The sequence below is a fragment of the Rothia nasimurium genome, assembly GCF_042660305.1.
GTDB classification, from domain to species: Bacteria; Actinomycetota; Actinomycetes; order Actinomycetales; family Micrococcaceae; genus Rothia; species Rothia nasimurium.
This window is the reverse complement of record NZ_JBHSTW010000001.1, coordinates 1-56245: the sequence shown is the minus strand read 5'-3', so window position 1 is coordinate 56245 and position 56245 is coordinate 1. Positions and strand designations below refer to the sequence as shown.

Annotated in this window: 52 protein-coding genes, 1 tRNA gene and 1 pseudogene (1 of these 54 cut by a window edge); 28 read left to right on the top strand and 26 right to left on the bottom strand. The window is 62.0% G+C overall.

All coding sequences use genetic code 11. The annotated features are described in order from the left end of the window. The 4 genes from ACFP6B_RS00270 to ACFP6B_RS00255 all read right to left on the bottom strand — a co-directional run. Positions 1 to 202, bottom strand: the 5' portion of a protein-coding gene (locus ACFP6B_RS00270) for an SRPBCC family protein (protein WP_377125277.1). Its footprint begins 287 nt before the window's first position; only the first 202 of its 489 coding nucleotides appear in the window; its start codon is at positions 200 to 202; its stop codon lies beyond the left edge, outside the window. 106 nt (positions 203 to 308) lie between these two features. After that, positions 309 to 809, bottom strand: coding sequence for an SRPBCC family protein (locus ACFP6B_RS00265; RefSeq protein ID WP_377125274.1), 501 nt, complete (start codon positions 807 to 809; stop codon positions 309 to 311). 3 nt (positions 810 to 812) lie between these two features. After that, positions 813 to 2285, bottom strand: coding sequence for a tRNA guanosine(34) transglycosylase Tgt (gene tgt, locus ACFP6B_RS00260; protein WP_377125271.1), 1473 nt, complete (start codon positions 2283 to 2285; stop codon positions 813 to 815). Between the two features lie 138 nt (positions 2286 to 2423). Next, entirely contained in the window at positions 2424 to 2843 is a 420-nt protein-coding gene (locus ACFP6B_RS00255; RefSeq protein ID WP_377125268.1) for an organic hydroperoxide resistance protein, read from the bottom strand. A 100-nt stretch (positions 2844 to 2943) separates the two neighbouring features. Between ACFP6B_RS00255 and ACFP6B_RS00250 the strand changes: the two genes are divergently transcribed. Together ACFP6B_RS00250 and ACFP6B_RS00245 are read left to right on the top strand one after the other, a co-directional pair. Further along, positions 2944 to 3408, top strand: a complete 465-nt coding sequence (locus ACFP6B_RS00250) for a MarR family winged helix-turn-helix transcriptional regulator (protein WP_377125265.1) — start codon at positions 2944 to 2946, stop codon at positions 3406 to 3408. A gap of 9 nt (positions 3409 to 3417) precedes the next feature. Next, positions 3418 to 4074 (top strand): hypothetical protein, encoded by a 657-nt coding sequence (locus tag ACFP6B_RS00245; RefSeq protein WP_377125262.1) that lies wholly within the window; start codon positions 3418 to 3420, stop codon positions 4072 to 4074. Here ACFP6B_RS00245 and ACFP6B_RS00240 read toward each other — a convergent pair. Next, entirely contained in the window at positions 4048 to 5310 is a 1263-nt protein-coding gene (locus ACFP6B_RS00240; RefSeq protein ID WP_377125259.1) for a glycoside hydrolase family 76 protein, read from the bottom strand. The genes ACFP6B_RS00245 and ACFP6B_RS00240 overlap by 27 nt on opposite strands. A 182-nt stretch (positions 5311 to 5492) precedes the next feature. Between ACFP6B_RS00240 and ACFP6B_RS00235 the strand changes: the two genes are divergently transcribed. Next, entirely contained in the window at positions 5493 to 6818 is a 1326-nt protein-coding gene (locus tag ACFP6B_RS00235; RefSeq protein ID WP_377125256.1) for an MFS transporter, read from the top strand. A gap of 88 nt (positions 6819 to 6906) precedes the next feature. Here ACFP6B_RS00235 and ACFP6B_RS00230 read toward each other — a convergent pair whose 3' ends face one another. Beyond that, a complete protein-coding gene (locus tag ACFP6B_RS00230) occupies positions 6907 to 7506 on the bottom strand; it encodes an ArsR/SmtB family transcription factor (RefSeq protein WP_377125253.1) in 600 nt (199 codons plus the stop codon). A gap of 91 nt (positions 7507 to 7597) precedes the next feature. Here ACFP6B_RS00230 and ACFP6B_RS00225 point away from each other — a divergent pair, with 91 nt between their 5' ends. Next, a complete protein-coding gene (locus ACFP6B_RS00225; RefSeq protein WP_377125250.1) occupies positions 7598 to 8869 on the top strand; it encodes an MFS transporter in 1272 nt (423 codons plus the stop codon). Here ACFP6B_RS00225 and ACFP6B_RS00220 read toward each other — a convergent pair. From ACFP6B_RS00220 to ACFP6B_RS00205, 4 genes are read right to left on the bottom strand one after another with little or no spacing between them, the layout of a single operon-like run. Next, entirely contained in the window at positions 8816 to 9955 is a 1140-nt protein-coding gene (locus tag ACFP6B_RS00220; protein WP_377125247.1) for a pseudouridine synthase, read from the bottom strand. The genes ACFP6B_RS00225 and ACFP6B_RS00220 overlap by 54 nt on opposite strands. 21 nt (positions 9956 to 9976) lie before the next feature. Beyond that, positions 9977 to 11299 carry a peptidase T gene (locus ACFP6B_RS00215; protein ID WP_377125244.1) on the bottom strand — a complete coding sequence of 441 codons (1323 nt, stop codon included), beginning with the start codon at positions 11297 to 11299 and terminating at the stop codon, positions 9977 to 9979. A 33-nt stretch (positions 11300 to 11332) separates the two neighbouring features. Beyond that, the gene (locus tag ACFP6B_RS00210) at positions 11333 to 11941 is read right to left on the bottom strand and encodes an Fpg/Nei family DNA glycosylase (protein ID WP_377125241.1); all 609 of its coding nucleotides are present in this window, start codon (positions 11939 to 11941) and stop codon (positions 11333 to 11335) included. After that, positions 11919 to 12236: a DNA-formamidopyrimidine glycosylase family protein gene (locus ACFP6B_RS00205; RefSeq protein ID WP_377125238.1), complete on the bottom strand. Its 318-nt coding sequence runs from the start codon at positions 12234 to 12236 to the stop codon at positions 11919 to 11921. Before ACFP6B_RS00205 ends, ACFP6B_RS00210 begins: the two co-directional genes overlap by 23 nt. A gap of 283 nt (positions 12237 to 12519) precedes the next feature. On the opposite strand from ACFP6B_RS00205, the gene ACFP6B_RS00200 reads away from it, so the two are divergent. Beyond that, complete coding sequence (locus ACFP6B_RS00200) at positions 12520 to 12663, top strand: hypothetical protein (RefSeq protein ID WP_167752381.1); 144 nt, start codon at positions 12520 to 12522, stop codon at positions 12661 to 12663. A gap of 64 nt (positions 12664 to 12727) precedes the next feature. Here ACFP6B_RS00200 and ACFP6B_RS00195 read toward each other — a convergent pair whose 3' ends face one another. The 4 genes from ACFP6B_RS00195 to ACFP6B_RS00180 form a co-directional block, all read right to left on the bottom strand. Beyond that, positions 12728 to 18484, bottom strand: coding sequence for an Lhr family helicase (locus tag ACFP6B_RS00195; protein ID WP_377125234.1), 5757 nt, complete (start codon positions 18482 to 18484; stop codon positions 12728 to 12730). 103 nt (positions 18485 to 18587) lie between these two features. Continuing rightward, complete coding sequence (locus ACFP6B_RS00190; RefSeq protein ID WP_377125231.1) at positions 18588 to 19367, bottom strand: DUF4232 domain-containing protein; 780 nt, start codon at positions 19365 to 19367, stop codon at positions 18588 to 18590. A 5-nt stretch (positions 19368 to 19372) separates the two neighbouring features. After that, positions 19373 to 19693: a 2Fe-2S iron-sulfur cluster-binding protein gene (locus ACFP6B_RS00185; RefSeq protein ID WP_135013785.1), complete on the bottom strand. Its 321-nt coding sequence runs from the start codon at positions 19691 to 19693 to the stop codon at positions 19373 to 19375. A gap of 211 nt (positions 19694 to 19904) precedes the next feature. Next, positions 19905 to 19980, bottom strand: a tRNA-Arg gene (locus ACFP6B_RS00180). 443 nt (positions 19981 to 20423) lie between these two features. Here ACFP6B_RS00180 and ACFP6B_RS00175 point away from each other — a divergent pair. Both ACFP6B_RS00175 and ACFP6B_RS00170 read left to right on the top strand, forming a co-directional pair. Further along, positions 20424 to 22247, top strand: coding sequence for a phosphoenolpyruvate carboxykinase (GTP) (locus ACFP6B_RS00175; RefSeq protein ID WP_377125228.1), 1824 nt, complete (start codon positions 20424 to 20426; stop codon positions 22245 to 22247). Between the two features lie 314 nt (positions 22248 to 22561). Next, positions 22562 to 24049, top strand: a complete 1488-nt coding sequence (locus tag ACFP6B_RS00170) for a sugar ABC transporter ATP-binding protein (protein WP_237186972.1) — start codon at positions 22562 to 22564, stop codon at positions 24047 to 24049. Between the two features lie 96 nt (positions 24050 to 24145). On the opposite strand, the gene ACFP6B_RS00165 is transcribed toward ACFP6B_RS00170, so the two are convergent. After that, on the bottom strand, positions 24146 to 24514 hold the full coding sequence (locus ACFP6B_RS00165; RefSeq protein WP_135013333.1) for a hypothetical protein: 369 nt from the start codon (positions 24512 to 24514) through the stop codon (positions 24146 to 24148). A gap of 357 nt (positions 24515 to 24871) precedes the next feature. Here ACFP6B_RS00165 and ACFP6B_RS00160 point away from each other — a divergent pair, with 357 nt between their 5' ends. Further along, positions 24872 to 25351 carry an RrF2 family transcriptional regulator gene (locus tag ACFP6B_RS00160; protein ID WP_135013335.1) on the top strand — a complete coding sequence of 160 codons (480 nt, stop codon included), beginning with the start codon at positions 24872 to 24874 and terminating at the stop codon, positions 25349 to 25351. A 122-nt stretch (positions 25352 to 25473) separates the two neighbouring features. Then, complete coding sequence (locus tag ACFP6B_RS00155; RefSeq protein ID WP_377125223.1) at positions 25474 to 26661, top strand: globin domain-containing protein; 1188 nt, start codon at positions 25474 to 25476, stop codon at positions 26659 to 26661. Positions 26662 to 26824: 163 nt separating this feature from the next. On the opposite strand, the gene ACFP6B_RS00150 is transcribed toward ACFP6B_RS00155, so the two are convergent. Next, complete coding sequence (locus tag ACFP6B_RS00150; RefSeq protein ID WP_377125220.1) at positions 26825 to 28228, bottom strand: phosphomannomutase/phosphoglucomutase; 1404 nt, start codon at positions 28226 to 28228, stop codon at positions 26825 to 26827. Positions 28229 to 28366: 138 nt separating this feature from the next. Here ACFP6B_RS00150 and manA point away from each other — a divergent pair, with 138 nt between their 5' ends. The 4 genes from manA (at position 28367) to ACFP6B_RS00130 (ending at position 31956) form a co-directional block, all read left to right on the top strand. Continuing rightward, positions 28367 to 29566 (top strand): mannose-6-phosphate isomerase, class I, encoded by a 1200-nt coding sequence (gene manA, locus ACFP6B_RS00145; RefSeq protein ID WP_377125217.1) that lies wholly within the window; start codon positions 28367 to 28369, stop codon positions 29564 to 29566. Positions 29567 to 29709: 143 nt separating this feature from the next. Next, positions 29710 to 30126 (top strand): nuclear transport factor 2 family protein, encoded by a 417-nt coding sequence (locus ACFP6B_RS00140; protein WP_377125214.1) that lies wholly within the window; start codon positions 29710 to 29712, stop codon positions 30124 to 30126. Between the two features lie 183 nt (positions 30127 to 30309). Further along, entirely contained in the window at positions 30310 to 30579 is a 270-nt protein-coding gene (locus ACFP6B_RS00135) for an ACT domain-containing protein (RefSeq protein WP_377125211.1), read from the top strand. A gap of 12 nt (positions 30580 to 30591) precedes the next feature. Next, entirely contained in the window at positions 30592 to 31956 is a 1365-nt protein-coding gene (locus ACFP6B_RS00130) for a PFL family protein (RefSeq protein WP_377125208.1), read from the top strand. Between the two features lie 122 nt (positions 31957 to 32078). Here ACFP6B_RS00130 and ACFP6B_RS00125 read toward each other — a convergent pair whose 3' ends face one another. From ACFP6B_RS00125 to ACFP6B_RS00100, 6 genes are read right to left on the bottom strand one after another with little or no spacing between them, the layout of a single operon-like run. Next, positions 32079 to 32285, bottom strand: a complete 207-nt coding sequence (locus tag ACFP6B_RS00125; protein ID WP_377125205.1) for a hypothetical protein — start codon at positions 32283 to 32285, stop codon at positions 32079 to 32081. A 49-nt stretch (positions 32286 to 32334) separates the two neighbouring features. Continuing rightward, the gene (locus ACFP6B_RS00120; protein ID WP_377125202.1) at positions 32335 to 32745 is read right to left on the bottom strand and encodes a hypothetical protein; all 411 of its coding nucleotides are present in this window, start codon (positions 32743 to 32745) and stop codon (positions 32335 to 32337) included. Positions 32746 to 32774: 29 nt separating this feature from the next. Beyond that, complete coding sequence (locus ACFP6B_RS00115) at positions 32775 to 33932, bottom strand: DNA polymerase III subunit delta' (protein WP_377125199.1); 1158 nt, start codon at positions 33930 to 33932, stop codon at positions 32775 to 32777. Further along, entirely contained in the window at positions 33929 to 34621 is a 693-nt protein-coding gene (gene tmk, locus ACFP6B_RS00110; protein ID WP_377125196.1) for a dTMP kinase, read from the bottom strand. Before tmk ends, ACFP6B_RS00115 begins: the two co-directional genes overlap by 4 nt. Positions 34622 to 34678: 57 nt before the next feature. Next, complete coding sequence (locus ACFP6B_RS00105; RefSeq protein ID WP_377125193.1) at positions 34679 to 36445, bottom strand: siderophore-interacting protein; 1767 nt, start codon at positions 36443 to 36445, stop codon at positions 34679 to 34681. Beyond that, positions 36442 to 37455, bottom strand: a complete 1014-nt coding sequence (locus ACFP6B_RS00100; RefSeq protein WP_377125190.1) for an ABC transporter substrate-binding protein — start codon at positions 37453 to 37455, stop codon at positions 36442 to 36444. The genes ACFP6B_RS00105 and ACFP6B_RS00100 overlap by 4 nt, the downstream gene beginning before the upstream one ends. A gap of 126 nt (positions 37456 to 37581) precedes the next feature. Here ACFP6B_RS00100 and ACFP6B_RS00095 point away from each other — a divergent pair. The 7 genes and pseudogenes from ACFP6B_RS00095 to ACFP6B_RS00065 all read left to right on the top strand — a co-directional run. Continuing rightward, positions 37582 to 37830 (top strand): annotated as a pseudogene (locus ACFP6B_RS00095) (cupin domain-containing protein); the annotation flags it as partial. Positions 37831 to 37929: 99 nt separating this feature from the next. Further along, positions 37930 to 38373 carry a helix-turn-helix domain-containing protein gene (locus ACFP6B_RS00090; protein WP_377125539.1) on the top strand — a complete coding sequence of 148 codons (444 nt, stop codon included), beginning with the start codon at positions 37930 to 37932 and terminating at the stop codon, positions 38371 to 38373. A gap of 25 nt (positions 38374 to 38398) precedes the next feature. Then, positions 38399 to 39421 carry a FecCD family ABC transporter permease gene (locus ACFP6B_RS00085; RefSeq protein WP_377125188.1) on the top strand — a complete coding sequence of 341 codons (1023 nt, stop codon included), beginning with the start codon at positions 38399 to 38401 and terminating at the stop codon, positions 39419 to 39421. Between the two features lies 1 nt (position 39422). After that, positions 39423 to 40451 carry a FecCD family ABC transporter permease gene (locus ACFP6B_RS00080; protein WP_377125185.1) on the top strand — a complete coding sequence of 343 codons (1029 nt, stop codon included), beginning with the start codon at positions 39423 to 39425 and terminating at the stop codon, positions 40449 to 40451. 71 nt (positions 40452 to 40522) lie between these two features. Then, the gene (locus ACFP6B_RS00075) at positions 40523 to 41704 is read left to right on the top strand and encodes a trans-sulfuration enzyme family protein (RefSeq protein WP_377125182.1); all 1182 of its coding nucleotides are present in this window, start codon (positions 40523 to 40525) and stop codon (positions 41702 to 41704) included. A gap of 12 nt (positions 41705 to 41716) precedes the next feature. Further along, complete coding sequence (locus tag ACFP6B_RS00070; protein WP_377125179.1) at positions 41717 to 42031, top strand: DUF2516 family protein; 315 nt, start codon at positions 41717 to 41719, stop codon at positions 42029 to 42031. Between the two features lie 129 nt (positions 42032 to 42160). After that, the gene (locus tag ACFP6B_RS00065) at positions 42161 to 42901 is read left to right on the top strand and encodes a phosphoglyceromutase (RefSeq protein WP_377125176.1); all 741 of its coding nucleotides are present in this window, start codon (positions 42161 to 42163) and stop codon (positions 42899 to 42901) included. Between the two features lie 97 nt (positions 42902 to 42998). Here ACFP6B_RS00065 and phoU read toward each other — a convergent pair whose 3' ends face one another. Beyond that, a complete protein-coding gene (gene phoU, locus ACFP6B_RS00060; protein WP_377125173.1) occupies positions 42999 to 43655 on the bottom strand; it encodes a phosphate signaling complex protein PhoU in 657 nt (218 codons plus the stop codon). Positions 43656 to 43839: 184 nt separating this feature from the next. Here phoU and ACFP6B_RS00055 point away from each other — a divergent pair, with 184 nt between their 5' ends. Beyond that, positions 43840 to 45087, top strand: coding sequence for a sensor histidine kinase (locus tag ACFP6B_RS00055; protein WP_237212216.1), 1248 nt, complete (start codon positions 43840 to 43842; stop codon positions 45085 to 45087). Then, positions 45088 to 45768 carry a response regulator transcription factor gene (locus ACFP6B_RS00050; protein WP_135013364.1) on the top strand — a complete coding sequence of 227 codons (681 nt, stop codon included), beginning with the start codon at positions 45088 to 45090 and terminating at the stop codon, positions 45766 to 45768. It abuts the gene before it with no gap. 86 nt (positions 45769 to 45854) lie between these two features. Here ACFP6B_RS00050 and ACFP6B_RS00045 read toward each other — a convergent pair whose 3' ends face one another. Next, the gene (locus ACFP6B_RS00045; protein ID WP_377125168.1) at positions 45855 to 46400 is read right to left on the bottom strand and encodes a hypothetical protein; all 546 of its coding nucleotides are present in this window, start codon (positions 46398 to 46400) and stop codon (positions 45855 to 45857) included. Positions 46401 to 46657: 257 nt separating this feature from the next. On the opposite strand from ACFP6B_RS00045, the gene ACFP6B_RS00040 reads away from it, so the two are divergent. Genes ACFP6B_RS00040 through ispF form a run of 3 tightly spaced genes read left to right on the top strand, consistent with a single transcriptional unit; the run spans position 46658 to position 48416 of the window. After that, complete coding sequence (locus tag ACFP6B_RS00040; protein ID WP_185173529.1) at positions 46658 to 47143, top strand: CarD family transcriptional regulator; 486 nt, start codon at positions 46658 to 46660, stop codon at positions 47141 to 47143. Positions 47144 to 47166: 23 nt separating this feature from the next. After that, on the top strand, positions 47167 to 47943 hold the full coding sequence (gene ispD, locus ACFP6B_RS00035) for a 2-C-methyl-D-erythritol 4-phosphate cytidylyltransferase (protein ID WP_377125165.1): 777 nt from the start codon (positions 47167 to 47169) through the stop codon (positions 47941 to 47943). Then, on the top strand, positions 47940 to 48416 hold the full coding sequence (ispF, locus tag ACFP6B_RS00030; protein ID WP_185173527.1) for a 2-C-methyl-D-erythritol 2,4-cyclodiphosphate synthase: 477 nt from the start codon (positions 47940 to 47942) through the stop codon (positions 48414 to 48416). The genes ispD and ispF overlap by 4 nt, the downstream gene beginning before the upstream one ends. A 12-nt stretch (positions 48417 to 48428) precedes the next feature. On the opposite strand, the gene ACFP6B_RS00025 is transcribed toward ispF, so the two are convergent. After that, complete coding sequence (locus ACFP6B_RS00025) at positions 48429 to 49769, bottom strand: alpha/beta hydrolase (protein WP_377125162.1); 1341 nt, start codon at positions 49767 to 49769, stop codon at positions 48429 to 48431. Next, on the bottom strand, positions 49769 to 52312 hold the full coding sequence (locus ACFP6B_RS00020) for a bifunctional lysylphosphatidylglycerol flippase/synthetase MprF (protein WP_377125159.1): 2544 nt from the start codon (positions 52310 to 52312) through the stop codon (positions 49769 to 49771). Before ACFP6B_RS00020 ends, ACFP6B_RS00025 begins: the two co-directional genes overlap by 1 nt. 123 nt (positions 52313 to 52435) lie before the next feature. Here ACFP6B_RS00020 and ACFP6B_RS00015 point away from each other — a divergent pair, with 123 nt between their 5' ends. From ACFP6B_RS00015 to rlmB, 3 genes are all read left to right on the top strand, one after another. Continuing rightward, positions 52436 to 53326, top strand: a complete 891-nt coding sequence (locus ACFP6B_RS00015) for an alpha/beta fold hydrolase (protein WP_377125156.1) — start codon at positions 52436 to 52438, stop codon at positions 53324 to 53326. Positions 53327 to 53328: 2 nt separating this feature from the next. Beyond that, positions 53329 to 54753: a cysteine--tRNA ligase gene (gene cysS, locus ACFP6B_RS00010; protein WP_377125153.1), complete on the top strand. Its 1425-nt coding sequence runs from the start codon at positions 53329 to 53331 to the stop codon at positions 54751 to 54753. Positions 54754 to 54858: 105 nt separating this feature from the next. Continuing rightward, on the top strand, positions 54859 to 55839 hold the full coding sequence (gene rlmB, locus ACFP6B_RS00005; RefSeq protein ID WP_237186993.1) for a 23S rRNA (guanosine(2251)-2'-O)-methyltransferase RlmB: 981 nt from the start codon (positions 54859 to 54861) through the stop codon (positions 55837 to 55839). Positions 55840 to 56245: the final 406 nt, after the last annotated feature.

Here is a 56245-nt window from a genome sequence, read left to right as displayed (position 1 = left end):
CCATGACGAACTTCTGGGCACCACCCTCACGCACGTCGATATCGACGGTATCGAGGGGCACGGTGAAGCCCTCGGGGCCGAACCACTGGGGCATCAGTTCTGCTGAAGTGAAAGCCTCGTAGAGGGCCTCGGGGGTGGCCTCAAAGTCGTGGGTAAAGGTCAGGACCTCTTCAGGGGCAATGGTGCCAAAATCAAAGTTCATGGATTCTCCTTGTTGGGTAGATACCGCTTAAAAAGTGCATATGCCCTGCGAAAAGTGACAGGCATGTGCACTTTTGCGGGGGTGTAGAGGACGAGAGCGAGGGCGCTTAGCGTGCGAGTAGCTTGGCCAGCTTGCCGAAAGAGCCCTGCCAGGAGGCCAGAGTCTGCTCGTGTACGCCGGCGGGTAGGGGGCCCTGGGTGAGCTTAAGGATGGTACCCTCGCCGACGCCGTCCTCGGTCACCGCGGTGCCTGCCTCGAACTCAAGACGCAGGCCAATCAGGGTGTCTGAGGGCTGGCCGGACGGGGTAGGCAGGGCCTCCCGGTACTCGATGGTGTGAGGCTCAGCCAGGGTTACAAAGCGCATGTACATGGGGGCCTGGAACTTAGCCTGGTCCTTGTGGCGCATGACGAACTGCTTGCGCCCGCCAATCACCGGTTCCAGGGTCAGGGTGGAGGGAATGATTTTCCAGTCGGCAGGCCCAAACCACTTGATGAAAAGCGTGGGGTTGGTGAAAGCCTCAAAGACCTGCTGCGGGGTCGCCGCGAACTCGTGGCGGTAGGTGATGGTTTCCTCGGGCTTGAGGTCGTCAATCTTAAAGTCGTTCATGTTCTACTTTTCGTCGCTGGTGGTTTCGGTTGTATCGGCCTTCTCAGCTGCCCGGCGGGCCTCGGCCTCAGCCTTTGCCTTCATGTTGGCCTCCCAGCGGGCCTGGGCGGCAGCTGCCCGCTCGGCGTCCTTGGCGGCCTTGCGGGCTGCAGCTTCTTCCTGAGCCCTTTGCTGGGCAACCTTCTTGGCGTAGTACTTACCCAAGAACTCATCGCGGTAGTCGAAATATTCCCCGGAGTCGATCGCCGCGCGGGCGTCGTCCACCATCTTCACAATAAAACGCTCATTGTGAATCGAGGCCAGGGTCGCTGAGAGGCGCTCGTCGGCCTTGAAGAGGTGGTGCAGGTAGGCGCGGGTGTAGTGGGTGCAGGTGTAGCAGTCGCAGCCCTCGAAGATGGGGGAGAAGTCGGTGCGGTAGCGGGCGTTGGTCAGGTTGAAGCGGCCATCGGGGGTGTAAACGGCCGCGTTGCGGGCCACGCGGGTGGGGGAGACACAGTCGAAGGTGTCGACGCCGTTTTCAATGCCGGTGAAGATGTCATCGGGCTCCGAAATGCCCAGCAGGTGGCGGGGCTTGTTCTCGGGTAGTTCCTCGTTGCACCAGCGCACGATAGTGCCCAGGTTTTCCTTTTCGAGCGCCCCGCCCAGGCCAAAGCCGTCAAAGGGCATGGAGCCGAGGTCGCGGCAGGCTTTGCGGCGCAGGTCCTCATACTGGGCCCCCTGAATCACACCAAAAAGGGCCTGATAGGGCTTGCCCACCCGCTCAGCGGTCAGACGCTGGTGCTCAGCAATACAGCGCAGGGCCCACAGCCGGGTGCGCTCCAGCGCCTCTTCCTGGTAGGCACGGGAGTTATAAAGAGTGGTCAGCTCATCGAAGGCAAACATGATGTCAGCACCAATCTGGTGCTGCACCTGCATAGATACCTCGGGGGTGAAACGGTGAATATCGCCGTTGATGTGGGACTTAAAGTTGACCCCGTCGTCGTCCACATGGGCCATGCGTTCCTTGCCCGCCGCCACGTCGTCGTCGCCGATGGGGCGGCCGTCCGCGCCGGTAGCCCCGGCCACGGTACCCATGTCGATAACCTTCTTGAAGCCGGAACCCAGACTCATCACCTGGAAGCCCCCGGAGTCGGTGAAGGTGGGGCCGTCCCAGTTCATGAACTTACCCAGGCCGCCTGCGGTGTCGAGGACGTCCGGCCCCGGCTGCAGGTAGAGGTGGTAGGCGTTGGCCAGCAGGGCCTGGGCGCCCAGATCTTTCATAGCCTCGGGCAGCACGGCCTTGACGGTTGCCTTGGTACCCACCGGGGTGAAGGCGGGGGTGGCGATATCGCCGTGCGGGGTGTGAATGATGCCGGTGCGCCCCTGGAAGGCGCCGCCGTTGGCGTCCACCTGCTTGCCGGTGGGCTGGGCGGTATCGGTCAGGCGGTTGCCCAGTTCAAAAGAAAAAGTGGGATCAGAAAATTCGGTATTGAGCACGGGAACAAGTCTACCGGGTGAGTGCGGAAGGACGCTGTGGCCCCGCTCCTTGAGGGTAAACGAAAGCTTCATAGGTATGCAGGAAGCACATACCTATGAAGCTTTCGGCGACATTCGGTGCGAGTGTGGGGTGCGATCTTAGTCGTCAGAGACGGTGACGGTCACGGGGATGTTGCCGCGGGTGGCGTTGGAGTAGGGGCAGACCTGGTAGGCTGCGTCGGCCAGTGCCTGGGCCTCGTCCTGGGGAAGTTCAGGAATGACGACCTCAAGCTCAACAGCCAGGCCAAAACCCTCACCCTGCTTGCCGATAGACACCTTAGCCCCTACGGAGGAGCCCTCGATGTTCTTCTTCTGCATGCGGGCAACCATCTGCAGGGCAGAGTGGAAGCAGGCCGCGTAGCCGGAGGCAAAGAGCTGCTCGGGGTTCAGGCCCTTACCGGAGCCACCCATCTCAACGGGAATGGCGAGATCGGCGTCAAAAGCGCCGTCAACGGTGCGGACGTGGCCGTTGCGGCCTTCGCCGGTTGCTAGAGCTTCGGTGGTGTAGAGGGGTTCCATGGGGTTTCCTTTCATGAGGTTTTAATTAGATTGTACACAATCTAATTGTGTGCAAGTAAATTGTTGGCTGATAATTTGCCCACAACCTATACTGGGTGGAATGAACCAAGACAGTAGCCTTGCCCTCGACAACCAGCTCTGCTTCTCCCTCTACCGCTCCAGCCGGGCCGTCACCCGCGCCTACCAGCAGCACCTGGGGGAGCTGGGCCTCACCTACCCCCAGTACCTGGTCATGCTGGTCATGTGGGAGAACCCCGACGGGCTGGGCATGAAGGAACTTGCCGCCCGCCTCGACCTCGACAGTGGTACCCTCACCCCGCTCATCAAGCGCCTGATCGACCACGGCCTGCTGACCAAGACCCGCGACGCCCGCGACGAGCGTCGCACCCTCATCAGTCTCACCCCTACCGGGCAGGAGCTGAGAGGACGCGCGGCGTCCGTCCCCGGGGCCATCTACGCCACCTGCGCGGTCGAAGGCCTCGACGTCCTGGCCCTCAAAGCTGAACTCGATGCCCTCGCCGAGCACCTGGCCGAAACACCTCCACGGGCAGACGGAACCAAGTAGGTTAGGGGTATGATTTTTGCGCGTTTCAAAGCCCGCCCCTTGCTCACCTGCGTCGCTCTGGTCCTCTGCATAGCGGTTGCATCGCTGCTGAGCAATATCACCACAGAAGCCCAGCTCTCGGGTCAGTCTGAGGCCATCACCTATGTGCGTAAAGTGGTGAGCAAGTTCCTCAACTCGGGCACCCTATGGGCAGCCCTGGGGTTCTATGCGGGCTGGCTGTGGTCCGATAGTAAGACGCGCCCCGCCCCGCTCTGGGTGCCTGTGGCAGCCGCGGTGGCAGCGTCCTTAGGTGCCCTAGCCGGGCACTACGCCCTGGGGAACCTGCTGGGCATCATGGAAGCCAGCATCTGGATTGAGAACTACCACTGGTTTATTGCTGCCGTCATCATATCGGGGCCCCTGGGCTGGTTGGGCGCTAGGTCCGCGCAGGACGACCGCACAGGGAAGCTCCTGCGTTATCTGGTTCCCGCGGGGGCTGTAGCAGAGCCCCTCGTCACCGGCATGTTCTGGTATCCATCAGGGTTCAGTTTCCCGGTGTCTGAGGTCGCTTCGAGCTATACCGTGGGCTTACTGCTGATGCTTCTGGGTGTGCTGGGACTTTGGGCCGTCTACCGCACGAATAAGGCGGCCGCGCCCGCCCTAGAAAACCCGCGCCGCCGCTTCTAACACCATCCAGGCTTGAAGCTGGGTCGAAAGATCAACCGGCTGGGCGGGCTTGAGCACCTCAGAAATATGCCGGGTGACATCGGGCGAAAAGAGCGTGACAGCCTCACCGCGGATCTCGGTCGGGTCAATGCCGAGCTCGTTCATGGGCAGGTCGGGATCGAACTCGCGGCGTCCGTCCCAGAAGAGCTCAGCGGTCGCAAGGACGAAATCCCGCGCCTGCTCCCGCACGCCCTGCGGCAGGGCATCGTGAGTGGCAACCTCGGCGAGGTAGCGCACCAGAATACCGGTGAAGAGCCCGCCGTCCCTACCGCCCTGGGTAGCCAGAACCCGCAGGGTTTCTGCCTCTGACACCTCAAAATCCCGGCCAAACTCCCGGTCAATACCGGCCAAAACCTCGGCGATATGCTCAGCCGGATCAACCGTCAGCAGCTCAGACTTACCGGCATCAAGCACTGCCAGGTAGGCCGCGAGAACCGGCCCCTGGTTATAGGTATAAAGACCGCCCTCCACCGAAGAAATCTCGGCGCGACTCCCGCGCCCGGCCACCTTGACCCCGTCCAGGTAGAGGCCGCGCTCAGCATCAAAGAGGTTGGCGTGCAGCCAGTTCAAGAGGGCAGCAGCCTCGTCATACCGGTGGGCCCGCGCGAGAGCCAGGGCAATGGGGGCGGTCGCCGGGGTGTTCTTAAAATCGTGGTCCTTCGACCAGAAGGCACCCCCACCCACCTCAGGGGTGCAGGCAGCTGCCAGCTCCCGGTACAGCCGGGTGGCGGCGTCCTGGGCCGCAGAATCCCCGTTACCCTCCACCGCGAGCGCCAGCCGGTTGAGGCGCTCGCAGGCCAGGGTCAGCCAGGCCATGTCGTCGTAGAAGGAGTTGGGGTAGGAGCCGAGGTTGCGCATCTGGATGCCGCGCAGTACCGCTCGGGCCTGGCGCAGGGACGCTTGTGCCTGGCCCTGCCCGTCGGGGGCGGTAAGCTGGCGGAAGCCTGCATCGACGAGGTTGTCGAGTAGGTGGGCCTGCCACCAGTAGTGCCATTCGCCGCGCCGCTGGCTGCGGCGGCGGGTGTCGGGGTGCAGGGTGCGTCCTAGTAGAGTGCCGGGGAGGCCTGCGACTCGGTGCCCGAAGAGTCGTGTCACAGAGTAGGCGGCGGTACCTGCCCGCTGCCCCAGCGCCTGGCGGTGCTCGGCGGTGAGCGCTGCGAGCTGGTCGGGTGAGTGCTGCAGGTGCTTGGGGTGCATGGCGTTTCTTTCTTTGGCGCGTCGGTGGGCGGTGGTGGGGCCGGTTTTTAGTCTACCGGCTGGGCGGTGCCGGTGCGCTTGCGCCGAATGTGCCTCTTGTTCCCGAGCGGGTGGGCTTACTCCCGACATTCGGGAAAAGGCGTCACATTCGGTGGCAGGGTGCTTCCGCTAAAGTATGGTGAATGCACACCTCTTCTTCTGCTGGGCGGGTTTCTGCCGTCTGGATTTATTTATCGTCTGCTGCCCTGTCGATGCTGGGCAATTCTATTGCCGGTATTGTGTGGCCCTGGCTGGTACTGGAACGCACCGGCAACCCGGCCGCGGCGGGTATTGTGGCCGCTGCGATTGCGGTGCCGTCGCTGGTTTTTGCCTATTTTGGGGGCAACCTGGTTGATAGCCTGGGTCGTAAGCCGGTGTCGGTGATTTCGGATATTATTTCGGGCCTGTCGGTGGTGGCCGTGATTGCGGTTGATATGGTTTTTGGGCTGACGCTGAGCTGGTTCATCATCATCGGTATTTTGGGTGCGGTGGGTGATATTCCGGGTATGAGTGCCCGCGCCGCACTGGTGGGTGATGTGGCTGCAACCTCGGGCAAGAAAGTTGCCCAGATTTCTGGCTGGAACCAGGCTTTGAGCGGGGTCAGCTTCCTGGTGGGCCCGGCTGTAGCCGGTGTGCTGATGACGGCCCTGCCCATTGAGCAGGTTCTGTGGATTACGGCCGGTTGCTCCCTGGTGGCCGCCGCGCTGACCGCCTCCCTGCGCCAGCAGAAGGCAGGGGCGGGCGTCCTTGCTGAGGGGCAGGACGCCCCCGCCCAGCCGGGTGGGGACGGGCAAGCCGACGCCCTGGCGTCCTCTCCTGATATCCCTGCCGAGGATCCCTTCAAGGGTTTTGCGGGCTGGAAGAAGGCCCTGGGCTACCCGGTCATTCGCCTGCTGGCCTTGGATTCCCTGCTGGCTATGGCCCTGGTGATGCCCTACCTGATGGTGCTTCTGCCCGCCCACTTCCAGGGGATTAACCAGCCGGGGCTGTACGGGGCGTCCATGTCTGCCTTTGCCGTGGGTATGATGGTGACCAGCATGGTGGCGGGGAAGATTATTCCCTTCCCGCGCCGGGCCTGGGTGGTCGGCATGATCTTCTATACCCTGGGCTTCTTCGGCATGGCCCTGCTGGAGACCTCCTGGATGGCCATCGTGGGTATGGGTGTTGCTGGCCTGGGCGGGGGCATTATGAGCCCCCTGCAGACGTTGCTGGTAACAGAGGGCGTGCCCGAGCAGATTCGCGGCCGGTCATTCTCAATCTTTATGGCTATTAGCCAGGTGGCCGGGCCGCTTGGCCTGGTGGCGACTTCGGCGGTGCTGGCCTTCGTGACGATTTACCAGGTGGCCTGGGTGCTTGCTGGCCTCTGGCTGCTGGTGGCTATCTACCTGGTGGTGCGCGGCCTGCAGCTGCTGCCGGCCAGGAGCGCCGAGTCAGTAGAAAAAGGTGCCCCTGCGCCTGTGGTCGAGTAGCTTCAAAGTCCCGGGCCGAATGTGCCTCTTATTCCCGAGCGGGTGGGCTTACTCCCGACATTTGGGAAAAGGCGTCACATTCGGTGGTTCATTGTTCCCCGGCTGGTGGGGGAGCGCTGGTTGAGGCTAAAGAGAGTAGGAAGTCGTAGCTCTGAGTGTTGGCGGTTTGTTTCCCTTGGGTCTCGTAGCTGTCGATGAGGTGAGAGATTTTTTGTCTGAGTTCTTCGGCCTGCTCAGGGGTGAGCTGTAGCTGGGAGACCAGTAGGGCTGAACCTTTGGCCGGCACCAGTAGAGGTTGGTCTGTGCTGGCGGAATTGAGTGCCAGCTGCCAGGTGCTTTTGGCGTGGTCAAGCTGGGCATTGATGAGCCCCAGGGAGAGGGCTGCGTCCTCGGTGGTTGCTGTTTGGGCGTCGAGAGTGAAGCCCTCGCGGGTGGTGAGCTGCCATACTCTGTCGCGCTTGTCGCGGGCTTGCTCGGGGGCTTCGGTGATAATGCCACCTTTGGCAAGGGCTCGCAGGTGGTAGCTGAGGGCGTTAGAGGGCAGGTCTAATTCCCGGGCTAGGTCTGTGGCGCGGGCGTAGGTAAGCCTAGCTAGGGTGGTGACGATGCGGACGCGGACGGGGTGGGCCAAGGTCCGCATTTGAGTTCGGACGGTGGTGGGTTTGGGAGGTTGCTCCGGTGTGGTCATGGGGTCAGTCTAGGAAATATTGGGTGTTTCCTCAAAAATTATTGCGCAATATATATTGCGCAATAATTCTTGCTTAAGTTAGGGTGTGGCTATGACATCGCATACCTCATCCCTCTGGCGCAACCGCGAGTACCGCCTCTGGTTCAGCGGCGACCTCTTCCTTGACCTGGGCACCAGCATAGGCACCTTCGCTTTTCCTCTGATTACCCTGGCGGTTACCGGCTCACCAACGACAGCCGGAACGGTTGCTCTTTTCCAGGGGCTGGGGCAGATTATGGGAACCCTGCCCGGTGGTGTCCTTGCAGACCGACACGACCGGCGTAGGCTTAGACTTCTTTCCTGTTTCCTAGGTATCTTGGCTCAGATCATTTTCCTTGCCCTCCTGTTGACCGGCACCGCCACCGTCGGCACCCTCAGTGCCTTGGCTCTGGGAGATCGACTCCGCTCATCTCTACTGGCAGAAGCCTCTAACGCCATGATTAAAGAGGTGGTGCCCGAAACAGACCTTCCTCGGGCAATCGCTATCAATCAGGGGAGGGATGCCGCTGTCGGTCTAGGCGGTGGTCCCGCCGGCGGCGCTCTCTTGGCCATCGGTCTCGCCTACCCGCCCTTAGCTCAGCTTCTAGGCCAGATCATCTCTCTAGCTACCACCTGGGCTATGACAGGTAGCTACGCGCCGCAGGGTGCTAAGCCTTCTCGATTCTCCGCCCGTAGCGCCCTCAATGATTTCCTAGAAGGGGGTGCCTGGCTACTCCAACGTCGCTTACTTGTCGTTTTGGCCTGCGCTATTTGCCTGCTGAACTTCAGCATTAGCGGGACCCTCATGACCCTCACCCTCAGCTACACCCAAACCGGAACAAGCCCCGTCGCTCTAGGTGCTTTGATGGCTACGGTCTCAGCCTCCATGATGGTCGGAGCTCTTTGTGCAGGCTATCTTGTTCAGAAACTCCCCACCGGGCGCGTCCTTATCGTCGGTTTCCTAACCTTTACCATCTGTCTGGGACTGCTTCCCTGGCTCCCCGGAATCGGCTGGGTAGCTTTCACGTTAGCTCTCGCCGCTCTCGTCATACCAACCCTCAATGCCGGCCTTTTGGGCTTTTTAACCCTCATTACTCCCAACGACATCTTGGGGCGGGTTCAGTCCCTCATTGGTTTCGGGTCTGTCGGCCTTGCTTCTCTGGCCCCGGCGCTTGCCGGATGGGGCCTGGGCCTAGCTGGCCCTTCTGCTACTGCGATTTTCTTTACGATCACCTGCTTCTGCGCCACCCTCGTGGTAATGAGCAGTCGTGACCTCATAGCACTACCTGCCTCAGAGCAATGGTCTGACTTTGCCCGTAGCAGGGACCTGTTCGACGAGGCCTAGTCTCCGCCCGCTCTGCACCGTCACGGTTTGCCCGGTGAAGGGGTGGGGGAAGGTCAGCGACCTGGCCAGCAGCTGGAGGGGTAGGGCGGGCTCGTCCTCGGCGATGGGCAGGACGGCCGGGTAGACCACGTCCCCCACAATCGGCGCCCCGGCTGCCGCTAGGTGCACCCGCAGCTGGTGGGTCTTGCCGGTATGCGGCTCCAAAAGATAGTGGGCCAGGGGCGTGCCCGCCTGCGGCAGGGGTAGGGCCGGGTTGGCTTCAGATACAGCGGGTAGGACGCCGTCCGCCACCTCAAATACCTTCAGGCAGGTAATACGTGACTGGGCATTCAGCCCCTCAAAGGACGCCCCCAAGCGGCGGCGCTCGCGCCGCTCAGCCTTGGTCTCTACCGGCAGGGGGCCGGTGTCACCGGGCAGGAGCTCAACACCGGTATGGGCTACCTGCATAGCCCCGTGCTGGTTATCAATGCGCGAGCGTACCGTCAGGCTCTCACCCACCTCCAGCCCGGTGATAGGGGCCGCCACTGCCTCGTAGGTCTTGGTGGGTTCGCGCCGCTGGAACATGGTCTGAAAAGGGGCGCGGGCCTCTGGGGTCTTGGCAAAAAGTACCACCCCGGCGGTGGCCCGATCCAGACGGTGAATCGGAATGAGGTCGGGGTTGTTTTCTCGCACCCGCAGCTGGGTCAGGGCCGTGTGGGCAACAAAGGAGCCGTTCGGGGTGGTGGGTAGGAAGTGGGGCTTATCGGTGGCCAGCACCCACTCGTCCTCGTAGAGCACCGGCATGTCAAAGGGTACCGGCTTTTCAACTCCGAGTTCCCGGTAGTACCAGATCTTCTGCCCGGTCAAAGGGGCGTCGGGGGCAACGGCTTGCCCGTCGGCGTCCTTCACCTCATCGCGATCAAAGCGGGAGGTGAAGAGGGAGCGCTCGTGGGGGTAGAAGCGGGCTATCAGGTAGTCCAGCACCGTGCTTGCCCCCAGGGTGTCGTCCTCGGGGTTGCCCGCGTCGGGCAGCACAAAGGAGACGGCGTCAATCCCCTGGCGCTGGGGCAGGGGCTTGGGGGCAAGGTGGCGGTTGATTCGGCGCATGGGCTCTATTATCGCAGAGCCCTAACCCGCCATCAGTTCCCGCACCACCCGGTAGCTAGCCTCAAAGGCGGGTAGGGGCAGGAACTCGCAGTTGGAGTGGAAGTTGTGCGCTCCCGTGAAGAAGTTGGGGGTGTAGATTCCCTGGGTGGAGAGGTACGAGCCGTCGGTGCCCCCGCGCATGGCCAGGTTGATGGGTTCGATACCCAGCCGGGCAAAGGCGGCACGTAGGCGCTCGGCCGCCACGGCGTTGGCGCTGGTTTTTGCATCCTCAAGGTTGCTGTAGATATCTGAGATATCCAGCGTGACGGACGCCCGCGGGTTGGCTTCTGCCGTCCGCTCAGCTAGGTCGCACAGGAAGTCTTTTTTTGCCTCGTAGCCGGCCCGGTCGTGGTCGCGGATGCTGATATCGACGGTTGCGGTGGCCTGGTTGCCCGCTATCCCGTTGACCCAGAGATAGCCCTCACGCCCCTCGGTGTGCTCGGGGGTTTGGGTGCGGTCGAGGGCCGCCACAAAGTCGTGGGCCACCAGAATCGGGTTGACCAGGTTGCCCTTGGAATTCATGGGGTGGGCGGTCACGCCCTCAACGTGCAGGCGGGCATGCCCGGCATTGAAGGTAGCCTCAACCAGCTCACCCAGTTCGCAGCAGTCCAGGGTGTAGGCATAATCCACGGGGAAGCGCGCCAGATCCATGGTGCGCACGCCCAGCAGGCCGATTTCTTCATCCGGCACAAAGGAGAGGTAGATATCGGGATGGGCGGACGCACCCGCCCCGCTTCCCTGCCCCTGGGCACCTGCCTGCCCGGCGGCGTCCGCGTCCGCAGCTAAGAACCGCACGGCTGCTTCCATGACCGAGGCGACCCCGGCCTTGTCGTCCGCTCCCAGCACACTGGTGCCGTCGGTGATGATGATGCGCTGGCCCGTATAGCGGATGATCTCGGGGTGCTCGGCCTCGCGCAGCCAGATGTCGAGGTCGGTGTTCAGGCATATATCCCCGCCGGTGTAGTCGATGACGCGGGCATGCACATCGGGGGATAGGCTGACGTCAACCGTATCGAGGTGGGTGCAGAAACCGATGGCGGGGGCTTCAACACCTGTTGGAAGAGTGGAGGGAATGCGGGCGGTGAGCACGCAGGTGTCGCTGAGGTGTACCTCCTGCGCGCCAGCTTCACGCAGTTCGGCTTCAAGCAGGCGGGCAAGTTCCCACTGGCCCTCGCTGGTGGGCACAGCCGTGGCTGAGGCGTCCGACTGGCTGGAAATTGCTGAGTAGCGCAGAAAGCGGGCGGCCAGGGCCTCCTGTACATCTGCATCTGGGGTATAGGCGGGGGTAAATGTGGTGGTGGTCATGGTGAGTAGTTTACTCCCGCGGTGCGCGGAAACTTAGCCCGGCAGCTCCTGGCAGCCGGGGCAGCGGAAGCTAATGCGGTCGGTGTCTTCCTCCCGGGCGTACAGGTGGCCCGCTGCGTAGCGGTCGGCGCCGGTACCGGTTTCTGAGAGGTCTTCCTTGATGATGGTCTCCCCGCAACGGTAGCAGGGGCGACCCGCCCGCCCGTAGCACCAGAGCGGCTCGGCGCTGGTGCGGGTGACCCGGTGCGGACGCCCGCGGTTAGCATCCAGCAGCAGACGGGCAATGGAGACCACGGCAGCGATATCGGGCACCGCCCCCACCGGGGTGCGCGGGTCAAGGCCCGCGAGAAAACAGGTCTCAGCCCGGTAGATGGTGCCGATACCGGCCAGGTTCTTCTGATCGAGCAGGGCTACCCCTAGGGGACGCTCCGGCCGGGCGGTCAGGTTAGCTACCGCCTGCTCAACCGACCAGTCGGGGCCGAGCAGATCGGGGCCCAGGTAGGATAGGCGGTCAGCCTCCTGGCTGGTGGGGAAAACCTCAAGTAGCCCCAGGGTAAAGCCCACAGCTTCGACCGGGTGGCTGCCGGGCACTACCTGCCCGTCGCTATCAAGCCTTGCATTAGCCTGAATCAGAGCCCGCACCTGATCGGCCGTGCGCCGCCACCTCTCCCGTGCGCCGCCACCTCTCCCGTGCGCCGTCCGCATCCAGCCCATAGAGGTGCCAGATACCGTCCATCTTGAGGTGAGAGTGCACGGTCATCTCACCGATACGCAGCAGAATATGCTTACCCCGGGCGAGGGCCCCGTGAATGGGCTGACCCGCTAGATTGATGTCGGCAACCTGGGGGTAGCGGAAATCTGTAGTGTGGGCTGTTCTACCGGCAAGGGCGCGGTGGAGCGAGCGGGCCTGCCGCCATACGGTATCGCCTTCAGGCACTGCTAAGCACCCCTTCGTGTTATTAAAATGTGACTTGTCTAATATGACCTATCTATGACGCCCTGCGCGCCCCTCTGCTCACAGTGTAGACCAGAATTACTGCAAAACTTGCGTGCCACCTGCTGAAAGGGTGTATAGTCGTTTCACGTCATGCTTCACCGTTGAAGTTTATGGCCCAGCACTAACTTAATACAAAGGGCAGGCTCATGCGATGTTGCTAGAGTAGGCCCTGACTCCTTAGGTGGTCTCCCAGCTGCCTGTCCCCTAGATGGAGGTCAGAACAATGAATCTGCTCTTTACCGCACTCATGGTTGTTATGGTCATGATGCTTGTGATGTCTCTCGGTGCTTTCTACGTGCACCTTACCCGCAGCGTCCGCGCCTTCCGCGCTGGCTACGAGGGCGTGGAGTACAACCTCACCGCCTAATCAATGAGAGACCGCTAGCCACTCAGAACCTCCCTTGCCCCACGCAAGGGAGGTTCTGCTGTTTTTAGGAATAGTCCTTCCGCATACGCAGGCCGCGTGGGGTGGCGTAGAAACCTGCGGCCAGCAGGGCCCGGCGCAGGGTGAGGACGGGGTGCTCGCCGCCCTCTGCTGCTGCGTCCGGTTGGTCGGGGGTAGGTAGTAGCGGCTCAGGGGAGCTGAGCACGTCCACCCCGCCCGCGGTTTCGATGACGATTTTGTCGGCTACTCCGGCGCGCACCAGCTGGCCAATCAGGGGCGCGGACGCTTCTACCCGGTCGGCTCGGTCGGTAAAGGGCAGCAGGGTTTTGCCTCCGCGTTCCAGGTAGAGGGTGAGTTCCCCGTCAACCAGGATGATGACGGCCCCGGCCTTGCGCCCTGGCTTGTGCTTGATGGGGGTGCGGTTGCTGTCCCAGGCCACGGGGGTGGGCCAGGGTAGGGCGGCCCCATAGGGGTTGGCCGGGTCGGTGGCAGCGAGCAGGGTGACCGAGTGGCGGGTGCGGCGCACCGGGGTGTAGGCGGACGCGCCGGGTGCGGCGTCCTGTCCCTCCTCGTCTGCGGCGGTGGTGTCGTCCGCCGCTCGGAGCCTATCGACGGTGGAGGAGGTCGAGAACTGGGCGGCGCCCAGGCCCTCTATGAAGTAGCCGCGGCGGGCCAGGCCCTTTTCTTCGGCGGCAGACAGCACCCGGTAGACCCCGGCGAAGCCGCCGGGGGTGTCCTCGACGGCCACGGCCCCGCGGGTGAGCACCCCGTAGCGGTCCATGAGCAGTTCGGCGCGGGCGGCAGCTGCCACGGTGGCGTCGAGCGGTTCGGCCTCGATACGGGCCCAGCGTCCGCCGTCGATGGGGGCGACCTGGGCAGATACCGCCGGGGCCCGGCCTACACCCACCCCCAGACAGGAAGCCGAGAGGCGGGAGGCCCCGCGTCGCATTCCCACGGAGCGGGCCCGGGGGGCGGGGGCAGCCACCTTGTGGGCCGAAGCCCCGCCCGTTATCAGGGCCCGCACCGGGGCGAAAGTATCACCGGTGACTAGCCCTGCCCAGACCAGGTTCCAGAGGGCAGTTGAAATCTCCTGGGCACTCGGGGGCGTGTTACCCAGTGAGGCGGCCAGGGTGGCGAGCTGGGTCTGAATCTGGCTGAAGAAGAGCCCGCCGGTTAGCAGCTCGTAGATGGTATTTTCGAGGGCTCCCAGGGCGGCGAGCGCCTCGGTACGTTCTACCTCATCGGGCAGGGTCAGGGCTGCGCTCTCACCCAGGTGTAGAGCGACCCAGCCGTCGTCCCCGGCGAGCTGGCCGGCGCCCGTCCAGAGGACGTCCCCGGCGCTCATAGCGGAGTCGAGCAGGGCGGGGGTGTAGTCGCTGATGCGGGTCTTGAGAATCAGAGGTTCGAGGGCAGAGGCAGGCACCCGCACCCCGGCAAGCTGGTCGATCACGGTGAGTAGGCCGTCGTAGCCGCTGAGCATGGCGCTTTCGTCCCGGCGGACGCTGATGGGCTGGGCCGGTGCCCCGACGGTGCCGGGGGCGGCGGCGGTTTCGGTGACCTGCCAGGAGCCCACATGCTGCCAGGGCGGCAGGAAACGGGCATAGGTGCCGGGGGTAACGGGTTCGACGTCGGCGCGCAGGGCTGCCAGGGAGCGGGAGCGCAGGGTGCGCAGGACGGAGGCGTCCACCCACTCAGTTCCGGCTAGGTAGGCGGGGTCGGTAGAGCCGGTACGGGCGGCGGCCAGCTCAGCGCGGAGCTCTTCGGGCAGGAACTCACCGGAGATCACCCGCCGGTCAGCGGCCAGGGTGCGCAGGGCGGTATCGACCACCGAGACGCCCAGGGAAAGGGCGGCAGCAGCCTGGGCAGCGGTAAAGGGGGCGTGGGTGCGGGCGTAGCGGGCGACCAGGTCAACCAGGGGAGCCTCGACCGGCTCCAGGAAGGCTAGGGGGACCCCGATGGGCAGGGGTACGCCCAGGGCGTCTCGCAGGCGGGCGGCGTCCTCAATGGCGGCGTAGAGTTCCCGCCCGTGCAGGCGGAAGCGCAGGGCCCGACCGGCTTTCACCAGGGCCTCAAGGTGATCGGTGGCTTCGGCTTCGGTCAGGACGCGCTCACCCGGCTTACCTGTCTCGGCCTCGGCAGTCGGGGCGCTGGCGTCCACACCGGAGCCTGCCCCCGCGTCCTCACCGGTGCCCTGGTCCAGGAGCACCCGCAGGCGCTGGGCTGCCTCGGCGGCGGTCAGGGGGCCGAGCAGGCGCAGCAGGTCGGCGGCTCCCTCGACCCCGCGCAGGCGGTAGCCCGCAGCGGTGCGCTGGAGTCGGGCCTCGGTGGAACGGATCACCTCAACATCGAGCAGCTCACGCAGCTCATCCTTGCCGAGCAGCTCAGCTAGCAGGGCAGGGTCCAGGGCCAGGGCAGCGGCGCGGCGCTCGGCTAAGGGGGAGTCCCCGTCGTAGAGGAACTGGGCCACATAGCCAAAGAGCAGGGTGCGGGCGAAGGGGGAGGGGGTTTCAGTCTCCACCTCGCTGATGCGTACCTTTTTGGCCTCAAGATCCTTGTGCAGGGCGGTCAGGGCAGGCAGATCGTAGACGTCCTGCAGGCACTCGCGGGCGGTTTCCAGCAGCAGGGGGAAGGTGGGGTACTTGCGGGCCACATCCAGGAGCTGGGCGGAGCGCTGGCGCTGCTGCCACAGGGGAGTGCGGCGGCCCGGGTCCTTGCGGGGTAGCAGCAGGGCGCGGGCGGCGTTCTCGCGGAAGCGGGAAGCAAAGAGGGCAGAGTTACCCACCCGCTCGGTCACGATGTCTTCGAGCTCGGCCGGGTCGAAGATGAAGAGGTTAGCCCCGGGCGGTTCGGCCTCCATGGCGGGGATACGCAGCACGATGCCGTCGTCAGCGGCCATAGCTGAGGCATTGACCCCGTAGCGTTCCTCAGCCCGGGCGCCGACGGCCAGGGCCCAGGGGGAGTGGACGGGCATACCCAGGGGCGAATGCAGAATCAGACGCCAATCCCCCAGTTCATCGCGGAAGCGCTCGACCAGCAGGTGCTTCTCGCTGGGCACCTGGCCGGTTGCCTCTGCCTGCTCCGCCACGTAGGCCAGCAGGTTATCGGCGGCCCACTGATCCAGACCAAGGCCGCGCAGGCGGGCGTGGGCGGCACCGGCGTCCTTACTGTTCTCAAGGGCCAGCTCCCGGGTAAAGGCCCCCAGGGCCCGCCCCAAATCGACCGGACGACCCGGCGAATCCCCGTGCCAGAAGGGTAGGCGCCCGGGGATACCCGGTGCAGGGGTCACTGTCACCCGGTCGTGGGAGATATCCTCAATCCGCCAGGACGAGGCACCCAGGGCAATGACGTCCCCGGCCCGGGACTCATAGACCATCTCCTCATCCAGCTCACCCACCCTCTTGGGAGCCTTGGAATCCTCAGCCCCTGCAATGAAGACCGGGAAGAGACCGCGGTCAGGAATCGTACCGCCGGAGGTCACCGCCAGGCGCTGAGCCCCGGGTCGGCCCTCAATCGTCCCGGCATCCCGGTCCCAGACAATGCGGGGGCGCAGCTCGGCAAACTCGTCCGAGGGATACTTACCGGCCAGTAGATCCAGGGTCGCCTCAAAGGCCGCCCGGGGCAGGGTAGCAAAGGGAGCCGTTGCCCGCAGAGCCTCCAACCAGGCCTCCACGCTAATCGGCCCCAGGGCACAGGCGGCTACGGTTTGCTGGGCCAAAATATCCAGGGGGTTAGCGGGAATGGCCAGGGGCTCAATCTGCCCAGCCAGCATGCGCTGTACGGTCACTGTGGCGTTCAGCAGGTCACCCCGGTGCTTGGGGTAGAGGTAGCCGCGCGACACCTCGCCCACCTGGTGGCCGGCACGGCCAACCCGCTGCAGGCCAGAAGCTACCGAATGCGGGGCCTCCACCTGAATCACCAGGTCCACATGGCCCATATCAATACCCAGTTCCAGGGAGCTGGTTGCCACCACGCAGCGCAGCTGCCCCGACTTCAGGGCCTCTTCAATCAGGGTGCGCTGGTCCTTGGAGACCGACCCGTGGTGGGCCCGCGCCAGCACCGGTGGAGCCCCGGCAGCCGCCGCCGAGCCCCCCATCACCTGGGCAGGGGGCTGGGTCGAAAGGGGTAAGGACGCACCCGCCCCCGGCAGGCGCTCATCGTCAGCTTCCAAGCGGGCTGGGGTGTCCTTGGCTAGAGCCTCAGCCAGTACATCGGCCAGGGCCTTCGGCTCCCCGCCGGTAGCCGCGTAGGTGCGGGCACCGGTGGAGGCGCTCGCGGTCACCTCACCCAGCTCCCCGCGGGCCTCTAGACGGCCCAAGTAAATCTCGTTGAGGCGGGCCGTTAACTTCTCAGCCAGCCCGCGCGAGTTAGCAAAGACAATGGTGGAGCGGTTAGCCTCCACCAGGTCCACAATGCGCTCTTCCACATGTGGCCAAATGGAGGCCTGGTAGCCGTTGAGGTTCGGGGTTTCGCCCCCGGCGCCGGAGCCCGGGGCGGACGCCGCCACCTGCACCTCCTCGATGGTGAGGTCAGGCTGGGTTCGGTTCTGTGCCTGGGGAGCAGATTCTGTTTCCTCACCGGGGAAAACACCCACAGCATCCCACAGGGCCTGCTCGGCACTTGCCCGTGCAGGCAGGGGCTGGTCAAAGTAGTCAGAAGAAGGCTCGTCTGGTTGGGAACCCAGGGCAGGGCCTGCCACCGGGCGGATACCCAGGGCCTCAGCCACCGTTACCCCTTGAGGCAGGGACTCCGCCAGCCGCACAGAGACTTCCGGCCGGGTGCCGGCGTCCGCCAGGGTATCGGCCTGCACGGTGCCGTCGTCGAAAGCGCGGTCCTCGAACTCGGTGGCGTCCAGGGAGCGAATCTGGGAGCGGGTACGCTCGGTGAGCTTATCCAGGTAGGCACCTGACCCGGCGGGCGCTGGGGTTGGCCGGGGGCTACTGTCCTGCTTGAAGGAGTTATCCCCCTCGCCGTAGGCGTTGGGGCCGCCCAGGGCCGTCATATCGGGCACCGGCACCGAAAGGGTCAGCTCCCACTCCTTGGCCGAGGGCGGGCGCACAATCTGCACCGGCACACTACCACCCAAAAAGCGGGCGACGGTTTCAACTGGCTCCACGGTAGCCGACAGCCCCACGCGCTGGGCCGGGGTCTCAAGAATCTGGTCCAGGCGTTCAAGGGTCACCGCCAGGTGAGCACCACGCTTGGTACCGGCAACCGCGTGCACCTCATCGATAATGACCGTATGCACCTTGGTCAGGGTCGAGCGGGCCTTAGAGGTCAGCATCAAAAAGAGAGACTCGGGGGTGGTAATCAGAATATCCGGCGGGTTAGAAATCAGCTGGCGGCGTTCCTTAGCCGGGGTATCACCGCTGCGCACACCCACCCGCACCTGCGGCGGCTCTACCTCCAGCTGCCGGGCGGTCTGGGCAATACCGATCAGGGGAGCGCGCAGGTTGCGCTCAACATCCACACCCAGGGCCTTGAGGGGGGAAATATAGAGGACGCGGGTGCCCCCGCCCCCTGCCTGCTGCGCCTGCCTGCCACCGGCGTCCGCCCCCTCATCATTAGCGGCCCCGAGTCCCCCGCCCCCGTGGTTCTCAAAGTGAAGGCGGTCAAGGGCCCACAGAAAGGCCGAAAGGGTCTTACCCGATCCGGTCGGTGCCACAATCAGGGCATGGTGACCCGCCGAAATCGCCTCCCAGGCCCCTGCCTGGGCAGCCGTGGGCGCAGAAAAAGCCCCCTCAAACCAGCGGCGGGTGGGGGCCGAGAAAAAACTTAGGGCACGGGAGGTAACGGGTTCTGCCATAGCCCCCATTATCCCCTTAAAAACAAACGGGCCGGGCACACCGGGCAACCTGGAAGGCAGCCCGGCGCACCCGGCCTTGAAGGCACGGAAGTCCGCCGCTCGGCTAGGGGGTAGCCCCCACCGCGCCCACCGAAAGCTGGGCGACAGAGGTGTTAGAGCAGGCTTCCGCCGCAAAGTTCAGCACCAGGGCCTGGGAGGAGCCAGGAGCCTGCACCGAGTAGCCCGCAGCAGAAACGCTCTGGCAGGCATCCCCGTAGAGCTGGGCCCGGGTCTCACGCAGGGTAGCGGTCAGAGAATTGCCAGGAGCAATCACGCCACCCGAAGACGACCACTCGGTAGCATTCGCAGCTGCCGCCCCCACCTGCTGGCCGGCCGCATTAACGTAGTGCACAGCGGGGTAGCCGCTCATGGTGCAGTTGGCATCCCCGGTATTGGTAAAGGTCAGGGTGATATAGCGCGAACCCGCTGCGCCACCGCCCTGAGCCACCGCGGCCTCAATATAGAGCTGGTCGTAATCACAAACAGCAACACCGGCTGCCGAGCTGGCGAACTGGCTACCGCTCGCGGCAGGGTTCTGGGCGCTCGCGGTGGGCTCTACGGTGATAACGGTGCCGGTGGGCACCGGTTCCGGGTCAGCGGAGGTGCTGGGAGCCGGGGTGACCTCTTGCACGGTGGGCTGGCGGGTGGTTGCCGTTGCAGAAGGCGCGGCGCTGGTAGCCGATCCGGTGGGCGAGGGGGACGCCTGCGCGGACGAGGTCGTAGCAGCCGGGCTGCTCACGGTGCTTTCTGCGGTGGTGGTGCCGGTAGTGGCGCTACCGCAGGCGGTGAGTACCGTGAGCAGGCCAAGTGCTGCGAGGGGGAGAAGGGGGATACGTGCTTTCATGCAGCCTACATTCCGGGCTGTAGGGTGACGCTTGCCCCGTCCATTCCCTCGGTGTATTCGGTCTGGCAGCTCAGGCGGGAGCACTCGTTGGCGATGTCGTCAATCATGTCGAGCAGGTCTTCCTCTGCTTCTTCGCGGGGCAGGGTTGCTTCGATGTGCTCGGGGTCAATGAAGGCGTGGCAGGTGGCGCAGGAGGCGTTACCACCGCAGGTTGCCAGCACGGGGAAGCCTGCTGCGAGGACGGCCTCAAGCATGGTCTGGTGGGGTTCCCAGGTGACGTCCTTGGTGGTGCCGTTTTCGTCAGTGACCGTGATGTTTACGCTCAATGTGTTCTCCGTGTGCTGGGCAGCTGTGAGGCTGCGGGTCTAGGGTCTGTCCCTATTTTATGGGGGCAGGTACGCCTATCCCCGCTTTTTGTGGTTAAAACTACGGTGGGCGGACGCCTGCCGCCAGCTTGGTAACGGGGTGTTACGCTGGGAGACAGCTGGGGGAGGACAAGAAAAAACCGGCCTCCCGAAGGAGGCCGGTTTTTATCGGTGGTGCGCCCGAAGGGATTCGAACCCCCAACCTTCTGATCCGTAGTCAGATGCTCTATCCGTTGAGCTACAGGCGCATCATGCGTTGACCGGCTTTCTCGGCCCGTCGCGGCAACAGGTAATACATTACGCAGGTTTGCGTTGCTGTGCAAATCGAAAATGCGTGACCCTGCTCTCAAAAGGGGTGAATCTGGGGTGAAAACCGCGTAAATACGCGGAAAAAGAGGGGGTGAAGAAAGTTGAAAAAGTTTACCCGGGCCCGCATTCTGTTGGCCAGACCACAGGTCAAGAGGACTGTAACGAAATATTTACGTACTAATGAGGACAAACCGGGGCGAGCTATGTACTCTGGAAACACACGATGAAGTGAAAGTGCACCGCGCGACGCGTTTATTCATTGATATGGGTGGCGCGTTTTTCTGTTTCTACCCGCCTGCGGGCTAGTGGCAGGGCGGGGCACGCGCACCTGAACAACACAGTGGAGTGTTTCAGGTCAACGATTTATAAGGGGAAGCGTCAGATGACTGACATTTCAATCGACAACGTAACCGCACAGGCACCCACCACTCACGCAGAGCTGCTGCAGTGGGTTGCTGATATTGCCCAGATGACCCAGCCTGATCGTATCTACTGGGCCGACGGCTCCCAGGAAGAATACGACCGCCTGGCCGGTGAACTGGTAGAGGCCGGTACCTTCCGCAAGCTCAGCGACCATGAGTTCCCGAACTCCTACGTTGCCTTCTCAGACCCCGACGACGTGGCTCGTGTAGAAGAGCGCACCTTTATCTGCTCAGCCACCGAAGAGGGGGCTGGCCCCACCAACAACTGGCGTGACCCCGCTGAGATGAAGGCCACCCTGACCGAGCTCTTCACCGGGTCTATGCGCGGCCGCACCATGTACGTCATTCCTTTCGTCATGGGATCACTGGACGCCACCAACCCCAAGTTCGGCGTCGAAATCACCGACTCAGCCTACGTGGTGACCTCCATGCGCATCATGGCGACCATCGGCGCCGATGTGCTGAAGAAGATGACCGAAACCGAGGCCTTCTTCGTCAAGGCTCTGCACTCGGTCGGTGCCCCCCTCGATGCTGGACAGGCGGACGTCCCCTGGCCCTGCAATCCCGAAAAGTACATTGTGCAGTTCCCCGAGGATCGCGAAATCTGGTCCTTCGGCTCCGGCTACGGCGGCAACGCTCTGCTGGGTAAGAAGTGCTACGCCCTGCGTATTGCTTCAGCTATCGGTCATGACGAGGGCTGGATGGCCGAGCACATGCTGGTGCTCAAGATGACCAACCCCGAGGGAGAGAGCAAGTACATTTCCGCTGCCTTCCCCTCAGCCTGCGGCAAGACCAACTTCGCCATGATGGACCCCACCATTGACGGCTGGAAGGCCGAAATGGTCGGTGACGACATCGCCTGGATCGAATTCCGCGACGGCAAGCCCTTCGTGGTCAACCCCGAGGCAGGCCTCTTCGGTGTAGCCCCGGGTACCGGCTGGTCCACTAACCCCAACGCTATGCGCGCCATTGCCAAGGGCAACACCATCTTCACCAACGTGGCCCTCACCGACGATAACTCTGTCTGGTGGGAGGGTAAGACCGACGAGGTGCCCGAGCACCTGATTGACTGGCAGGGCAATGACTGGACGCCCGAATCTGGCCGTCCTGCTGCCCACCCCAACTCCCGCTTCTGCACCCCCATCTCCCAGGCAGACATGCTGGCTGAAGAGTACTACGCACCGGACGGTGTGCCCCTCTCAGCCATCATTTTCGGTGGCCGCCGCAAGACCACCGTGCCCCTGGTGGCTGAGGCCTCCAGCTGGGAGCAGGGCGTCTTCCGCGGTGTGACCCTCTCATCCGAGACCACCGCCGCCGCCAAGGGCGCTGTGGGCGTGGTCCGCCGCGACCCCATGGCCATGCTGCCCTTCATCGGCTACAACGCCGGTGACTACATCCAGCACTGGATTGACCTGGGCAAGAAGCACGGCGAAGAGAACATGCCCAAGATTTACTACGTCAACTGGTTCCGCCGCACCCCCGACGGTGGCTTTGCCTGGCCCGGCTTTGGCGAGAACTCCCGCGTGGTCAAGTGGATCTTCGACCGCTTGGACGGCAAGGCTGGCGGCCAAGAAACCTTCCTCGGCGTGGTGCCCGGCAAGAGCGACCTCGACCTCGCCAGCCTCGATATCAGCGACACCGAACTTACCGCTGCCCTGGCCGTCAACAAGGACGAGTGGGTCCAGGAACTGCCCGGAATCGACGAATGGCTGGCCTTCCTCGGCGACAAGGTACCCGCTGAAATTCACGCCCAGCGCGATGCCCTAGCCGCTGAACTGAACTAGGGCGCGTGCCCTCGCAGGCTGCGGCGGGCGTCCTTGCAACCGAAAGTAAAATAGCGACACGGTTATGGAGGTGACCTGTGCGAAAAACTTTTCGTACAGGTCACCTCCTTATCGTGTAGACAGATAGGCGGACGACCCCAAAGAGTGGACGTAAAGCCGACTTAATATTCTGTAGAATGCTTAAGAATGGCTGAATTTTGTGTAGCCCTGCTGTGCTTCCCCCACAAAGCTCATCGACTAGCCACCGACCTACCACAGAGCTTTTTGCACGGCACCCCGGGCGCATCACTCGCATGTTGGAAGGAAAGAACAGAGTGGGAAATCTGCTGAGTGTCAAGAACCTCACCAAGAACCACGAGCACCTTCGTGCCCTCAAGGGCGTGAATCTAGAGGTAGCTGCCGGTGAGATCGTAGGTCTTCTCGGCGAAAACGGTGCAGGAAAGTCAACCTTCCTGTCGATTCTGGGCGGCTGGGACCGCCCCGGTGGTGGCACCATCACCCTGGGCGGCGAAAAGTACGCCCCCCACACCCCCGAAGAAGCTCTTGAAGCCGGTGTCGGTTCAATCCGCCAGAAGTTCAAGGTAGATCCCGAACTCACCGTTGCCCAGGCTATCTTCCGCTCTACCGAGCACGCCGGTGACGACGAAGAAGCCCTGGTCGCCCGCGCCCAGGAACTGATTTCAGAGATTGGCCTGGCGGTAGACCCCCGCGCCAAGATGGGCGATTTGGTACGCGCTGAGCAGGCCCTGGTTGAGGTCGTGCGCATGGAAGCCGAGAACACCCGCCTGGTGCTCATGGACGAAGTCGCCGCAACCTTCAACGACTACGAGATTTACCAGCTGCACGAGGTGACCCGTAAGCTGGCCGCCGAAGGCCGCGCGGTCATTTACATCACCCACCGCATCGACGAAATCCGCTCCCTGGCTAACCGCGCCGTCATCCTGTCTGAGGGCACCATCAACACCGAAATTAACCCCGGTACGATGACCGCAGAAGAAATCGCCTTTAAGATGTTCAACCGCGAAATCGAGATGGGCGGACGCCCCGACGAGTTCGCTGGTGAGGACGCCAAACTGGTGATTGAGAACCTGACCAGCGCCAAGGGCTCTCTCAACAACGTCACCTTCTCGGTAGACCGCGGTGAAATCTTCGGCTTGACCGGCCTGCGCCGCTCAGGCATCAACGAGGTGGCCGCGGCCCTGGTCGGTGTGGACGAGACCGCCAAGTTCGGCACCCTCAAGATTAACGGCGAGGACGCCACCATCAGCTCCCCCGAGGACTCGGTTGCCCACGGCATCGGCTACCTGTCAGATAATGACGACGAGCTGGGTCTGGCCAACGAACGCTCCATCGCTAAGACCCTGATGGAAAACGCCGGCCTTAAGGAAAGCCCCGAAGGCTTCCTGCACGAGGTTTCTGCCCTGCGCGAGGTAGCTGAGCAGATCCAGAAGCTGCGCATCAAGACCACCAACATTCAGGGCGAAGTTGGCAAGCTCTCGGGCGGTGACCAGCAGAAGGTCGCCCTGGCCCGCTGGATGACCACCGACTGCGAGATTCTGATTCTCAACCACCCCACCCGCGGCATCGACGTGAGCGCCAAGAGCGAGATTTACAAGATGCTGACCGAGCTGACTGAGAAGGGCACCTCTATCATCCTGATCGGTTCAGACATGTCTGAGCTCATTGGCCTGTGTAACCGCATCGCCGTGATGCGTTCGGGCGAGCTGGTCTCAATCCAGCAGAACAAGGCAGCGACCGAAGACACCCTCATGGGTGAGGCCCTGGGCGAAGACCTGGTCTAGCCGCCCACCGGCGTCCTAACGCTACAAAGAACCCCGGCAGGTTACCTGCCGGGGTTCTTGAGCTATAAGGCTTGAGAGACTGCCTCTACCTGTAACTTACAGGGAGATGCGGCCTGAGATGGCGTTCAGCTTGTGACGAGCCAGAGCCAGGTTAGCGGTGTTGCGGTCCAGCACCAGGTAAACGAAGAGGCCTGAGGTCTCTGAAGCGTTCAGAACGTTGATCAGGTGGTACTGGGAAGACAGGGTGATCATGATGTCCTCGATGTTGCCGTTCAGACCCAGGTCGTTCATGGTCTTGAGCTTGGCACGTACTACGTTGGAGTTGCCAGCTGCAGCAACGGTCAGGTCGAAGCCGGGTGAACCGCCGGAGGCCAGAGCCATGCCGGAGGAGATGTCAACGAGAGCTGCACCGGTTGCGCCTTCAATGGACAGGAGTTCCTGGATGGAGGTATCAAGCTGTGACAAGATAGTTCCTTATGTCTAGTTCTACACCGGCACGCTACGGGGGAGTGGCCGGTGAAGAGACGGTGGGTGCGGTCAGCGTGACCCTTGTCTTCAGCTAGTGTGTGATGACTGGGTGTGTGCGCCCGCGAGTGTTTACAGTATCAATACTACTCTTACAGGTGCCCTAACTGCTACAAGTGAGCGGGCAGGTGTGCCGTGTGAAACTTCTTGCAGATAAGGGCACTGTGCTTGTCAGTGGTGCAAGGGCGGGGGAAAATTAAGACCTTCAGGCAGGCAAAGGTTGAACCGTGAACCTTTTTGGCTGTACCGTGAGAGAGAAAGCTTCACCCTCGCTCATACGATTCAAGGAGTTGGCCCGTGCGTCTTACCGCATTTTCTGACGTGTCACTGCGCGTCCTGATGCTGCTATCGGGTCTCGACGGTGAGCAGATATCTACCCAGAAGATCGCTGAGGGGGTGGGTACTCCTTACAACCATGTGGCGAAGTCAGTGGCCTTTTTGGCCAACATGGGCCTGGTGGAGTCCACCCGCGGACGCACCGGCGGGGTACGCCTGTCAGAGGCCGGCGCCCGTGCCACGGTAGGGCAGGTACTTCGTGCCTCCGAGGGTGATATTCCCATGGTGGAGTGCGAGGGCGGCGCGAACGAATGCCCCATGCGCCATTCCTGTTCCCTGAAAAAAATTCTGGCGAACGCCCGCGAGGAATTCTTCAAAATGCTCGACCCGGTGGTTATTTCTGAGCTGCCTAACGAGAAGCAGATGGGCCCGGTTTTCTTGGAACTGGGTCTTGGGCCCCTGGCTCAGACAAAAAAGCTGCCCCAGGCGTCCTTCCTCTGACAAGCCCTCATACGCCGTTCCCGCGCAAAAAGTGCGGGGACGGTTCTTTTTTCTCCCAAAACTGGCATTCTGTATGCTAAATTGAGGGTGGTTTAACAACACTCTGTCACCAAGGAGGAGCCGTGCTCTCAGCCAAGTCCCGCCCCGTCATCGAGGCAACCCTGCCCGTCATCGCCGAGCGAATCAACGACATCACCCCCGACTTCTACCAGCGCATGTTCGCCGCCCGCCCCGACCTGCTCGACGGCATGTTCTCCCGCTCATCCCAGCTCGAAGGCACCCAGCCTAAGGCCCTAGCCGGCTCCATCGCGGTCTTTGCCTCCTACATTCTGGCCAACCCCGACAAGTACCCCGACGAGGTGCTCTCCCGCGTCGCCCACAAGCACGCCTCCCTGGGCCTGCGCGAAGAAGAATACCCCACCGTCTACAAGTACCTCTTCGAGGCTATCGCCGCTAACCTGGGCGACATCCTGACCCCCGAAATCGCAGAAGCCTGGACCGAGGTCTACTGGCTCATGGCCGACGCCCTCATCAAGCTGGAAAAGGGCCTCTACGCCTCCCAGGCCAACGACGTCATGTTCGCCCCCTTCCGCCTGGTAGAGCGCAAGGAAACCGGCGAGAACGTGCTCGACCTTACCTTCGAGCCCGCCAACGCCGTCGCCATGACCGACGCCGTTGCCGGCCAGTACGTTTCTATCGTCACCAAGGCTAAGGACGGCCTGCGCCAGGCCCGCCAGTTCACCCTGCTGCCCGCCGAGAAGAACCAGCGCCGCGTCGCTATCAAGCTCGACACCGCCGGTGAAATGACCCCCATCCTGCACGAGCTGCAGGTCGGCGCTATCGTCGAGGTCTCCAACCCCTACGGTGACGTCACCCTGGGCGGCTTCGGTGACGACGAGTCCCAGCCCCTCTACCTCTTCTCAGCCGGTATCGGCGTCACCCCCATGATCGCTTTCCTCTCGGAGCTGGCTGCAACCGGCTCCAAGCGCGAGGTCGTTGTTGTACATGCCGACCGCTCTTTCACCACCTGGCCCCTGCGCGATGAGATGACCGCCTACGTTGAGATGCTCGAGAACGGCCGCCTGGTCTCCTTCATCGAGGCCGACGGCGAGGGCAACTTCAAGGGCCGCGTCAACGTGGCTGAGCTCAACGTGCCCGCTAACGCTTCTGCTTACCTGTGCGGCCCCCTGGGCTTCATGCAGGGCGTCCGCTCCCAGCTGGTAGAAGCTGGTGTGCCCGGCACCCAGATCCAGTACGAGATCTTTGGCCCTGACCAGTGGATGCTGCACGACCAGGCCCGCGCCTCCTAGTCTGAGGCCCGAGGGCAGATAGATAAGGACGCCCGCCCCACCTTCCTTGCCGTATGGCAGGAAAGCGGGGCGGGCGTCCTCGTTTTTACCTTTTGTACCGCGCCCTGCTCACTTTAAGCCTGAAAAGTGGGCAGGAGCTGGTACAAAGTGGATGTGCTTGGGCTTAGCCCTCACGCACAATCTTCAGAATCTGATCGCGCACACGCTCCATGGTGGCCTGGTCGGGGGCCTCAAGGTTCAGGCGCAGGAAGGGCTCGGTGTTGGAGGGGCGCAGGTTGGCCCACCAGCCCTCGGCCTTGTGCTCGAAGGTGGTGCCGTCCATGTCGGAGACCTCAACGGTATCGCCGAAGTACTCGGCAACGCGGGCGATAGCACCGGCCTTGTCTTCCAGCTCAGAGTTGATTTCGCCGGAGGGGACGTAGGGGGAGTAGACAGCACCCAGCTCAGAGAGGGGCTGCTCGCTCTTGCCCAGGGCAGCCAGTACGTGCATGGCGGCCAGCATACCGGTGTCGGCGTTGAAGAAGTCCTTGAAGTAGTAGTGAGCGGAGTGCTCGCCACCGAAGACGCCGGACTCTTCGGCCATAACAGCCTTGATGAAGGAGTGGCCCACGCGGGTCTTAATGGCGCGGCCGCCCAGCTTCTCAACCAGCTCGGGTACAGCCTTGGAGGTAATCAGGTTGTAGATGATGACGGGCTCGTCGTTGCCCTCAGCCTTGGCGCGGGCAATCTCGCGCTCAGCCACCAGGGCGGTGATAGCGGACGGGGTGACGGGCTCGCCCTTCTCATCGATGACGAAGCAGCGGTCGGCGTCGCCATCGAAAGCCAGGCCGATATTTGCACCGTGCTCAACGACAGCCTTCTGCAGATCAACCAGGTTAGCGGGCTCCAGGGGGTTAGCGGGGTGGTTGGGGAAGGTGCCGTCCAGTTCGAAGTAGAGGGGCACAATTTCCAGGGGCAGGCCGGGCAGGATAGCGTCGCCCAGAACTGCGGGGGTGGTCAGACCGCCCATGCCGTTACCGGCGTCCACAACAACCTTGAGGGGACGGATGCCCGAGAGGTCTACCAGGTTACGCAGGTACTCGGCGTAGGCCTTGAGAACGTCCTTTTCAGAAACAGAACCGGGAGCCTCAACGGCGGGAATTTCACCCTCGTTCAGGTACTTCTGGGCCAGGTCACGAATATCGAAGAGACCGGACTCTGATGAGAGGGGAACAGCACCTGCCTTAGACATCTTCATGCCGTTGTACTCGGCAGGGTTGTGGGAGGCGGTGAAGGTGACACCGGCAGCGTTCTCAACGCCGCAGGCGAAGTAGAGCTCGTCGGTAGAAATCAGGCCGATGTTGATGACGTTAGCGCCGCGGGCGGTAGCGCCCTCAGCGAAAGCAGCCATGAACTCGGGGCCGGAGGGGCGCATGTCAGCGCCGACCAGGACGTCCTGACCTGCCAGACCGAGAACGTCTACGAAAGCTGCGCCGGTTGCGCGAACGGTCTCGGCGGTGATGGTTTCGCCCACGATGCCGCGAACATCGTAAGCCTTAAAAGATGCGGTTAAATCAATAGTATTCACGAGAGTAAGTCTAATTGCCCTGTGACCTGTTTAGACGGTATCCAGACAGATTTCCTGTGTGATTTATGGCGATAAACACCAGGTTTCTGCGCCACAAACTGCGCACTGGGCAGGGGCGAACATGGTTTGATGGTGCCTATGGGTGAACTTTTTTCTTTAGATAATCCGATTCAGAACTACGCCTGGGGCTCCTATGAGACACTGGCCCTCATGCGCGGTGTCCCCGCCCCCACCGAGCAGCCGGAGGCTGAGCTGTGGGTGGGCGCGCACTCGTCCGCCCCCTCCGTAGCTCATGTGGACGGCGGTGCCTTCCCGCTCGATGCCCTGGTGGGTGAGCAGCCTGCTCGCTTCCTCAACCCGCAGCGCACCAGCGACACCTTCCCCTTCCTCTTCAAGATTCTTGCCATTGAATCCCCCCTGTCGATTCAGGTGCACCCCACCGACGAGCAGGCCCAGGCAGGGTTTGCGGACGAGAACGCCCGCGGCATCGCCCTTGACGACCCGGCCCGTAACTACAAGGACCGCTTCTCTAAGCCCGAAACCGTCATCGCACTTTCGCCCATGCGCATCCTGACCGGCGTGCGCGAGTTCGCAGAGCTGCGCGCTATCGCCGAGCACTTCTCCCTGCCCTGGCTCACCGGGGCCCTGGGCGCGGCTAAGACCGCCAAGGAGCTGCTCACCGTCATTATCCGCATGCCGCAGGACGCCGCCGCCGCGGCTGTAGAGCAGACTGTTGCGTCCGCACGTGCCTGGGTAGCCAAGAACGGTGAAGTTCCCGGTAGCGAGGCAGCCGCTGCCGGTGTTGCCGAGCTGGTCACCCTGATTGACAGCAAGTACCCCGGTGACCGCGGCTTGCTGGTGGCCCTGGTCATGAACCTGGTCTACCTGGCACCTGGCGATTCTGCCTACACTCCCGATGGTCAGGTGCACGCCTATGTTTCGGGTACCGCCATTGAGCTGATGAACCCCTCCGATAACGTTATGCGCGCGGGCCTTACCCCTAAACATATTGATGAGGAAGAACTTATCAAGATTCTGGGCGAGAGCCAGGGGGCACCTACTATTCAGCGTCCTACCCCCACCGGCGATAAGGTGGCTGAGTATTCTATGTGGGACGAGCGTCTATCGGTCACCCATCTGGTCGTTGAAGACGGCGAAACTATCACCCTGCCCTTGGCGGGTATAGCCACCGCCCTATGCACAGAGGGCACCGTAGTGGTCAGTAACGAGGTTAAGACCTTCACCCTAACCGGCACCCGATCGGTCATGTACGTCGGTGAACCTACCCAGGTTACCGTCACCGGTGCCGGCCAACTTTACATTGCGGCCCAGCGCTAGGGCTGGGCGCGGCCCTTTAGTCCGATGGATTTAGCAGTGGCTAAGGTCACTTAGAATCCTCCCTGTACTTACCTTGAGGTAAGTAAGTACCGTACAGATATTGTGGGTACGACAAAACAGCATTTCACTTTTCGGAGGCAGCAGTGACTCTTTCCGCAAGTCCTTTACAGGTCGTTACTTCTTACTTTCAGGCCCTAGCAGAAGGGCGAGTAACAGAAGCGCTCGCTATGCTAGACAAAAACGTAGAGTGGCATCAGCCCGGTAAAAATCGTTTTTCAGGGGTTCATCGCGGGCCTGAGGCGGTGGGTAACCTAATCGGTGACATGATGGCAGTCAGTGCTGGCACCTTTAGCTTAGCAGTAGCTGGTGCCATGATGGTCAACGGTGATTTAGTTGCCGTTCCAGTTCACTTTTCTGGTCAGCGTCAGGGTGCCGGTCTTAACCAGGACGGCATTGACCTTATAACCGTGCGGGAGGGAAAAATTGTTACCGTTCAACTTTTCTCATCTGACGGTCCTGCCGAAGATGCCTTCTGGGGGAAGACAGAAGGAAAGAACTAAAGGTCGAAGCTGGTCAGCCAGGCTAGCTTTTGGGATTGCCCTGGGCTAGGCGGAGACCAGCACAGGGCTTTTCTGTTGTCTAGGCCACGGACGGAGGGGGAAGTGGGTAGAGTAGAAGGGAGGCAAAAGCCACCCCACCCCACACCCCGGGGAGCGGGGCTACAAGTGACCATAAGGAACCCCATGAAAATCATTCTGACCGTCACCGGCCTTGACCACCAAGGGATTATCGCTGGCGTTACCACCAAACTTGCCGAGCGTAAGGTCAATATCGAAAACGTTTCCCAGACCCTCATGCAGGGTTACTTCACCATGATTTTGCAGGGCAGCTTCGACGATTCTGCCCAGTCGATTACCGACCTGCAAGAGGCTATGAAGTCGGTTGAAGAAGAGCAGCGCGTGCAGATTCGTATTCAGTCTGACGCCATCTTCCAGGCCATGCACACCCTCTAGGAGTTACCGACTATGTTTAGCGACCGTTCCGGTAACATCCTTGAGACCCTGCAGATGATCGAGGAAGACAAACTTGATATCCGCACGGTTACCATGGGCATCTCTCTGCTGGACTGTGCTGATTCTGATGGGGCAGTAGCCCGTCAGAAGATTTACGAGAAGATTACCTCCCGGGCGGCCCGCCTGGTCGAGGTGGCTGAGGGCATTGAGGCTGAGCTCGGTATCCCCATCATCAATAAGCGCATCTCGGTGACCCCTATTGCCCTGGTAGCGGGTGCATCAAACGACGAGGACTACGTCGAGTTCGCCAAGACCCTGGATGCCGCTGCCAAGGCCGTGGGCGTTAACTTCATCGGTGGCTTCACCGCTCTGGTTGATAAGGGTGCTACCCCGGCCGATGAGAAGCTCATGCGCTCTATCCCGCGTGCTCTCAACGAAACCGACGTGGTCTGTGCTTCAGTGAACATCGGCTCCTCCCGTGCCGGTATCAATATGACCGCCGTGCGCACCATGGGTGAGGTCATTCGCGAGACCGCTGAGGGTTCTGCCGAGGCCCACGGCTTTGGCTGCTCCAAGCTGGTGGTCTTTGCCAACGCTGTTTCTGATAACCCCTTCATGGCAGGTGCCTTCCACGGGGTACAGGAAGCCGATACCGTTATCTCGGTGGGCGTCTCTGGCCCAGGTGTGGTCAAGCGTGCCCTGGAGAAGGTGCGCGGGGCGTCCTTCGATGACTGCGCCGAAGCTATTAAGAAGGCGGCTTTCAAGATTACCCGTATGGGCCAGCTGGTGGGAACCCTGGCCGCTAAGCGCCTGGGCGTGGAGTTCGGCATCGTTGATCTTTCCCTGGCCCCCACCGCCGAGGTGGGCGACTCGGTCGCCCATGTGCTGGAAGAGCTGGGCCTGGAGTCGGTGGGTACCCACGGCACTGTTGCTGCCCTGGCCCTGCTCAATGACGCGGTGAAGAAGGGTGGGCTCATGGCCTGCTCGCACGTGGGTGGCCTGTCAGGCTCCTTCATTCCGATCTCTGAGGATATCGGCATGATTGAGGCCGCTGCTGTCGGCAAGATTACCCTGGATAAGCTCGAAGCCATGACCGCGATTTGTTCCGTGGGTTTGGACATGGTGGCGATTCCCGGCGATACTTCTGCCGCCACGATTTCGGCCATGATTGCCGATGAAGCTGCCATCGGCGTCATGAACCACAAGACCACCGCGGTGCGCGTTATCCCGGCGATTGGGCTAGAGATTGGTGAGATGGTGGAGTTCGGCGGCTTGTTAGGCCGGGCTCCCGTCATGCCTACCCATCCCGAGTCGGCTGAGGTCTTTGTTTCCCGTGGCGGTCGTATTCCTTCTCCGGTGCACGGCTTCCGCAACTAATCCCCTCCGCAAGGGGACCAGATTTCCAAAAAGGGACCGCATATTATGCGGTCCCTTTTTGGTTTTGCGGTCCCCTTGCAGACAGTGGGCTGCAAGCCGTGGGCTGCGTATGGGCCGGCGAACTACGGAACCGGGCGCGGACGCGGGGTCAGCGGCACCGTCACGTAGGGCAGGAACCAGCCAATCAGGGGCCCCACGGTAAAGGCGATGAGCAGGGTACCCACACCGAAGTGGCCGCCCATGGCGATACCGGCTGCTACCACGGTCACCTCAAGCAGGGTGCGCACCAGCCAGACCGGGCGTCCGGTGACGCGCACCAGCCCTGTCATCAGCCCGTCGCGCGGACCGGAGCCAAACTGGGCGCCTAGGTAGAGAGCATCAAAAAAAGGAAAAGGCCAGAATACCCACGGCCAGATAGACCCACTGGGTCAGCACCCCGGCGGGGTCGGGAATGATATCCATAGCCGTATCGGCTGAGAGCCCTACCAAAACAGCGTTAGCCAGGGTGCCGAGACCTGGCATTTCCTTGAGGGGCAACCAGAAGAGTAGCACCACAAAAGAGGTAGCAATGGTTAGCACCCCGTAGCTGAGCCCGGTGAGTTCCATGAGACCCAGGGTGAGCACATCCCAGCCCAGGGCACCTAGCCCGGCCTTAATAAGCAGGGCACAGGCGGCCCCGAACCCCACCAGCCCAAGCACAAGCAGGGGCAGACGCAAGGCGAGCTTGCCTGCGCGCAGCTGCTGCAGGGGCCCTAGCTGGGCTAGCGGACGGGGAGCAGACTGGGCCATATGTGTCCTTTCTGACGGTAGGCCTGGGGCTAGGAGATGAAGCTGGTCATCATGGCTTCGAAGGCCAGACGGGCTCCGGCGTTGGTATGAATACGGCGGCGGGTTGTGGCTACCGTGTCCAGGTGAGCCAGGGTATCTTCGGGGCTGGTGCGCTTGGCGTAGGAGTAGATATGGTCGGCCAGGTGGGCGTTGATAATCTCTGCCCCGGTAGAGAGCTGTACGGTCAGCACATCGCGAAAGACGGTTTGAATATCGGCTAAGAACCGGTCTAGGGTATCGGTCTGTATGCGCTTGGCGCGGCGTTTCTGATCTTCTTCCAGCTGCCGTACCTGGGCGCGGTGGCTGGGGGAGAGCTTTTCGCCGTCCTCGTAGCCCAGAGCCGTGAGCAGGGCGGCGCGTTCGGCCTCATTGCGGGCCTCCGCATCGGCTTGGGCCTCTGCCTCGGCGATGGTAATCAGGTCATCAGCCGCTTCCATAGCGGCAGCCAGAGAGCGCAGGGTAATGGGTAGCTGCACCACCGTGCTACGGCGCTTACGGGCTTCTGCGTCCTTGGCTAGCTTGTGGGCTATCTCCAGGTTGCCCTGGGCTAGACGGGCTATGAAGTTCGCCTGCTGGGGGGGCAGGTCTTTACCGCGAGCCTGGGCATCGGCAAGAAGCCGGGCCGAGACATCCGCTACCGCGGGTAGGGCCAGCCTAACCGGACGGCAACGGGAGCGGATAGTTATCAGGACGTCAGCAGGGGAGGGGGCAGTCAGTAGCCAGATGGTATAGGGTGGGGGTTCTTCGATGGCCTTGAGCAAGACGTTGGAGGTGCGCTCAGGCATGCGGTCTGCGTCCTCAATGAGCATGACCCGCCAGCGGCCTACCGCCGGGCGATCCTGGGCCTTGACCACAAAATCGCGGGCTTCGTCAATGGTGATGCTGGTCTTTTCGGTAGCGAAATGCAGAAAGTCAGCGTGGGAGCCATTGAGCACGGTGAGGCAGGAGCGGCAGCTGCCGCACCCCCGGGCAGCTGGGTCGGGCTGGTCGCAGAGCAGGGCGGCGGAAAAAGCCAGGGCAGCTGTGGTGGTTCCCGCCCCGGGCGGGCCGGTAAAGAGCCAGGCGTGGGTGGGTTTTTCTCGGGCTGCTGCCTGGGCTAGTTGGGCCCGCACCTGGGGCTGACCGGTTAGGGAATCAAAGAGGCTCACGAGATGACTGCCTGCGCTACTGCTAGAACATCGGCGTGGACGGCTTGGATAGAGCGGCTCCCGTCTATGACCGCGTAGCGCTCAGGGGCCTCCTTGGCCAGGGCAATAAAGGTATCGTGAACCCGGGTGTAGAAGGCATCATCTCCTGTCTCCATGCGGTCAGCTACCCCGCGGGCACTGCTACGGGCCCGGCCCTGAGCCAGGGGAACATCGAGCACGATGGTGGTATCGGGCAGCAGATCTGAGGTGGCCCAGCGACTCAAATCTACAATGGTTTTGACCCCCAGCCTGCGACCGGCTCCCTGGTAGGCCGCCGAGGAGGCAATGTAGCGGTCGCAGAGTACAACCTGACCAGCCTCAAGAGCCGGACGAATCTTCTGGTGGGCGTGAGCGGCCCGGGAGGCCGCGAAGATAAGAGCTTCTGTATGGGGGTCGATGTCCCCCTTGCCGTGCTCAAGCACCAGGGAGCGTAGCTTCTCACCGATGTCAGTGCCACCGGGTTCCCGGGTGACCAGCACAGAATAGCCCGACTGAGTCAGGGCCTGCGCCAGGAGGTTAATCTGGGTAGTCTTGCCCGCTCCGTCCCCGCCCTCAAAGGCGATAAAGGTGCCCGAGCGGCTACCGCTGGCCCCCGCTAGCTGCTGGGGGTCGAGGGGGGAGGACGAAGAGTAAGAAAGTGCATGAGTCACGCTACAAGCCTACCAAGCAGACTAGGGGCTTTTCGACACCGTGAGAGATTCCCTAGGCTAGCGCCGCAGGTCATAGGCCGCCAGCCCCCAGCCCAGGGCCTGACGCTTGATGTGGCTGAACCCAGCCTCTAAAGCTAGCTGCCGCACCCTAGCTTCAGGGCGCTGACTCTGGCCTATCAGGCAGTAGCGTAGCAAATCACGCTCAGCTCGGCGGGGGATCAGCTGGTCGGTGCCTTCCTCAACAAAGACAAGTAGCCGGGGCAGATAGCGGGCCGCCTGTCTCAGGTGGTCAGCTAGTTCTAGGTCAGTCATGGCGTAAGAGGTCAGGGCTGAGATGCCTACTGGGGCCTGGGACCAGGCCTCCTGGAAATCAACTGCTAGGGAGAGTCTCTCTTGTGCCCACTCCTTTTTCAGAAGCTCCAGGCCTAGGCCTTCCTCAAGCAGGGTCAGTGTTGGCTTGATCTGCTGCCTTTCAAAAAGCTGAGCTACTCTCACAGCTGCCGGGCCGTGAACAAGCACCCTATCGTAGTCTTCCCAAAGGGAGCCTTCTAGGGCTGCCTGGCCTACAAAATCAAGGACTTCAGCCCGTTCTAGGAGAAGCTGGTAGACCTCTGGTTGAGTCAGGGCCTGCCTGCGGAGACTGCTGCCCTGGGTAAGTTCCCAGGAAGTAGCGGGATTTCCTGTAAGCTGGCGGCCTAACTGGAGCATGCTCAGGAGCTGGTCTGCCTGCGGGCCGATAAAAGTCTCTGCGGCTCGGTCGTCATCAAGCAGGGTCTGGCCAGCTTCCCCCAGGGCGATATCTTCTTCACCAAGAATCAGAATATTCCTGTCGGCCAGAGTCTCTAGAAGGGACAGGAGGCCCTTTGCATCAAGCCCTAACTGGTGGGTTAGGTCTTGAAGGGGGCGGGGCCCTGAAGCCAGGGCCTGAATCAGACCTACCTCAAGGGCAGCCCGGAGGGCAAACCAGGCCAGGGGGCTTTCAGGTAGCTCCTGGGGTGCGGGCAGGGGCTTGCCGGTAGCGTCAGTCTCTGGCCGGGTGTGCCAGTAACCGGTGATATTGAGCTGATGCTTCTTTAGCCCTAGCTCCCGGCTGAGGTAGCGTCGTACCGGCAGTAGGGTACGGGCTTCACCCGCTACAAAAATGTAGGGCTCGGCCTCGATTCTCAGGTCTAGGGAGCGCACTGTTTCTTCCCAGAGCTCAGGGTCAGTAGCTGAGCCTAGAACCCACTGAAGCCGGTCGGTTTCCAGGGTGGGCAGGGGCAGGCGGGCTTCTTCTTTCTCAATGATGATGGTCGCTAGGAGGGGGACGCTGAGGGGACGTTCCTCCAGGAAGCGGGCGATGGCAGGTAGGGCAGTCTCATCGCCTAGGAGAACTATCTGGCCGGTCTGCTGGGGCAGGAGGGTCGAAGATTTGGGCCCGACAAACCAGAGGGAGTCACCGATTTGAGCCTGCTGGGCCCAGTGGGCAGCTGGTCCCTGCCCGTGGAGCACAAATTCAAGGTCAAGTTCCCCGCAGAGCGGATTGAAGCGGCGGGGAGTGTAATCTCGGGTGATGAGGTTTTCCGAAAAAACCCAGTCGATGCCCTGCTCGTTCTGAACCGGTAGAACCGACTGGACATCACCGTCAGCTGCAAAAATCAGCTTGATATGGTCGTCAAAAGCCGGGCAGGTGAAGGCAGGTAGGCTCAGCCCGTCACGTTCAAAGGCCCCAAGTTCTGGCCCTCCCAGGGTGATTCGGAGTAGGCGGGGGGTAAGGTGCTCGCGTCTGAGCACCTGCACCTGGCGGAGAATGAGAGGGTGAGTGACTATACCCTGGTTGCTCATGAGGAGAAGTTCTCCTCTACATAGTCCAGCATGTCCATGGTGGTGTCGTAGTCGGGTCGGTAGAACCAGTAGGGTAGCTTGGCCACGGTGCCCTCCGTGAAGGCCGGCAGGGAGGCATAGATACTGTTCTGTTTGAGGTCATCTAGCTGGAAGGTCTCAGCATTGAAGCCCAGGACGAAGAGGGTCGGCTGGGTGTAGGTTTGGGAGACTTGCTCGGTGGACAGGGCGAAGGAGTCACCTGCAGAGCCGAAAAGTTCAAATTTGTTGTCGGCCTGGATGGGGGCCAGGGTAAGGCCGAGTTCCTGGAAGAAAAGGGGGAGCTGGGAATCTTCAGGGACGCCGTAGGCAGACATATTTGAGGTAAAGAGCAGGAAGCCTGCTGGGCCCTGGGGCAGGGTGATATTGGCCCTTACCTCTTCAACCCGACGCTGGTAGGAGTCAATGAGCTTCTGGTAGCTATCGCCCTGCTCAAAGACCTCAGTGGCAAGGAAGTTGAGCTGGGACTTCCAGTCGGCTAGCTGGTCGCTGACCACCACGGTCGGGGCAATCTTGCTCAAGTCCTCATACTGTTGCTGGGCCTGCTTGTAAGGAAAGCCTAGGCCACCTGCCACGATGAGGTCGGGTTCCAGGGCCAGGATTGCTTCTAGGTCGTAGCCCTCATTGGCCCAGGGTAGCAGGGTGGTTCCGCTAGCCTTTGCCTCTGCCGCCCAGTTTTCCGAGAAGGAATTGTGATCGGATCCGGCATTCAGGGGGGTGGTTCCAACAACCGGCAGGCCCAGATTGAAAAGGTAGCCGGTTAGGGCGTAGTTGAGGACGACAATACGCTGGGGGTTGGCCGGTATGGTGACCTCTCCGAGGTCTGTACTGACGGTGTGCTGGCTAACCTGCACACTGCTGTCAGGGCTGGGGTTGCTATCTTGGGCTTCATCGTTGCTGGGGGAGCAGGCGGTGAAGAAGAGGGTGACGATAAGGATGATAGCTGCCAGGAGGGCTGTGGGTTTGCTGGTCATGGTCTAGTCTTCTTTCAAGTCTAGGGGCCGGGCGAGCACAGGCGCTGATCTGGCCCCTTCAATCCCTTACTAAGGCTATGCTAACCTTGGTCTTTGGTGGCACCAAGTTACATATCTGCCAAAGATATGTACCAGGGTGACACCTTCTCCGGTTGTACATACATCAAAGGATTTACCGTGACTGTGCAGCTTCACACGGCCGTTCCAGAACATGCCCTACGCTTCCAGGGGCATGACACCCATAGCCACGATTTACCCCATTTAATTCATGCTTTTACCGGCTACCTGGTAGTGCGTATCGAAGGAAAAGAATATGTCTTACAGGAAGGGGAAAGCCTGTGGCTGGCTCCCCAGGTGCCCCATGCTGTGCGGGTAGGAGATGGGGGTTTAGCCCTGGGGCCCATGCTTTATAGCCATGCTAGGCCGCCTCAGGCCGTGACCCATGTGGGCAGAAACCGGACTGTTGAGGGTATCTTGCGGCAGGCTATTTTTGCCTCTGCCCGAACTGCTGAAGAGGTTGCACCTTTCCGGAAGGCCCTGTGCGCTGCCCTGCTAAAAAGTTCGGTCCTGTATTTTCACCTGCCCTGGCCCCATAGCCCCCTGGGGCAGGCCGTAGCTGCTCAAGCCTTAGGGAGCAGAAAGACTCTTGCGGAGCTAGCTAGCGCGCAGTACAGTAGCGTCCGTCAGATTCAGCGGATTTTCCGTGAGGAGACCGGCCTGACCTTTTCCCAGTGGCGGCGGCGGGGGCAGCTGAACCGTGCCTACCGTGCTGCCGTCCGAGGTCTGGGCATGGGGCAAGTGGTAAAGGAGTCAGGCTACGCTAGCCAAGTTGGTTTGGCGAAAGCCTGGGCCAAGGAAAGCACTGAGCCCTTTGAGGTTCTGGTCAAGGCCGGGGGCGGAAAGGTAGCTAGGGGCTAAGCCAGGCTTTGAGGGAGGTAGACAGGTGAGAGAAAGAAGGCAGGCGAGGACGCTGGTCACCGGTTTTTGGCCTGTCCTTCTGCTGTCTATTCTGGTCTTGCTGGGCAGCATGGTCTTAAGCTGTGCGGTGGGGGCAGTATCCCTGTCCCTGCCCGAGCTCTTCCTGGCCTGGCGGGGGGAGGCAGAGGCAACCAGCGTGGCTATTGTCCAACAGCGGGTAAACCGTACCCTGCTGGGGCTTTGGGTTGGGGCCGCCCTGGGAGTAGCCGGAGTTCTTATGCAGGCTATGACCCGCAACCCTCTAGCTGATCCGGGTATTTTAGGTGTTAATGCAGGTGCGGGATTTGCGGTGACAGTGGGGGTAGCCTTCTGGGGGCTTACCGGCATTGAATCCTATATCTGGTGCAGTTTTCTAGGGTCTTTACTGGCGACCGGGGTAGTCTGTCTCTTTGCGGGAGGTTCTAGAGCAGTCTCTCCTGCCAGGCTGGTTCTGGTAGGGCTGGCGCTGGGCTCAGCGCTGATTGGGGCCTCGCGGACGCTTTCCCTACTCTCCCCCTCGACCTTTGACGCTATGAGGTTTTGGGGTGCCGGAACCCTGGCCGACCGGCCCGAGAGCACTCTGGCGACAATTGCCCCCTTTATTCTTGGTGGTTGCCTGCTGGCCCTTTGTCTGGGGCGATCTTTGGATATGCTGGCTCTAGGGCAGGATCTTGCTCGTTCTAGCGGGGTGAATATGACCTGGGTGCTACTGGCCTGTGTACTGGCCGTTACTCTTTTATCGGCTGGGGCTACTGCGGCGGCGGGTCCTATTGCTTTCGTGGGACTCTTGGTTCCCCAGCTAGCCCGTGCCCTGGTAGGGGCTTCATCGCAGTCTAAGGTTTTAATTCTCTCGCTTATCCTCGCCCCTACGGTAGTGCTTGTGGCAGATATTTTGGGACGGGTGCTGGTTGCTCCCCGAGAGCTGCAGGTCGGCGTCCTGGCCTCTGCGGTAGGGGCTCCTGCCCTAATTTTTCTGATGCGCTCTAGGCAGTCGGGCAAGGGGGTCTAGCATGAGGGCAAGCGGTTGGCAGAGACAGCGAACTGCCAGCTTGGTGCAGGTAAGTGATAGCTGGGTACTTCTGGCCCTGGCTACCTGCCTGGTGCTACTGAGCATTTATGCCATGACTCTGGGGGACATCCGGCTATCGTGGGCTGAGGTGCTGGCCGCTCTCCTGGGGCAGGGCAGTGCTGCTGATCGCCTGGTGGTCTGGCAGTGGCGGCTACCGCGGGTTCTGGCAGCCCTGGTTTTTGGGGCGGCCCTAGCCATGAGCGGGGCTATTTTTCAGAGACTTACCCGCAACCCGCTAGGTAGCCCCGACATTGTGGGTTTTAATACGGGAGCCTTCGCCGGAGTGGTGCTTGCGACGGTTGTAGGCCTGGGGTCTGGTTTTTGGGGCCGGGGCCTAAGCGCCCTGCTAGGGGGTCTGCTGACGGCCCTGGTGGTCTACCTCTTATCCTACAGGGGAGGGGTGCAGAGCTTTCGTTTTATCGTCATGGGCTTAGCGGTCAGCGCTTTCTTGGCCTCGGTTAATACCTGGTTTATGACCTTCTTTGACCTATCGGTTACCTTTGAGGCCTCTGTCTGGGGTGCCGGTTCTCTTCTCTTTGTGGCCTGGGATTCCCTGCTTCCTGCCGGGGCTTTAATCCTCTGTCTCTTGCTGTTCTCTTGCCCCGTGGCGCGGGTTCTTAAGCAGCTTGAGCTGGGGGACGACCTGGCTGCCGCCCTGGGCCTGCCTGTGGAACTGGCCCGGGCTGGCCTGGTGTTCATGGGGGTTGCCTTGACGGCTACCGTAACAGCTGTTGCCGGCCCGCTTGCTTTTATTGCCTTAGCTGCTCCACAGATTGCTTTGAGGCTGGTGGCGGCAGGACGTTTTTCACCTGCTGTAACGGCCCTGGTGGGGGCCTTGCTACTCCTGCTGGCAGACATGCTTGCCCAACATGCTTTTCCCGGTCTTTTGCTGCCTACCGGGGCGGTGACCATTATGGTTGGCGGAATATATCTGGCCTGGTTGGTATGGCGTCTTCCCGAGGGACGTTAACAGCGGGCGGGTACGTCGGCATGTGAAGATTTGCTAGCTGTTCTACCGCTATCAGGCGTATGGTAGTGGGTATGACTGAACAGAACCTCTCACCTGAAACCCGTCTGGTTGCTGGGGGCCGTCCTGCCCATGACGATCTGGCCCCCGTGAACCCTCCCATTGCCATGTCCTCTACCTTCCGGCAGACTGGTCCGTCAGATCTTAATACCTATGCCCGCTTTTCTAACCAGAGTTGGGAGGGCATTGAGGAGGTTATCGCCGACCTGGAGGGCGCAGAGCTACCCGGCCTGGTCTTTGCATCGGGTATGGCAGCGGTTGCCTCTGTGCAGGATCTGGTGCCTGTTGGCTCTATTATTTTGCTCCCCGAGCACACCTACATGGCCTCTGTTTCTATGGCCAAGCGGCTTGAGGCTCGCGGTATCACCAGCTTGGTGCGCCTGGACATTGAAAACACCGAGTCCGTTATTGCCGAGCTTGAGAAGGCCGCGGCTACTGCGGGCGTGACTCCCGAGAACATTAACTATGCCGCCCCCAAGGTACTGCTGTGGATGGAGTCACCGACCAACCCCATGATGGAGGTCGCTGATTTACCTGCAATCTTGGAGGCTACTAAGCGTCTGGGTATCGTCTCTGCTGTTGATAACACCTTTGCCACCCCGCTGGGGCAGAACCCCCTGGCCCTGGGCGCTGACGTGGTTGTTCACTCTGCTACGAAGTCCATTGCCGGCCATTCTGATGTGCTGCTGGGCATCACCGTCACCTCTAACCCGACTCTGCGCGAAGCCATGCAGGCCCACCGCACCACCAACGGCGCTATCGCCGGCCCCTTCGAGGCCTGGCTGGGCCTGCGCGGCGTCCGCACCCTGGGCGTCCGCCTTGAACGCGCCGCCGCTAACGCCCTCGAACTGGCCCAGCGCCTGCAGGCCCACCCCGCCGTCAAGTCCGTGCGCTACCCCGGCCTGCCCACCGACCCTGGCTTTGGGCGGGCGTCCGCACAGATGCGCACCTTCGGCTCAATCCTCTCCATCACCCTGGATGCCACCGCCGAAGAAACTGACCGCGTAGTGCAGGCCCTGAACATCTGGACGCCCGCTACCAGTCTCGGTGGCGTAGAATCACTGATTGAACGCCGCCGCCGCCACGGCTCAGAGCCCCACTCAATCCCCGAGTCACTGCTGCGCCTGTCGGTAGGCATCGAGAATGTCGATGACCTCTACAACGACCTGGCAGCGGCCCTAGAAAACCTCAAGTAGCGAACGGACGCCATGACCCCCATTGCCCTGATTATGCTGGTTACCTACTACGTGGGCCTTGCCCTGGCCCTGGTGGTTGCCGCCTTGTCGATTTTCGCGCTGATTGAGGCCGCCCGCGCTTCAAGCTACGCCTACCAGAGCGCCTTCAAACGCACCAAGGGCTTCTGGGTTGGCGTAACTGCTGCCTCGGCTGTTTTCTCTGTGCTGATGGTCTGGCAGTCCCTGGCCATCGGTGGCGGGTCTGTCTTCATGCAGCTCATTGCCGCAACCGCCGTGGGCGTCTTCCTCGCGGACGTCCGCCCCGCCGTCGCGGTGCGCCGCCGCTAGCCGCAGCTTGCGTTAAGGTCTGAAAAACCCACACATATTCACGAAGAAACCCCCGGAAAAGACCGGGTTTTCCATGAATATGTGTGGGTTTATCTTTGCTTTGGGGAGTTTGAGTGAGATAATGGCAGTATGACTTACACATTGGTACTGCTCCGTCACGGGCAATCAGAATGGAACGAAAAGAACCTCTTCACCGGCTGGGTAGACGTTGCCCTGACCGAGAAGGGCCGCGCCGAAGCCACCCGCGGTGGCGAACTGCTGAAGGAACGCGGCATCCTCCCCGATGTCGTCCACACCTCCCTGCAGCGCCGCGCCATCAACACCGCCAACCTGGCTCTCGATGCCGCTGACCGCCACTGGATCCCCGTCAAGCGCAACTGGCGCCTGAACGAGCGTCACTACGGTGCGCTCCAGGGCAAGGACAAGACTCAGACCCTCGAAACCTACGGTGAAGAGCAGTTCATGACCTGGCGTCGCTCCTACGACGTTCCGCCTCCGGCCCTCGACGACAATGACGAGTTCTCCCAGGCGAACGACCCCCGCTACGCAGACATCGAGAACGCTCCCCGCACCGAGTGCCTGAAGGACGTCCTCGAGCGCATGCTGCCCTACTGGGAGTCAGACATCAAGGAAGACCTGAAGGCTGGCAAGACCGTTCTGGTTGCTGCCCACGGTAACTCCCTGCGCGCCCTGGTCAAGAACCTCGAAGGTATCTCAGATGAGGACATCGCCGGTCTGAACATCCCCACCGGTATTCCCCTCTACTACGAGCTCGACGAGAACTTCAAGCCTGTTGGCCCCGGCGAGTACCTGGACCCCGAGGCAGCTAAGGACGCCATCAAGGCTGTTGCTAACCAGGGTAAGAAGTAAATCCCCGGTAGGTACCGCTTAAATCAGAAAAACCCACCAACTAGGTGGGTTTTTCTGATTTAAGTGGTACCTTCTGACGGAGATGGTACCTGCCAGCCTAGATGCTAGGCACAGCGTTCCAATCGCCGGTGACCAGGTAGGTAACCTTGCGGGCTACCGAGACACCGTGATCTCCAAAGCGCTCCAAGTAGCGGGACGCCAGGGTGACATCGACAGTGACCTGGGTGTTCTGGCCCCAGTCGGGTGCCGCCATGCGCTTGAAGACCTCAACGTGCAGCTCGTTGATGCGCATCTTGTTCTTGATGATGTCCTGGGTGTGGGAGAGCTCGCGGGCCTCCAACAGGCTAATGACGCTGGTAATGATTTTCTGATCCAGCTCGATGATTTCGCGGAATACCGGAACGATAGACTCGGGCAGGACGTGCTCGGGGTAGCGCATGCGGGCCACCTGGGCTACGTGGCGGGCAAGATCGCCCATGCGTTCCAGGGAAGAGCTCATGCGCAGGGCACCCACGATCATGCGCAGGTCGGAGGCTACCGGGCCCTGAAGGGCCAGAATGTCGATAGCGCGCTCATCGAGTTCGTTTTGCATGAAGTCGATGCGGGCATCGTTGGTGATGACCTCTTCGGCTTCTTGAATATCAGCCTGCAAAAAAGCATCAGAAGCACGGCCGAGGGCTTCTTGAACCAGGGTAGCGATATGAATTAGCTCTTCGCCGACATGCTGGAGTTCGGCTTGGAAGACTTTGCGCACGTGCGCGTCCTTTCCATCTGGGGAAGTGTGGGGTGCCGGGCAGACTCCTGCCCACGGCTACCCCTTTAGAGTGCCAAGGTCACATGAACACAAGCACATGGTTGGGTAAACGTTAGTTGAACCCCGGGATATTTGGGGGTCTGAGGGGCGTGGGACGGGGTCGGTAGGCTCTAAGCTGGTAGATGTGAACCCTACTGTGATTGCTTTGTCTGCCGCTGTGCTGGGGCTCCTCATCGGTGTGGTGAGCATGCTCGCCGTACAACGGAGTGAGCGTCAGCGCGCTCGCTGGGCCGACGTTGAAGAGCCGACCATTAGCGACGGCGCCGCCGAGGTACTGGCGGTCATTGGTCGCGCCTACATGGTGGTGGACGCCGTGGACGGGGTGGTGCAGGCTTCTCCGGGCGCCTACGCCTTAGGTCTGGTACGCGGGCATACAGTGGTCTCTGACGAGCTGCTAGAGATGATCGACGCGGTGCGGTCCAAGGGCATTATCGTCGAAAAAGAAATTATTTTAACCCGCGGTTTTTACGACCAGAGCCGCCTGGTGATTGACCTGCGCGTGGCCCCGGTGGGTGACGAGTACATCTTGGTGCTGGCTGACGACCGTACCGAGATCGCCCGCGCGCAGACCGTCCGTACCGACTTTGTCGCCAACGTATCGCACGAGCTCAAGACGCCGGTGGGCGCGGTGGGACTTATGGCCGAGGCCATCGAGTCGTCGGCTGACGACCCCGAGTCGGTACTCTATTTCTCGGGCAAGCTCAAGAAGGAATCTCAGCGGCTGGCAGCCCTGGTGCAGGACGTCATCGAGCTCTCCCGCCTGCAGTCAGCCGATATGGTACTGAGTTCCACCCTGGTCGATGTTGAGCAGGTGGTTGCCGAATCGGTCGACCGTAACCGCCTCACAGCCGAGGGTAAAAACATTGAACTTCTGGTGGGGGGAAAGGCCCCCCGCCCGGTCCATGGTGACCCCGAGCTGCTGGGTACCGCCCTGCGCAACCTGATTGAGAACGCCATTCGTTACTCGCCCGAGAACACCAAGGTGGGCATCGGTATGGCTGTGAAGGGTGACACTGTTAGAATTTCTGTGAAAGACCAGGGCCCGGGCATTCCCGAGGACGAACAGGACCGCATCTTCGAGCGGTTCTACCGGGTTGACCCGGCGCGTTCCCGCCAAACCGGGGGCACCGGCCTGGGCTTGAGCATTGTGAAGCACATTGTGGGCCAGCACGGCGGCGAGGTGACCCTCTGGTCCCAGCCCGGCTCTGGCTCGACCTTCACGATTGCCCTGCCCATTGTCGATGAAGAAACCGAACAAGACCTGCTGGGGGAGCACCCGCCGACGGGATCCCTCACCCAGATAACAGACCACAACACCAACGCTGCTCCGCGCCCCGCGGGGGCGGCTCAAACTGCGAAGGAAGCAAAGTAAGTGACCCGTATTTTAGTGGTTGAGGACGAAGAGGCGCTGAGCGAGCCCCTGGCCTTTTTGCTGGGTCGTGAGGGCTTTGAGGTGCAGGTGGTCGATAACGGCCTGGACGCCGTGGTTGAGTTCGAGCGAAACGGCGCAGACCTGGTGCTCCTCGACATCATGCTCCCCGGCCAGTCCGGCACCGAGGTCTGTAAGCAGATTCGCGCCACCAGCGCGGTTCCCATCATCATGCTGACCGCTAAAGACTCAGAAATCGATAAGGTGCTCGGCCTTGAACTGGGTGCTGACGACTACGTCACCAAGCCCTATTCCTCCCGCGAGCTCATCGCCCGCATCCGCGCCGTCCTGCGCCGCCAGGGCGAACCCGAAGAGCACGACGCCGGGGCGATTGAGGGCGGCCCGGTGCGCATGGACGTTGAGCGCCACGTGGTGACCGTATCCGGCGAAACCGTCGCTATGCCCCTCAAGGAGTTTGAGCTGCTTGAGATGCTGCTGCGGAATGCAGGACGCGTGATGACGCGCTCGCAGCTGATCGACCGGGTCTGGGGTGCTGACTACGTGGGCGATACCAAGACCCTTGATGTGCACATTAAGCGCCTGCGCTCCAAGGTTGAGCCTGACCCCTCATCCCCGCGCTACGTAGTCACTGTGCGCGGCCTGGGCTACAAGTTTGAACCCTAAACCGGCACACCAGGCCGGGTAAAGCAGTGGGGCGGGCCCTTCAGTTAACTGAAGGGCCCGCCCCACATCTTTAAAGCGAAAGGGTTTTAGCCGTTGCTGCTAGCGGTTTCGGTAGCGCTGGGAGTAGCCGCTGCGGTGGGCAGGTAGGGGGCGTACTCTTCCAGGGCGCCGTCAAGAACCGGAACGTTGAAGGTAGTGGTGCTGGAGGTGACGGTGGAGGAGACCTCGACGTCCTTCAGCAGCAGACCGGGGTTAGCGCCGGCCTCAGCCAGAAGAAGTTCGTTCTCGTCGTTTTCCAGGCGGACTTCCTGGCCAGCGGGAACCTCAACGGTGAGAGTTTCGGTGGGGAAGGCCAGGGTGACGGTGGCGTCCTCCTCGGTCTGGTTCAGAATGGTGCCCAGCACGCGGCCCTGTGAGGCCTCATCGGCTGCGATGACCATGATGTTGCGGAGCTGGATATCCTGCTGGTTGTTCTCGCCTAGCAGGTTAGCCATCTGGCCGTCGGAGGCGGAGTAGACGATGGTGGTGGCGGGCTGGTTGGTGTAGGTGCAACCGGTGGTGGCCAGCAGGGCACCAGCGATGGCAACGAGGGCGCTGGCGCGCTTGACGGTCAAAGAAGCGGTGTTCTTCACAGCTCTAGCTCCTTGTGTAGGGTCGTAGTCTGCCGAGGGGCAGAGAAAGTGTGTGTGCTCCGCGCCGAGGTACGGAATTTTTGGTCTGTTCAGGTCACATTCTATCTGGTTTAACGACGATACGTCTGTATCAACGAGGCAAAAGGGCGTAAATGAAGCGCACAGGTTCGCTGAGAGCGCCGGGCCTATTTTGAGACTTTAAGGGTGCTGTCTTTCGTTGCATGGTAGAATAGGTAGGCTGAAAGGGGTTTATCCATATGGTTTTTGAGGTTGGCGAAACAGTCGTTTACCCTCACCACGGTGCCGCAACGATTGAAGAAATCAAGATGCGCAAGATCCGTGGCGAAGAGAAGATGTACCTGAAACTCAAGGTCGCTAACGGTGACCTGGTCATTGAGGTTCCCGCTGAGAACGTCGATATGGTGGGCGTGCGCGATGTCGTTGACGAGCGCGGTCTGCAGGAAGTCATTGACGTACTTCAGGCTACCGATACCGAAGAAGCAGCAAACTGGTCCCGCCGCTACAAGGCTAACGTTGAGAAGCTGGCATCTGGCGATGTGCTGAAGGTTGCCGAGGTCGTCCGCGACCTGTGGCGCCGCGAGAACGACCGTGGCCTGTCTGCCGGTGAGAAGCGTATGCTGGCTAAGGCCCGTCAGATTCTGTCGTCTGAGGTTGCCCTGGCTAAGGACATCGACGAAGAAGCTGCCGAGGTTGAACTCGATAAGATTCTCGAGGGCGTCTAAACTTTCGGGTATGCTCACTAGCTGTGAGCACTCTAGATTTTTCTGATACAGCGGGCACCGCAACCACATCTGGTGGTTCGGTGCTCGCTGTCGTTATTGTGGCGGCCGGTTCGGGGTCGCGTCTGGGAGCGGGTATACCGAAGGCAGCGGTGCAGGTTGCCGGGCGCACCCTGCTGGAATGGGCCTTGGCCGGTGCCCGGGAGTCGGGCGTGGCGGCACGGCTGGTGGTGACGGTACCCCCGCAGGACGTCGAGCTACGGCAGGTCTGTGCCCGGTACGGTGCCCTGGCGGTGCCCGGCGGCGCAACGCGCGCCGAATCGGTGACGGCCGCCCTGGCCGCGATTGCGGACGCCGCCCCCCTGCCGGGTGCCCCCGAGCAGCTGCCCACCGGCGTCCTGGTGCACGATGCCGCCCGCTGTTTCACCCCTGCCAGCGTCTACCACCGGGTGGCTGCCGCCCTTGAGGCGGGGGAGAAGGCTGTAATTCCGGTGCTGCCCGTGGTCGACACCATCAAAACAGTGGATGATCATGGGTACGTGAGCGGTACCCCGGCCCGGGCACAGCTGCGGGCTGTGCAGACCCCCCAGGGCTTTGACCTGGCTACCCTTGTGCAGGCCCACCGCGATGTTGCCTCTCTGGCCCCCGAGTTTGCCGAAAGCATCACCGATGATGCCATGCTGGCTGAAACCCTGGGGCTACCGGTTGCGACCGTCGAGGGGGCTGCCGAAGCCTTCAAGATTACGACCCCTCTTGACCTGACCCTAGCTACAGCCCTCTACGACGAAAAGAGAGAATCATGATTCCCCGTATTGGCACCGGTACTGATGTGCATGCTTTTGGTGAAGAAGGCACCGAACTGTGGGTGGCAGGTTTGCACTGGCCGGGCCAGCGCGGGCTCTCAGGCCACTCGGACGGCGACGTGGTGGCTCACGCGGCTGCTGACGCCCTTTTTTCGGCAAGCGGTACGGGCGATTTGGGCTCGAACTTTGGTGTGGACCGGCCCGATATGGCAGGTGCTTCCGGCGTGCGGATTCTTTCTGAGGCCGCTGCGATTGTGCGCGCTGCCGGGTTCGAGATTGGCAACATCGCGGTGCAGCTGATTGGCAATAAACCCAAGTTTTCCCCGCGCCGGGACGAGGCTAACCGCGTCCTGTCTGAGGCTGCCGGTGCCCCGGTGACGGTCACCGCCACGACCACCGACGGGCTGGGCCTGACCGGCCGGGGTGAGGGCGTGGCAGCTACCGCCGTAGCCCTGGTTTATCCGCGGAGCTAGATGGCGTAGAGGTTACTGCAGGCCGGTGCGCTGCCCCAGCCAGGGCAGGGCGTCGGCGAAAGCCGCTTCCCAGACCTTCCACTCGTGTTTGCCCCGATAGGTTTTCCACTGCACGTCGAGCCCGGCCTGTTGAGCCGCGGTGTAGAGACCTTCTAGCCCCGAACGGTAGGAGGGGTCGTCGTTCGTCCCCATGGAGAAAATCCCGGTGGGGCCGGGTTTCGTGTAGGTGCCTTGGGCCAGCATACTGGCCGGGTCGTTAGCCCGGTAGGCTGCTGAATCGCCGCCAAAGCCCTGGCTGATGGTGAGTTCTTCACTGCCGAGGGAGGGATTAGCTTCGCCCGACATATCCAGGAAGGTGGGGTAGACATCGGGGGCCCGCAGGGCGGTCTGGAAGGCGCAGGTGCCGCCGTTCGAGAGCCCGGCGATAGTCCAGTGAGAATGGTCGGTGTCAACCTGCAGGTTGCTGGTAATCCAGGTGGGCACAGTCTCTTGCAGGTAGGTGGCTACCTGCCCGTGGGCGGTATCGCTGCAGAGCGGGTTATTCCAGTCGCCGCCAAGCTGGTCGACCACCACCACAACGGGGGCTAACCCGGCGTGATCCGCAGCGTAGGAGTCGAGTATGGTCTGCACCCCGCCGAGGTTGAACCAGTCGGCAGGAGCGCCGGGCTGCCCGGCCATGAGGACGACGACGGGCAGCAGCGGACGCGGATTACTGAAGTAGGCTGGGGGTAGATAGACATAGGCATCACGTGGTGTAAAAGCAGGATCATCTGCGGGTATATTTTCGCGGATGACGGTTCCCGCGCTCGCCAAATCGGCCGGAGCTCTCCATGCGCTTGCCAGGGTTTGCCCGCCGGTATCGTAGGCGGTGACGGGGGCGGACGCGTTTGCTTGGGCTAGGCTGCTGGTGGGTATGGTAATTCCCAGGGCGGACGCCAGGGTCGGGTAGCCCCCGTAGTAGGCGTTGAGCCCCAGCCCGGTAAGGACAAGCCCCAGAACTACCGCGAGGGTCACTGTCATGACCGAAAGAGCCCGGCGCAGACGTCCGCGCCCTGCCCAACCTGCCGCGGTGAGAATTACTGCGTAGATAACCACCCACAGGGCGTAGCCTGACCAGAGCCAGGTGGGCGCATCAATGCCTTCAGCGACGGGGTGCCACACGTTATTGGTGAGGTAGGCAGCGAGGGCAACGAGAGCCGCAACCACCAGCACAATCAACAGCTGGGTACGCCAGCGCACAGCTCCCCTAGACCGCACCAGGAGCACTAGCGCCAGCACCACCGCAAGCCCAATCGCTAGCGGCCCCCAAAAGTTGGCGCGCAGGTCAACGGAGCGGGCAAAGTCAGCGAACATTACTTCTCCTGGGAGCCTATGGCCTGCACGATACCCAGTACGTCTTTAGCCTTCATTTCGGGCAGGTAGGCGTGGGAGACCGCGATGCCGATCGCCGGTAGGTCACCGGAGTCGGGGGTGACCAGATACATGGGCTCAAAACGCGGGCGGAACTTGGCCTTGAAAGTCAGCAGAGAACGGAAGCCGTAGAGGGGCTCCATACGCTCACCCAGGTAGTCTAAGAGCCGGTCAAGGCCGCTGCGTTCTGCCGGAGCAACAGAGTGGGCCAGGGGAGCGCCGGAGAGGGAGAGAATCTCAAGCCCCTCGTCCTTGGCGTCCTGGGCTGCCGAGGCAATCAGGAACTCCATGGTGGCGGCGAAGGCGCCTTCAGCGTCGCGGCGGCGCATGAAGTCCAGGGTAAGGCCGATGACGCGGCCCTGCCGGTGTACGGGCATCCAGGAGGTTACCCCGTGAATGAAGCCGCTCTCATCAAGGGCGAGCAGGATGCGGGTATCGGGGTCCTTGAGCTCTTCGAGACCGCCGAGTGTAAAGCCCATCTCGGGCAGGGACTTCTCTGAGACCCAGCCTTCAGAAATCTCAACAATCTGGGCCCATTCGGCCAGGAGCAGGTCATTGTAGGTGGTCCACTTGGTGGTGATGCCCTGTTTGCCGGCCTGGTTGAGGGCGGTGCGGATGGACTGGAATTTTTTGCCCGAGAATTTGAGGTCGGCCAGGTCGATGATGGCTTCCTCGGCGACCTGCCAGGAGCTCCACCCCAGGGCCTGGGCGGCCTGCTGGGTGGGAGGGTGCACCGAGTAGAGGGCCGGAGCCAGGCCCCGGTCGGTGCAGAAACGGGCGAACTCCTGCACGGCCTGATTGACCCGCTCGGGGGCCGCTGCCGGATCACCGACGGTCAGGGCTACACCCCCGTGGTCGAGATAGGCAAAACCCTCTTGCCCGCTGCTAGAAATCCAGTAGTTGCGGTTATCCCATGTGCCGATCCAGCCCAGGGTGCCCGCCCCGTGGGTGCGGACCAGCTCAAGGTAGCGGTCGCGGTTCTGGGTGGTATCCCCGGCAGGAGCGGTCAGCACCCGGTAGGTGCAGATAATGAGGGTGAGCCAGGTCAGGGCGGGGGCCAGCCAGTGCAGAGAAGTGGTGAGCCAGAAGGTTCCGGCGTAGGAGGGCGGGAGCACGTACCAGGCGGCTGAGGGCAGGAGCTTGACCAGGTAGTCCAGGGCAAAGGGCAGGGGAGCGGGCTGAGGGGCAAAGCCCTGCGGGAAGATCGTGGCTACAACCGTGACTAGCACCAGCCCGGCAAGGGCTACCAGCCCTACGGTCCGCGCGGACACCCGCAGCGCCCGGCCCGATGAGGCTAGCGGGAAGTAGCGCAGGGTGGCGAGGACCAGGGCAATCAGGGCGGCAGGTACCAGCACGGGCACGAGCAGGCGGGCACCGGCGTCCTCAAGCTCTGCGATTGTGCCCAGGGGCGCAAGGTGCTGGCCCAGAACACCGGAATAAATCACTAGGCGCAGCACAGAACAGAGCAGGACGACCCCCTGCAGCACCAGGGTGCCGTAGGCAGCTAGGCGGCGCCCTCGCGCCAGGCCCAGGGCAAGAACCAGCTGGAGAACCAGGGGGAAGAGGGCGAGTGCGCTCGCCAAGAAGCCCTTAGTTTGGGCGAGATAGACCTGGTGGGCGCACAGGGCGCTGGCTGCGTTGCTGGCGCACAGCGAGTCAAGGGCGGCGTCGGTCAGGCTGCCTGCTCCCACGTCGTAGCGGGCTGCCGCTAGGGGGCCTACGGGGTTGGGGGCGTGGGCGGCGAAGAAGATGCCCAGAGAAATTGCAGCGAGGGTGAGAGCCACCAGGGTGCGAGCCTCATGGCGGGTTCCCACCAGGGAGTGCTCGCGGGCGGGCGCCGGAATCAAAAAGACGCCGCAGGCCCAGCCGGTGAGCGCTGCCAGTACCAGCCCGATATCGTGCAGGGAACCGCCAAAAAGGAAGAGACCCAGAAGCAGGGTGCAGGCAAGCAGGCGGACGCGGCGCCGCCAGATGGTTGAATAGGTTCGGCTTGCTGCCAGCAGGGAACCGGTCAGCATAAGGGGCAGGCCAAAGACCGAGTGGGTGGTCAGTGCCTGGGCCCAGCCGGGGATGATCCCCTCTGCTGCCGAGAAGAAGATGGTGAGGGCTGCTGCTGGGATCAGGTAGCTCGCTAGCGCTGTGAGGGCGAACCGCCAGGTGCCCAGGGCCCGCTCGACCAGAGGCCCGACCAGAACAAGGATTATCAGGAAGAAGACGGTGCTGACCGGCTTGTAGTTAATGATGACGCCGGTCAGCGGCTCCCAGGTTGCGGTGAAGTTACCCGGCTGGAAGGTCAGGGCAGTTGCCCGCTCCCGCCCCAGCAGGAGCTGGGTGAGTAGGCCAATGAGGGCCAGCACCACCAGCAGGGCTGTTAAGGGCGCAGCGGTGATGTAGGTGGTGAGGTATTCACGGGCCCAGCGCAGGCGCCGGGCGGACGCACGCTGAGAGTCGGTGAGGGCCGGGGCCGGGGGAGGTGTCGAGGGCACAGCAGAATCCTGGTCAGTTATGCAAAAAGTGAGGTGTTATCCTCGTTCAGTATAGACCCGGCCTATCAGCGCTAAAATAAGCCTGTCCCTGTTAACACCACCCCAAGCTGTAAAGAAGTACCTGTGAACGCCGACCCCCTTGAACCCCGCCCTCACCTGCTGAGCCAGGACGGGGGACGCGTCATCGCCTGGCACGAATTTGGGCAGACAGAAGCACCCACAGCTACCGTCATCTACTGCCACGGCACTCCCGGTACCGGCTATGAGGCCCTCTTCCTCGACGAGGCGGCCAGAGAACTGGGTATCCGCCTTATCGCCCCGGACCGCCCGGGGCTGGGGGCGTCGGACGCCGTACCTCACAGGCTGGTGGGCACCTGGGCAGAGCGGGACGTCGCAGCCATCATCGATCATCTAGAGCTTGACCGTTTCAGCGTGATGGGCTTTTCCGGCGGCGGGCCCCACGCTATGAGCCTAGCTGCCCTGCACCCCGAGAAGGTAGACCAGCTCATCCTGCTAGCCCCCTTCACCCACCACCCCCTCTGGGAAACCCGGCTGGGCCTTAACCTCACTCCGCTGCGCGTCCACATATCGCACCTGACCCTCTCCTGGTTCCCCAAACCCCTGATAGACCTGATCGCCCGCGCCGTCAGTCGCCCGCTGGCGTCAGCCTCGACCCTAGCTTCAGCCCTGGGCCGCGACGTGCAGGGGCACACCGCTGCCTACCGCATGGCGGTCTCCCACGATTACGCCCTGCAGTTCTCCATCAAAGGCGGGGTGCAAGACGAGTACGCAATTCAGGACGACTGGGGGTTCGCAGAGTCCACCGTTAAAGCCCCGGTTCATCTCTGGGTAGCCGGGCGAGATTTGGCCATCAAACCCGCCCGTGCCCGCAACTTAGGGCTCCGCCTGGGGGCTCAGATTCACGAGCTGCCGAGTGATGGACATTTTTCCCTGCTGATTAACCATGCGGCAAGCGTCCTCGCACCGGTTCTACAGCGCACGGTAAACTGTTAGGCGTGACTCTACGTTTTTATGATTCAGCAACAGCAAGCGTCCGTGAATTCACCCCGGTTCACTCCGGCGAGGCCCGCATCTACTACTGCGGTGCCACCGTTCAGGGGGCCCCGCACATTGGGCACGTACGTTCGGGCCTGGTCTTTGACCAGCTCTCCCGCTGGCTGACCTACCGCGGTTACAAGGTCACCACGGTTCGTAACGTCACCGATATCGATGACAAGATTCTGGTGAACTCGGCCGCCTCTTTTGAGCCCGGCTACGCCGGCGAACACCCGGCTGAAGAGTGGTGGGCCTTGGCCTACCGCTTCGAGCGGGTCTTCGGCCAGGCCTACGCCTCCCTCAATATCGCACCCCCCACCTACGAGCCGCGCGCCACCGGGCATATCCCCGAGATGTTTGCCCTCATTCAGCGCCTCATTGACCGCGGCCATGCCTACCCGGCGACCGACGGCTGCGGTGATGTCTACTTCGATGTGCGCTCCTGGGAGAACTACGGTGCCCTGACCCGCCAGAAGATTGACGATATGCAGGACGCACCGGACGCCGACCCCCGCGGTAAGCGCGACCCCCGCGACTTTGCCCTGTGGAAGGCTTACAAGGAGGGGGAGCCCGTCACCGCCTCCTGGGATTCCCCCTGGGGTAAGGGACGCCCCGGCTGGCACCTGGAATGCTCGGCTATGGCGGGTAAGTACCTGGGCGAGACTTTTGATATTCACGGTGGCGGCCTTGACCTGCGCTTCCCCCACCACGAAAACGAGATGGCCCAGTCCCAGGCGGCCGGCTACGGCTTTGCCAACTTCTGGATGCACAACGGCCTGGTCAACTACGAGGGCGAGAAGATGTCCAAGTCCATTGGCAACATCATCACCCCCGCCCAGATGCTCGAAGTTGCCCGCCCCCTGGTCGTCCGCTACTACCTGGGCCAGGCCCACTACCGCTCCGTACTCGACTACCACCCCACCTCACTCGAGGAGGCTCGTGTAGCTGTCGAACGCGTCGAAGCCTTCCTGGCTGCAACCCGCGACTATCACCGCGAAGATGCTACGGTACCCGAGGCTTTCGCCGAGGCCATGGACGATGACCTCAACATCCCCAAGGCCCTTGCCGCCCTGCACGCAGGCGTCCGCGCCGGTAACGCAGCGCTCGCTGCCGGTGAATCTGCCCAAGGCGCCGCCGAGCAGGTCTACGCCATGGCCAAGGTACTGGGGCTGGTAGAGCTCATGTCCTTCAGCCAGGCAGGGGCTGCCGCCAACGAGCCCGGTGAACACGCAGCGCTCGACTCCCTGATTCAGACCATGCTCACCCAGCGCGCCGAAGCCCGCGAAGCTAAGGACTGGGCCCGTGCCGATCAGATTCGTGACGCCCTGGCAGCCGCCGGTATCACCGTTAAGGACGGCGCATCCGGCTCCACCTGGTCCCTCTAGGCCTCATAGCCCTCCCGCTACCGTGCTCCATCTCTCGCCCCACAGGGGGCAGGGGATCGGTAAGCTAGAAAACAATTCATAGACATCAAACAAAGGACACACCCCATGGCGAAGGCAGGCTCACGCCCCGGCGCAACCAATAAGAAGAAGGGTCCCACTAAGGGCACCGGTGGCCACGGCCGTAAGGCCCTCGAAGGTCGCGGCAACACCCCCAAGGCAGAAGACCGCGTCTACCACAAGGCCTACAAGATGAAGAAGGCCGCCGAAAACCGCAAGGCAACGAACACCCTGCGCTCCCGCCAGCCCCGCCTGGGCGGCAAGCGTGCCTCCGACGAACTTGTCACCGGCCGCAACTCCGTACTTGAGGCCCTGCAGACCGAGATCCCTGCCAAGACCCTCTTCGTCATGTCCCGCATTGAGGTCGATGACCGCGTCCGTGACATCATGACCGAAGCCAACAAGCAGGGTTTGCCCATGCTCGAAATTGGCCGTAACGAGCTGGACCGCCTGACCGACCACGCCGTCCACCAGGGCGTTGCTCTGCAGATTCCCCCCTACAAGTACCCGGACGCCGGCAATCTGGTCCTCGACACCATGGATCTCTGGTACGACAAGAAGATGAGCACCCCGCCCCTCTTCGTTGCCCTGGACGGCATCACCGACCCCCGCAACCTGGGCGCCATCATCCGCTCCGTCTCAGCCTTCTCGGGCAACGGCGTCATCATCCCCGAGCGCCGCTCGGCAGCCATGACCGCCTCAGCCTGGAAAACCTCATCCGGTGCAGCTGCCCGCATCCCCGTTGCCAAGGCAACCAACCTCACCCGCGTAATCCAGCAGGCCAAGGACGCCGGCATCTTCGTCGTCGGTCTGGACGGCGGCGGCGACGTAGACCTGCCCAACCTCGAACTGGCCTCTGAACCGCTCATGATCGTTGTCGGCTCAGAAGGTAAGGGGCTCTCACGACTGGTCACCGAGAACTGCGACCAGATCGTTTCGATTCCCATTAGCTCAGCAATGGAATCACTCAACGCCTCTATGGCAGTCGGCATCTCCCTCTACGAGGTATCCCGCCGCCGAGCTGCCTAAGCTTCTTATAAGAACGAAGTGCTCTCCCGCGATAGCGGGGGAGCACTTCTTGTTTATCTAGTCTGAGGGGCAGGACGCAGGCTCACGAGGGCTTATGTGAGCCAGAATAAGGGTCTGGCTCACACAAAATCCCTAAAATCAAGCCTTGTGCGGATCTTCAGAAAAACTTTAAAAAATCTTTTTTTCTGGTAATTATGGTGTTGACTAGGATATTTACTGTTTATAGTGGTGGCTCCTGGGGTGAAAATGGCCCAAAAGTGTCCCTTTTGGGTTGCGCGGTCTGAAAAACCTGCGTAGAGTATTACGAGTCGCCACGGCACAGGGGAAACCCGCCAAGCGACAAAACACCTAGTCACATAGCGAATTCAGGCCCAAGCAGGCAGCTGATCACCAGGACTCATACGAG

Bases quoted from the DNA above. Each gene is read 5' to 3' on its own strand.
- ACFP6B_RS00265 (WP_377125274.1), bottom strand. From the start codon at position 809: ATGAACGACTTTAAGATTGACGACCTCAAGCCCGAGGAAACCATCACC.
- ACFP6B_RS00255 (WP_377125268.1), bottom strand. From the start codon at position 2,843: ATGGAACCCCTCTACACCACCGAAGCTCTAGCAACCGGCGAAGGCCGC.
- ACFP6B_RS00250 (WP_377125265.1), top strand. From the start codon at position 2,944: ATGAACCAAGACAGTAGCCTTGCCCTCGACAACCAGCTCTGCTTCTCC.
- ACFP6B_RS00245 (WP_377125262.1), top strand. From the start codon at position 3,418: ATGATTTTTGCGCGTTTCAAAGCCCGCCCCTTGCTCACCTGCGTCGCT.
- ACFP6B_RS00240 (WP_377125259.1), bottom strand. From the start codon at position 5,310: ATGCACCCCAAGCACCTGCAGCACTCACCCGACCAGCTCGCAGCGCTC.
- ACFP6B_RS00235 (WP_377125256.1), top strand. From the start codon at position 5,493: ATGCACACCTCTTCTTCTGCTGGGCGGGTTTCTGCCGTCTGGATTTAT.
- ACFP6B_RS00230 (WP_377125253.1), bottom strand. From the start codon at position 7,506: ATGACCACACCGGAGCAACCTCCCAAACCCACCACCGTCCGAACTCAA.
- ACFP6B_RS00225 (WP_377125250.1), top strand. From the start codon at position 7,598: ATGACATCGCATACCTCATCCCTCTGGCGCAACCGCGAGTACCGCCTC.
- ACFP6B_RS00220 (WP_377125247.1), bottom strand. From the start codon at position 9,955: ATGCGCCGAATCAACCGCCACCTTGCCCCCAAGCCCCTGCCCCAGCGC.
- ACFP6B_RS00215 (WP_377125244.1), bottom strand. From the start codon at position 11,299: ATGACCACCACCACATTTACCCCCGCCTATACCCCAGATGCAGATGTA.
- ACFP6B_RS00200 (WP_167752381.1), top strand. From the start codon at position 12,520: ATGAATCTGCTCTTTACCGCACTCATGGTTGTTATGGTCATGATGCTT.
- ACFP6B_RS00195 (WP_377125234.1), bottom strand. From the start codon at position 18,484: ATGGCAGAACCCGTTACCTCCCGTGCCCTAAGTTTTTTCTCGGCCCCC.
- ACFP6B_RS00190 (WP_377125231.1), bottom strand. From the start codon at position 19,367: ATGAAAGCACGTATCCCCCTTCTCCCCCTCGCAGCACTTGGCCTGCTC.
- ACFP6B_RS00175 (WP_377125228.1), top strand. From the start codon at position 20,424: ATGACTGACATTTCAATCGACAACGTAACCGCACAGGCACCCACCACT.
- manA (WP_377125217.1), top strand. From the start codon at position 28,367: ATGGGTGAACTTTTTTCTTTAGATAATCCGATTCAGAACTACGCCTGG.
- ACFP6B_RS00135 (WP_377125211.1), top strand. From the start codon at position 30,310: ATGAAAATCATTCTGACCGTCACCGGCCTTGACCACCAAGGGATTATC.
- ACFP6B_RS00130 (WP_377125208.1), top strand. From the start codon at position 30,592: ATGTTTAGCGACCGTTCCGGTAACATCCTTGAGACCCTGCAGATGATC.
- ACFP6B_RS00125 (WP_377125205.1), bottom strand. From the start codon at position 32,285: ATGACAGGGCTGGTGCGCGTCACCGGACGCCCGGTCTGGCTGGTGCGC.
- ACFP6B_RS00120 (WP_377125202.1), bottom strand. From the start codon at position 32,745: ATGGCCCAGTCTGCTCCCCGTCCGCTAGCCCAGCTAGGGCCCCTGCAG.
- ACFP6B_RS00105 (WP_377125193.1), bottom strand. From the start codon at position 36,445: ATGAGCAACCAGGGTATAGTCACTCACCCTCTCATTCTCCGCCAGGTG.
- ACFP6B_RS00100 (WP_377125190.1), bottom strand. From the start codon at position 37,455: ATGACCAGCAAACCCACAGCCCTCCTGGCAGCTATCATCCTTATCGTC.
- ACFP6B_RS00080 (WP_377125185.1), top strand. From the start codon at position 39,423: ATGAGGGCAAGCGGTTGGCAGAGACAGCGAACTGCCAGCTTGGTGCAG.
- ACFP6B_RS00075 (WP_377125182.1), top strand. From the start codon at position 40,523: ATGACTGAACAGAACCTCTCACCTGAAACCCGTCTGGTTGCTGGGGGC.
- ACFP6B_RS00070 (WP_377125179.1), top strand. From the start codon at position 41,717: ATGACCCCCATTGCCCTGATTATGCTGGTTACCTACTACGTGGGCCTT.
- ACFP6B_RS00065 (WP_377125176.1), top strand. From the start codon at position 42,161: ATGACTTACACATTGGTACTGCTCCGTCACGGGCAATCAGAATGGAAC.
- ACFP6B_RS00040 (WP_185173529.1), top strand. From the start codon at position 46,658: ATGGTTTTTGAGGTTGGCGAAACAGTCGTTTACCCTCACCACGGTGCC.
- ispF (WP_185173527.1), top strand. From the start codon at position 47,940: ATGATTCCCCGTATTGGCACCGGTACTGATGTGCATGCTTTTGGTGAA.
- ACFP6B_RS00025 (WP_377125162.1), bottom strand. From the start codon at position 49,769: ATGTTCGCTGACTTTGCCCGCTCCGTTGACCTGCGCGCCAACTTTTGG.
- rlmB (WP_237186993.1), top strand. From the start codon at position 54,859: ATGGCGAAGGCAGGCTCACGCCCCGGCGCAACCAATAAGAAGAAGGGT.